The organism is Pseudomonas sp. HD6515, from assembly GCF_024971855.1.
Taxonomy (GTDB): Bacteria; Pseudomonadota; Gammaproteobacteria; order Pseudomonadales; family Pseudomonadaceae; genus Aquipseudomonas; species Aquipseudomonas alloputida.
Window position 1 is genome coordinate 5,997,075 of record NZ_CP079827.1, and the last position, 57,434, is coordinate 6,054,508.

51 protein-coding genes (2 of these 51 cut by a window edge) are annotated in these 57,434 nt (G+C 62.2%); 12 read left to right on the plus strand and 39 right to left on the minus strand.

Annotation, left to right across the window (positions count from 1 at the left end; genetic code table 11):
- From KW568_RS27520 to KW568_RS27530, 3 genes are all read right to left on the minus strand, one after another.
- Window positions 1-830, minus strand: partial view of an SdiA-regulated domain-containing protein gene (locus KW568_RS27520; RefSeq protein ID WP_004575852.1) — the 5' portion only. The gene continues 91 nt to the left of window position 1, outside the view; 830 of the gene's 921 nt are visible here — the first part of the coding sequence; it begins with the start codon at window positions 828-830; the stop codon falls past the left edge of the window.
- A gap of 202 nt (window positions 831-1,032) precedes the next feature.
- Window positions 1,033-1,698, minus strand: a complete 666-nt coding sequence (locus tag KW568_RS27525) for a fumarylacetoacetate hydrolase family protein (protein WP_003248999.1) — start codon at window positions 1,696-1,698, stop codon at window positions 1,033-1,035.
- Between the two features lie 26 nt (window positions 1,699-1,724).
- Complete coding sequence (locus KW568_RS27530) at window positions 1,725-3,122, minus strand: FAD-binding oxidoreductase (protein WP_004575851.1); 1,398 nt, start codon at window positions 3,120-3,122, stop codon at window positions 1,725-1,727.
- Between the two features lie 171 nt (window positions 3,123-3,293).
- On the opposite strand from KW568_RS27530, the gene serA reads away from it, so the two are divergent.
- Window positions 3,294-4,523, plus strand: coding sequence for a phosphoglycerate dehydrogenase (gene serA, locus KW568_RS27535; protein WP_003248995.1), 1,230 nt, complete (start codon window positions 3,294-3,296; stop codon window positions 4,521-4,523).
- Between the two features lie 48 nt (window positions 4,524-4,571).
- On the opposite strand, the gene KW568_RS27540 is transcribed toward serA, so the two are convergent.
- The gene (locus KW568_RS27540) at window positions 4,572-5,048 is read right to left on the minus strand and encodes a DUF4399 domain-containing protein (protein WP_004575850.1); all 477 of its coding nucleotides are present in this window, start codon (window positions 5,046-5,048) and stop codon (window positions 4,572-4,574) included.
- 223 nt (window positions 5,049-5,271) lie between these two features.
- Between KW568_RS27540 and KW568_RS27545 the strand changes: the two genes are divergently transcribed.
- A complete protein-coding gene (locus KW568_RS27545; RefSeq protein ID WP_003248991.1) occupies window positions 5,272-5,760 on the plus strand; it encodes an ABC transporter substrate-binding protein in 489 nt (162 codons plus the stop codon).
- A 190-nt stretch (window positions 5,761-5,950) separates the two neighbouring features.
- Here KW568_RS27545 and KW568_RS27550 read toward each other — a convergent pair whose 3' ends face one another.
- Both KW568_RS27550 and KW568_RS27555 read right to left on the minus strand, forming a co-directional pair.
- The gene (locus KW568_RS27550; RefSeq protein ID WP_003248988.1) at window positions 5,951-6,454 is read right to left on the minus strand and encodes a DUF523 domain-containing protein; all 504 of its coding nucleotides are present in this window, start codon (window positions 6,452-6,454) and stop codon (window positions 5,951-5,953) included.
- Window positions 6,441-7,073 (minus strand): 2OG-Fe(II) oxygenase, encoded by a 633-nt coding sequence (locus KW568_RS27555; RefSeq protein ID WP_014861370.1) that lies wholly within the window; start codon window positions 7,071-7,073, stop codon window positions 6,441-6,443. The genes KW568_RS27550 and KW568_RS27555 overlap by 14 nt, the downstream gene beginning before the upstream one ends.
- Window positions 7,074-7,186: 113 nt before the next feature.
- Here KW568_RS27555 and KW568_RS27560 point away from each other — a divergent pair, with 113 nt between their 5' ends.
- A complete protein-coding gene (locus KW568_RS27560; RefSeq protein WP_003248984.1) occupies window positions 7,187-7,939 on the plus strand; it encodes a DUF2059 domain-containing protein in 753 nt (250 codons plus the stop codon).
- On the opposite strand, the gene KW568_RS27565 is transcribed toward KW568_RS27560, so the two are convergent.
- Window positions 7,940-8,866: an alpha/beta hydrolase gene (locus tag KW568_RS27565; RefSeq protein WP_004575848.1), complete on the minus strand. Its 927-nt coding sequence runs from the start codon at window positions 8,864-8,866 to the stop codon at window positions 7,940-7,942. It lies immediately after the preceding gene.
- Between the two features lie 280 nt (window positions 8,867-9,146).
- Here KW568_RS27565 and KW568_RS27570 point away from each other — a divergent pair, with 280 nt between their 5' ends.
- Complete coding sequence (locus KW568_RS27570; RefSeq protein WP_004575847.1) at window positions 9,147-9,716, plus strand: DUF6436 domain-containing protein; 570 nt, start codon at window positions 9,147-9,149, stop codon at window positions 9,714-9,716.
- On the opposite strand, the gene KW568_RS27575 is transcribed toward KW568_RS27570, so the two are convergent.
- Window positions 9,695-10,261, minus strand: a complete 567-nt coding sequence (locus tag KW568_RS27575; RefSeq protein ID WP_004575846.1) for a sugar O-acetyltransferase — start codon at window positions 10,259-10,261, stop codon at window positions 9,695-9,697. The two genes, KW568_RS27570 and KW568_RS27575, sit on opposite strands and share 22 nt — an antisense overlap.
- A gap of 86 nt (window positions 10,262-10,347) precedes the next feature.
- On the opposite strand from KW568_RS27575, the gene KW568_RS27580 reads away from it, so the two are divergent.
- Complete coding sequence (locus KW568_RS27580; RefSeq protein ID WP_004575845.1) at window positions 10,348-12,714, plus strand: penicillin acylase family protein; 2,367 nt, start codon at window positions 10,348-10,350, stop codon at window positions 12,712-12,714.
- Window positions 12,715-12,847: 133 nt separating this feature from the next.
- On the opposite strand, the gene KW568_RS27585 is transcribed toward KW568_RS27580, so the two are convergent.
- The 11 genes from KW568_RS27585 to KW568_RS27635 all read right to left on the minus strand — a co-directional run bounded on the left by KW568_RS27585 (window position 12,848) and on the right by KW568_RS27635 (window position 25,053).
- The gene (locus KW568_RS27585; RefSeq protein ID WP_003248974.1) at window positions 12,848-13,633 is read right to left on the minus strand and encodes a MetQ/NlpA family ABC transporter substrate-binding protein; all 786 of its coding nucleotides are present in this window, start codon (window positions 13,631-13,633) and stop codon (window positions 12,848-12,850) included.
- A 175-nt stretch (window positions 13,634-13,808) separates the two neighbouring features.
- Complete coding sequence (locus KW568_RS27590; protein ID WP_004575844.1) at window positions 13,809-14,639, minus strand: sigma 54-interacting transcriptional regulator; 831 nt, start codon at window positions 14,637-14,639, stop codon at window positions 13,809-13,811.
- A 64-nt stretch (window positions 14,640-14,703) separates the two neighbouring features.
- Complete coding sequence (locus KW568_RS27595; protein ID WP_003248970.1) at window positions 14,704-15,285, minus strand: alpha/beta hydrolase; 582 nt, start codon at window positions 15,283-15,285, stop codon at window positions 14,704-14,706.
- Window positions 15,286-15,495: 210 nt separating this feature from the next.
- The gene (locus tag KW568_RS27600) at window positions 15,496-16,485 is read right to left on the minus strand and encodes a sulfate/molybdate ABC transporter ATP-binding protein (RefSeq protein ID WP_003248965.1); all 990 of its coding nucleotides are present in this window, start codon (window positions 16,483-16,485) and stop codon (window positions 15,496-15,498) included.
- 3 nt (window positions 16,486-16,488) lie between these two features.
- Window positions 16,489-17,361, minus strand: a complete 873-nt coding sequence (gene cysW, locus KW568_RS27605; protein ID WP_259537269.1) for a sulfate ABC transporter permease subunit CysW — start codon at window positions 17,359-17,361, stop codon at window positions 16,489-16,491.
- A gap of 11 nt (window positions 17,362-17,372) precedes the next feature.
- On the minus strand, window positions 17,373-18,191 hold the full coding sequence (gene cysT, locus KW568_RS27610) for a sulfate ABC transporter permease subunit CysT (protein ID WP_003248961.1): 819 nt from the start codon (window positions 18,189-18,191) through the stop codon (window positions 17,373-17,375).
- A 185-nt stretch (window positions 18,192-18,376) separates the two neighbouring features.
- The gene (locus KW568_RS27615) at window positions 18,377-19,384 is read right to left on the minus strand and encodes a sulfate ABC transporter substrate-binding protein (RefSeq protein WP_003248959.1); all 1,008 of its coding nucleotides are present in this window, start codon (window positions 19,382-19,384) and stop codon (window positions 18,377-18,379) included.
- A gap of 50 nt (window positions 19,385-19,434) precedes the next feature.
- The gene (oscA, locus tag KW568_RS27620) at window positions 19,435-19,617 is read right to left on the minus strand and encodes a sulfur starvation response protein OscA (protein ID WP_003248957.1); all 183 of its coding nucleotides are present in this window, start codon (window positions 19,615-19,617) and stop codon (window positions 19,435-19,437) included.
- Between the two features lie 233 nt (window positions 19,618-19,850).
- Window positions 19,851-22,904, minus strand: coding sequence for an efflux RND transporter permease subunit (locus KW568_RS27625; RefSeq protein ID WP_004575842.1), 3,054 nt, complete (start codon window positions 22,902-22,904; stop codon window positions 19,851-19,853).
- Window positions 22,901-23,968 (minus strand): efflux RND transporter periplasmic adaptor subunit, encoded by a 1,068-nt coding sequence (locus KW568_RS27630; RefSeq protein WP_003248943.1) that lies wholly within the window; start codon window positions 23,966-23,968, stop codon window positions 22,901-22,903. The genes KW568_RS27625 and KW568_RS27630 overlap by 4 nt, the downstream gene beginning before the upstream one ends.
- Window positions 23,965-25,053 (minus strand): efflux RND transporter periplasmic adaptor subunit, encoded by a 1,089-nt coding sequence (locus tag KW568_RS27635; protein ID WP_004575841.1) that lies wholly within the window; start codon window positions 25,051-25,053, stop codon window positions 23,965-23,967. Before KW568_RS27635 ends, KW568_RS27630 begins: the two co-directional genes overlap by 4 nt.
- Before the next feature lie 518 nt (window positions 25,054-25,571).
- Here KW568_RS27635 and KW568_RS27640 point away from each other — a divergent pair.
- Together KW568_RS27640 and KW568_RS27645 are read left to right on the plus strand one after the other, a co-directional pair.
- Window positions 25,572-26,363, plus strand: a complete 792-nt coding sequence (locus tag KW568_RS27640; protein WP_080634942.1) for an RHS repeat-associated core domain-containing protein — start codon at window positions 25,572-25,574, stop codon at window positions 26,361-26,363.
- 240 nt (window positions 26,364-26,603) lie between these two features.
- Complete coding sequence (locus KW568_RS27645) at window positions 26,604-27,506, plus strand: RHS repeat-associated core domain-containing protein (RefSeq protein WP_004575839.1); 903 nt, start codon at window positions 26,604-26,606, stop codon at window positions 27,504-27,506.
- Between the two features lie 108 nt (window positions 27,507-27,614).
- Here KW568_RS27645 and KW568_RS27650 read toward each other — a convergent pair whose 3' ends face one another.
- The 7 genes from KW568_RS27650 to KW568_RS27680 form a co-directional block, all read right to left on the minus strand.
- Window positions 27,615-28,508 (minus strand): ABC transporter permease subunit, encoded by an 894-nt coding sequence (locus KW568_RS27650; protein WP_003253739.1) that lies wholly within the window; start codon window positions 28,506-28,508, stop codon window positions 27,615-27,617.
- Window positions 28,505-29,425: an ABC transporter permease subunit gene (locus tag KW568_RS27655; protein ID WP_003253736.1), complete on the minus strand. Its 921-nt coding sequence runs from the start codon at window positions 29,423-29,425 to the stop codon at window positions 28,505-28,507. The genes KW568_RS27650 and KW568_RS27655 overlap by 4 nt, the downstream gene beginning before the upstream one ends.
- Window positions 29,422-30,564, minus strand: a complete 1,143-nt coding sequence (gene potA, locus KW568_RS27660; protein ID WP_003253733.1) for a polyamine ABC transporter ATP-binding protein — start codon at window positions 30,562-30,564, stop codon at window positions 29,422-29,424. Before potA ends, KW568_RS27655 begins: the two co-directional genes overlap by 4 nt.
- 70 nt (window positions 30,565-30,634) lie before the next feature.
- Complete coding sequence (locus KW568_RS27665; protein WP_003253732.1) at window positions 30,635-31,729, minus strand: polyamine ABC transporter substrate-binding protein; 1,095 nt, start codon at window positions 31,727-31,729, stop codon at window positions 30,635-30,637.
- Window positions 31,730-31,885: 156 nt separating this feature from the next.
- Complete coding sequence (locus KW568_RS27670) at window positions 31,886-32,983, minus strand: polyamine ABC transporter substrate-binding protein (protein WP_004575838.1); 1,098 nt, start codon at window positions 32,981-32,983, stop codon at window positions 31,886-31,888.
- Window positions 32,984-33,151: 168 nt separating this feature from the next.
- Window positions 33,152-34,513: an aspartate aminotransferase family protein gene (locus tag KW568_RS27675; RefSeq protein ID WP_004575837.1), complete on the minus strand. Its 1,362-nt coding sequence runs from the start codon at window positions 34,511-34,513 to the stop codon at window positions 33,152-33,154.
- Between the two features lie 48 nt (window positions 34,514-34,561).
- A complete protein-coding gene (locus tag KW568_RS27680; RefSeq protein ID WP_003253727.1) occupies window positions 34,562-35,920 on the minus strand; it encodes a glutamine synthetase family protein in 1,359 nt (452 codons plus the stop codon).
- A gap of 574 nt (window positions 35,921-36,494) precedes the next feature.
- Between KW568_RS27680 and KW568_RS27685 the strand changes: the two genes are divergently transcribed.
- Window positions 36,495-37,871: a glutamine synthetase family protein gene (locus KW568_RS27685; protein WP_003253725.1), complete on the plus strand. Its 1,377-nt coding sequence runs from the start codon at window positions 36,495-36,497 to the stop codon at window positions 37,869-37,871.
- Window positions 37,872-38,018: 147 nt separating this feature from the next.
- On the opposite strand, the gene argA is transcribed toward KW568_RS27685, so the two are convergent.
- Window positions 38,019-39,317: an amino-acid N-acetyltransferase gene (gene argA / locus KW568_RS27690; protein ID WP_003253723.1), complete on the minus strand. Its 1,299-nt coding sequence runs from the start codon at window positions 39,315-39,317 to the stop codon at window positions 38,019-38,021.
- Between the two features lie 124 nt (window positions 39,318-39,441).
- Complete coding sequence (gene argE, locus KW568_RS27695) at window positions 39,442-40,584, minus strand: acetylornithine deacetylase (protein ID WP_004575836.1); 1,143 nt, start codon at window positions 40,582-40,584, stop codon at window positions 39,442-39,444.
- 116 nt (window positions 40,585-40,700) lie between these two features.
- On the opposite strand from argE, the gene KW568_RS27700 reads away from it, so the two are divergent.
- Window positions 40,701-42,068: an inorganic triphosphatase gene (locus tag KW568_RS27700; RefSeq protein WP_003253720.1), complete on the plus strand. Its 1,368-nt coding sequence runs from the start codon at window positions 40,701-40,703 to the stop codon at window positions 42,066-42,068.
- A gap of 131 nt (window positions 42,069-42,199) precedes the next feature.
- Here KW568_RS27700 and KW568_RS27705 read toward each other — a convergent pair whose 3' ends face one another.
- Entirely contained in the window at window positions 42,200-42,670 is a 471-nt protein-coding gene (locus KW568_RS27705; RefSeq protein ID WP_003253717.1) for an Lrp/AsnC family transcriptional regulator, read from the minus strand.
- 126 nt (window positions 42,671-42,796) lie between these two features.
- Here KW568_RS27705 and KW568_RS27710 point away from each other — a divergent pair, with 126 nt between their 5' ends.
- The 3 genes from KW568_RS27710 to KW568_RS27720 all read left to right on the plus strand — a co-directional run bounded on the left by KW568_RS27710 (window position 42,797) and on the right by KW568_RS27720 (window position 45,355).
- Window positions 42,797-43,102, plus strand: coding sequence for a hypothetical protein (locus KW568_RS27710; protein WP_003253715.1), 306 nt, complete (start codon window positions 42,797-42,799; stop codon window positions 43,100-43,102).
- A gap of 176 nt (window positions 43,103-43,278) precedes the next feature.
- Complete coding sequence (locus KW568_RS27715; protein WP_004575835.1) at window positions 43,279-44,952, plus strand: GspE/PulE family protein; 1,674 nt, start codon at window positions 43,279-43,281, stop codon at window positions 44,950-44,952.
- A gap of 88 nt (window positions 44,953-45,040) precedes the next feature.
- On the plus strand, window positions 45,041-45,355 hold the full coding sequence (locus KW568_RS27720; RefSeq protein WP_004575834.1) for a DUF2388 domain-containing protein: 315 nt from the start codon (window positions 45,041-45,043) through the stop codon (window positions 45,353-45,355).
- A gap of 65 nt (window positions 45,356-45,420) precedes the next feature.
- On the opposite strand, the gene gcvP is transcribed toward KW568_RS27720, so the two are convergent.
- From gcvP to KW568_RS27770, 10 genes are all read right to left on the minus strand, one after another.
- Window positions 45,421-48,294, minus strand: a complete 2,874-nt coding sequence (gene gcvP, locus KW568_RS27725; protein ID WP_004575833.1) for an aminomethyl-transferring glycine dehydrogenase — start codon at window positions 48,292-48,294, stop codon at window positions 45,421-45,423.
- A gap of 196 nt (window positions 48,295-48,490) precedes the next feature.
- On the minus strand, window positions 48,491-48,874 hold the full coding sequence (gene gcvH, locus KW568_RS27730) for a glycine cleavage system protein GcvH (protein WP_003253706.1): 384 nt from the start codon (window positions 48,872-48,874) through the stop codon (window positions 48,491-48,493).
- Between the two features lie 51 nt (window positions 48,875-48,925).
- Complete coding sequence (gene gcvT, locus KW568_RS27735) at window positions 48,926-50,008, minus strand: glycine cleavage system aminomethyltransferase GcvT (RefSeq protein ID WP_003253703.1); 1,083 nt, start codon at window positions 50,006-50,008, stop codon at window positions 48,926-48,928.
- Between the two features lie 127 nt (window positions 50,009-50,135).
- Window positions 50,136-51,758, minus strand: coding sequence for an iron ABC transporter permease (locus tag KW568_RS27740; RefSeq protein WP_003253701.1), 1,623 nt, complete (start codon window positions 51,756-51,758; stop codon window positions 50,136-50,138).
- Between the two features lie 152 nt (window positions 51,759-51,910).
- A complete protein-coding gene (locus tag KW568_RS27745; protein ID WP_004575832.1) occupies window positions 51,911-52,912 on the minus strand; it encodes an extracellular solute-binding protein in 1,002 nt (333 codons plus the stop codon).
- A gap of 168 nt (window positions 52,913-53,080) precedes the next feature.
- Window positions 53,081-54,298: a 2-octaprenyl-3-methyl-6-methoxy-1,4-benzoquinol hydroxylase gene (locus KW568_RS27750; RefSeq protein WP_167398626.1), complete on the minus strand. Its 1,218-nt coding sequence runs from the start codon at window positions 54,296-54,298 to the stop codon at window positions 53,081-53,083.
- Between the two features lie 9 nt (window positions 54,299-54,307).
- Window positions 54,308-54,790 (minus strand): DUF4442 domain-containing protein, encoded by a 483-nt coding sequence (locus tag KW568_RS27755; RefSeq protein ID WP_003253696.1) that lies wholly within the window; start codon window positions 54,788-54,790, stop codon window positions 54,308-54,310.
- A complete protein-coding gene (ubiH, locus tag KW568_RS27760; RefSeq protein ID WP_003253694.1) occupies window positions 54,787-55,986 on the minus strand; it encodes a 2-octaprenyl-6-methoxyphenyl hydroxylase in 1,200 nt (399 codons plus the stop codon). The genes KW568_RS27755 and ubiH overlap by 4 nt, the downstream gene beginning before the upstream one ends.
- Window positions 55,983-57,317, minus strand: coding sequence for a Xaa-Pro aminopeptidase (pepP, locus tag KW568_RS27765; protein WP_003253692.1), 1,335 nt, complete (start codon window positions 57,315-57,317; stop codon window positions 55,983-55,985). Before pepP ends, ubiH begins: the two co-directional genes overlap by 4 nt.
- A gap of 21 nt (window positions 57,318-57,338) precedes the next feature.
- Window positions 57,339-57,434: the final stretch of a YecA family protein gene (locus KW568_RS27770; RefSeq protein WP_003253690.1), read on the minus strand. 459 nt of this gene lie beyond the right edge of the window; the window shows 96 of its 555 coding nt (coding positions 460-555); its start codon lies beyond the right edge, outside the window; the stop codon is at window positions 57,339-57,341.

Here is a 57,434-nt window from a genome sequence, read left to right on the forward strand (position 1 = left end):
ATGGTGCCTTCAAGCCCGTTGAAGCCGCCCAGCAGCGTCATGAAGCTGACTTGCTGGCCCTGCTCGTCCAGCTCCAGCAGCATGTTGGAGTCGGCCGAAAGCACCAGCAGGTGGCCAGTACGCGGGTCGACACCCAGCGCAGACAGGTTGCGCAAGTCGAGCTCATCGCTAGGCAACGGCTGCTTCTCACCCTTGAGCGGGCTGCGGCCATCGGTGTTCCAGGTGTACAGCTTGGGCGGGCGCTCCTCACCAATGATCAGGCGCTGGCGCAGCGGGTCCCAGGCGATGGCCTCGAAACCCTTGTTGCTCTTGGCCGAAGGGCCCAGGTCATGGCTCGGGAAGTCATCGTGGTTCAGCGCGGTGGTCTGCGCGTTCACCTTGACCACGGTCAGGTCATGCAGGCGCTCGTCGGTGATGGCCAGGTTGCCGTCTTCCAGCACCGCGATGCCTTCGGGGTTGTTCCAGCCGTTGAGCGGGATCTTGCGCAGTACATCGCCCTCCAGGCTCAGTTCGACCAGGATCGGGTTCTTGCCCATGACCGCGAACAGGGTGCGGGTTTGCGGGTTGAAGGCCACATCCGAGGCTTCGTCATCCTCCATGCCTGGCAACGGCTTGGCGTCGATGTCCACCTGGTAATCCGGCAGCCACACGCTTTCGCTGCGCTCGGCGGTGCTTTCGAAGCTTTCTTTTACCCACAGTGCACCGCGGTCATCCCAGTGCATGGCCACGGCCACGCCATAGCCGATCACCGCCGCCACGGCCAGGCCGAAGGGCCAGCGCAGGTAGAAACGACGCTTGGGGGTTACCGGGGCGCTGGAGGAAGACGGCATGCGGTGATCCTGGGGAAATGGGCGTAGGTACGCGCATTATCCGGATTGGGTGTGAAAAATCGGTAAACAGTGCCGGCCCATTCGCGGGCATGCCCGCTCCCAAGGTGCTGCAATCCCTGTAGGAGCGGGTTTACCCGCGAAGAAGGCGACGCGTTCCCTGTAGGAGCGGGTTTACCCGCGAAGAAGGCGACGCGGTTTCGAGTTAAAGCACCCGGCTTTCGAAGCGGCTCACACCCGGCAGTTCCAGCACCAGCTCGTCACCGACATTGAACGGCCCAACACCCGCCGGGGTACCAGTGAGGATTACATCCCCCGCCTGTAGCGAGAAATGCGCTGCCATGTACTGGATCATCGGCACGATCGGGTTCAGCATCATCGCGCTGCTACCCTCCTGGCGCACTTCGCCGTTCACGGTCAGGCGCACCGGGATGTCTGTCACGTCCTCAAAGCTGGCGGCCGAGACGAACGGTGGCAGCACGCAAGCGCCGTCAAAGCACTTGGCCAGCTCCCAAGGCAGGCCCTTTTCCTTCAGTTTGGCCTGCACGTCGCGCAGGGTCAGGTCCAGCGCCGGTGCGTAACCGGAAATGGCGTCCAGCACCTCTTCCTCGCTCGGGTGGGTCGACAGCGGCTTGCCCAGCAGCACGGCAATTTCAACTTCATAGTGCACCGACCCACGCTCGGCCGGGATCTTGAAGCCACCTTCGGCCGGCACCACGCAGCTGCCTGGCTTGATGAACAGCAGCGGCTCGGTGGGGATCGGGTTGTCCAGTTCCTTGGCGTGCTCGGCATAGTTACGGCCGATGCACACCACCTTGCCCAGCGGGAAGTGAATGCGCGTGCCGTCTACGTACTGGTGCTGGTAACTCATGGCCGACTCCTTCTGGATACTGCTTTTTATTCAGGTGCGAAGATCTTACCCGGATTCATGATGCCGTTAGGGTCGAACACGGCCTTTATTGCCTTCATGCAGGCGATTTCTTCGGGGGAGCGGCTGTAGCCCAGGTAGTCACGCTTGGTCATGCCCACGCCATGCTCGGCAGAAATCGACCCGTTGTAACGCTCGACGATCTCGAACACCCACTTGTTGACCTTGGCACACGAAGCGAAGAAGTCGTCCTTGCTCATATGCTCAGGCTTGAGGATGTTCAAGTGCAGGTTGCCATCACCAATATGGCCGTACCACACCACTTCATAGTCCGGGTAATGCGCTGAGACGATGGCGTCGATATCGCGCAGGAACGCAGGCACTTTCGAGACGGTGACGGAAATGTCGTTCTTGTACGGTGTCCAGTGCGAGATGGTTTCCGACAGGTACTCGCGCAGCTTCCACAGGTTTCTCAGCTGGCTTTCGCTCTGGCTCATCACCCCATCCAGCACCCAACCCTGCTCGACGCAGTGCTCGAAGGTAGCCAATGCTTCATTGGCAACCTCTTCAGTGCTGGCCTCGAACTCCAGCAGCGCATAGAACGGGCAATCCGTCGCGAATGGCGCAGGCACATCGCCGCGGGCGAGGATCTTGGCCAACCCCTTGTCGGAGAAAAACTCGAAAGCGGTCAGGTCCAGCTTGCCCTGGAAGGCGTGCAGCACCGGCATGATAGCGTCGAAGTCCGGTGTGCCCAGCACCATGGCGGTGAGGTTGCGCGGTGCGCGGTCCAGGCGCATGGTGGCCTCGACCACGAAGCCCAGCGTACCCTCGGCACCAATGAACAGCTGGCGCAGGTCGTAGCCGGTGGCGTTCTTGATCAGGTCTTTGTTCAGCTCCAGCAACTCGCCCTTGCCGGTGACCACTTTCAGCCCGGCCACCCAGTTCCGAGTCATACCGTAACGAATCACCTTGATCCCGCCGGCATTGGTGCCGATATTGCCGCCAATTTGGCTGGAACCGCTGGAAGCGAAGTCCACCGGGTAATAGAGACTTTGCTCTTCGGCGTAGGTTTGCAACTGGCGGGTGACGACCCCTGGCTGGCAAACCACAGTACGGTCGAAAGCATTGAAGCCAAGGATCTGGTTCATGTAGTCGAAGGCGACGACAACCTCGCCATTGGCCGCCACGGCGCCGGCAGAAAGCCCGGTGCGCCCGCCAGAGGGCACCAGCGCCACCTTGTGCGCATTGGCCCAGTGCACAATGGCTTGCACCTGTTCTATCGTTTTGGGAAAGACGATGGCGCTGGGCGCTGGCGGGTAATGCTTGGTCCAGTCCTTGCCATACGCTTCGAGGGAAACCGGGTCAGTCAGGACCTTGCCAGGGTCGACAAGGGTCATCAGTTCTTCAATAACAGCGGGGTGGGTCATCGCTGGAACTCTCGACTTATTCATGGTCACCCTGAGCACTCTTCACCTGTCGGGATAAGCTCAGATTGTGTCGCGTATGCTAGCATAGCCCTCCCGCTGTTCATGCTAAGGCTGCCCTCGCGCCTGGCATCACCCCTCGCCAATTTATCTCCGGGATACAGGTTTACGCAGATGAGCAAGACTTCTCTCGACAAGAGCAAGATCCGGTTCCTTCTTCTTGAAGGTGTGCACCAGAACGCGGTCGATACTCTCAAGGCCGCCGGCTACACCAACATCGAATACCTCACTGGTTCGTTGCCGGAAGCCGAGCTGAAGGAAAAGATCGCTGATGCCCACTTCATCGGCATCCGTTCGCGTACCCAGCTCACTGAAGAGATCTTCGACTGCGCCAAGAAACTGGTCGCTGTTGGCTGCTTCTGCATCGGTACCAACCAGGTTGACCTGGAAGCTGCCCGCGCGCGCGGTATCGCCGTGTTCAACGCACCGTACTCCAACACCCGTTCGGTGGCCGAGCTGGTGCTGGCCGAAGCCATCCTGCTGCTGCGCGGCATCCCTGAGAAGAACGCCTCCTGCCACCGTGGTGGCTGGATCAAGAGCGCGGCCAACTCGTTCGAAATCCGCGGCAAGAAACTGGGCATCGTCGGCTACGGCTCGATTGGTACCCAGCTTTCGGTACTGGCTGAGAACATGGGCATGCAGGTGTACTTCTTCGACCCGCTGACCAAGCTGCCACTGGGCAACGCCGTGCAGGTCACCAGCCTGAACGAGCTGCTGGGCCTGGCTGACATCGTCTCGCTGCACGTGCCTGAGCTGCCCTCCACCCAGTGGATGATCGGCGAGAAGGAAATCCGCTCGATGAAGAAGGGCGCGATCCTGATCAACGCCGCCCGTGGCACCGTGGTCGAGCTGGACCACCTGGCCGCTGCCATCAAGGACAAGCACCTGATCGGCGCCGCCATCGACGTGTTCCCGGTCGAGCCACGCTCCAACGACGAAGAGTTCGAGAGCCCGCTGCGCGGCCTCGACAACGTGATCCTGACCCCGCACATCGGTGGTTCCACCGCCGAAGCCCAGGCCAACATCGGCCTGGAAGTGGCCGAGAAACTGGTCAAGTACAGCGACAACGGTACTTCGGTGTCCTCGGTCAACTTCCCAGAAGTGGCCCTGCCGGCTCACCCAGGCAAGCACCGTCTGCTGCACATCCACGAAAACATCCCGGGCGTGCTCAGCGAGATCAACAAGGTCTTCGCCGAGAACGGTATCAACATCTCCGGTCAGTTCCTGCAGACCAACGAGAAAGTCGGTTACGTGGTAATCGACGTTGACGCCGAGTACTCGGACCTTGCGCAAGAGAAACTGCAACAGGTCAAGGGCACCATCCGTTCCCGCGTCCTGTTCTAAATCTCGGTGCAGTATGAAAAAGGGAGGCCCTGAAGGCCTCCCTTTTTTTTATTTCACTTCAACCGTGATCTTCGTCGACTCGACGCTAGGCTTGAATGGCACATGATACTGGTCACCCAGAATCAGTTGCAGGGTGTGCTTGCCCGGGGTCAGGGTAATGCTGGTTTCGGTCTGTGCCTTGCCAAAGTGCAGCACTTGCGGGCCCTTCGGCAGTGCGACGCCGGCCTCTGGCATCAGGCTGGTTGGCAGCGGCATGTCAGCCACCGGCTCTTTGTCGACATCCACCAGCAGATGGTGGTGCCCGGTGTGCGGGGTTTGGTCACCCGCAGGCTTGAGGCCCATACCCTCGATACCGAACTTGACGGTGAAGGTCTTGTCGACCGTTGCACCATCGGCGGGGGAAACGATGAAGACCTTCGCCTCCTTGGGCGGCTCCTGGCTCTTCAGGGCGTCAGTGGCACTGGCGAACACCGACGCTCCCATCAGCAGACCGGCAACGGCAGCACGCGAAAATAGGCTGTTCATTCACTTCTCCTGTGATTCACTTATTGACCGCAGCCTGTAATCCAAAGGCGGCGGTAGTTCACCTTAGTTGAAATATCCGCCAAGGTGTTCACATTGCCTGGCAGAAATATTTCAGTCAGGGTTAAACAATGCCGAGGCTTGAAGGTCATAGGCTGCGCTCGATCACGGCGAGGAAGAAAGCCGTGACGATCGATTTCAAACTGCTAAATGAAAAGGGGCATACATGCGTTCGACCATAGGGGTACTGCTGGCAGTACTGATCAGTCCATTGGCTCAGGCAGAGCTGATCGACGAAATCGCCGACCGGGGCGAACTGCGCATTGCCGTACAGGCCGAGAACTCGCCATACGCCTTCAAACAAGACGACCACCTGACAGGTTTCGACATCGAATTTGGCCAGGCCCTGGCCAAGGAACTGGACTTGCGCGCCGAGTTCGTCGAAGCCCCGTCTGCCGAAGTGCTGGCGGGTGTCGAGAGTGGCAAGTACGACATCGCATTCGCCCCGTCGAGTGAATCGCTCACAGACGACGGCCCGCTCGATGTAAGCCTGCCGATTGGTGAGAAGAAGCTGGTAATCCCGTTCCAGAAGGACAACCCGGCGTTTGAAAGTGCCGTAAACAATGCGTTGCAGCGTTTGAAAGAGAGTGGCCGGACTGCCGAGCTTGAGCAGAAGTGGTTCAAGGGTGTGCAGGAGACTGCAGCCGGGCAGTGAGGTCTTCTTTGCAACCTGTAGCCGCGAATACGTTCGCGGCGGCAATGGTGAACGGCGGGTGGAGATTGGCCAGCAGGGCCGGCCTCTTCGCGGGTGAACCCGCTCCTACACGACGGCCTGTGTCCAACCCCCGATGGGTGCCCACCACCGTGGTAGGACCGGGTTCACCCGCGAAAGGGCCGGCACAGGTTCAAACAGATCTATCAGCCAAAGCCCGCCGCGCCTGGTCCAGCTCCAGCTCGCTGAACACCTGCACGCCCGCCCGCCGCAGCAGCGCCGTGGTTACCCCTTCCCCCGCCACTTTCACACCCCTGAAGGTGCCATCATAGGTCAACCGGTTGCCACACGAAGGGCTGCCAGACTTCAGCACCGCTACACGAATGCCATGCCGCCGTACCAGCTCCAGCGCCAACCGCGCACCCGCCAGAAACGCGGCACTGACATCTTCACCCGTCACCGTCAGCACCTGCGTGTCGCCATCGAGCACTGCGCTGCCCTGCCCTCCCGGGATCTCCGCTGGCGGCCGCGGTGTCGGCAAGCCGCCGGCTACCTCCGGGCACAACGGCACCACGCGCCCTTCGGCCTGCCACTGCTGCAACAAATCAGGATGACCGCTTGCCCGGCCGTCATAGCGTACTGGCTGCCCCAACAGGCAGGCGCTCACCAGCACCTTGGGCCTCTCAGAACGGGTCATTGCCACGCCGCCTGAACCAGCCGGTCAACGACAACCGCTCACGCCCGGCCGGCAGGACTTCGTGAGGCACTTCGCCCGACAGGAATACCACCAGGCAACCGGCCACTGGCTCGACATCGTGCTCGACACCGTCGGCCAGGAACATACGCAACTGGCCACCGTCATGCGATTGCCAACCTTCATTGAGGTAAAGCACCGCCGAGACCATGCGACGGTCATCGTCGCGGAAGCGGTCCAGGTGCCGGCGATAGAACGCCCCCGGTGGGTACAGGGCAAAGTGGCACTCAAAGTCTTCCAGGCCCAGGAAAAGGCCTTGGTTGATTGCCAGGCGCAGCTGATCCATCGCCGCCAGGTACTGGTCGCAGGCCTCGGCCTGCCCCGGGTCGATCCACTGGATCTGGTCACCGCGAATGGCTTCGCGCACCTCCTGGGTAGCACCCCGCCCAACCCCTGCGGGGTTCAGTTCACCTTCGGCATCACGCCGCCGGCACTCGGCTGCCAGCGCGCGCACCAGGTCGGCAGGCAGAAAGTGCGCCTGCTGGGACCAGCCATGGGTGGCCAGATCGTCGACGACGGCCGCAAGCATCGGGTGTTCAGGGGATATGTGCATGGCGCGCATCATATCCATTCGCCCTGTCGCCGCACAGCGCCACTTGGCCGAGAAACACGCGGGTATCTCGACAAACCGGCGCCGGGCCAAGGACAATAGCCACCTGCCGACAGGAGTCCTGAATGCGCCGTCTGTTTTCCCTGATTCTGCTGATGATCTGCACCATGCCTGTCTGGGCAGACAACCTGGATCAACTGTACAAGGCCGCCGGCTGGCCCGACCAGCGCGCCCACTTCAACGATGCCCTGACCGCTGCCCAGGAGCGCTACCGCAACAGTTTGCCACCCGCCGTCTACCAGGCGCTGGTCAACAACAGCAACCAGCGCTTCCAGGCCCAGGCGGTGGACCGTCGCGCCCAGGCAAAGCTGCGCGCCACCCTGGCCAACCCGGCACCGGCCCTGGCCTTCTTCCAGTCACCGCTAGGGCGCAAAGTGGTGGCGGCCGAGCTCAAGGCCACCCGCAAGGACGAACTGGCCAAGAACGCCAAAGGCCTGCCCAAGATCCAGGCCAGCGACGATCGCCTGCTGGTCATCGGCCACCTGGCCCAAGCCCTGCCTGCGCGTGAAGCCGGCGCCGAAGTGAGCCTTGCCATCGCCGGTGTAGCCGCCGACAGCCTCAGCTCGATGATCCCCGGCCTGTTCGGCGGCGGCCAGGCCCAGAACCTGCTGGATGGCCAGCGCCAGCGGTTGATGGGGCAGATTGGCGAAGACCTGAACAACACCCTGCTGTACGTCTACCGCGACCTGTCCGATGCCGAGCTGGAAGCGTTCGCCACCTTTGCCGAGTCGCCCGAGGGCAAGGCTTACTACCAGGCGGCCCTGGCCGCTGTACGCGCCGGCCTGGCGGTTGGCCAAAGCACCAACGACCTGAAGTGATCAGCCCAGGCGCTGGTCGATGAAGTCGAAGTAGCGCTGGCGGATACCCGGCAACTCGTTGGCCAGGTGGTGACGGGCCTCGGGCAGCATCAGGATCTGCGGCTCGGCAAACTTGGCCTTGAGCACTTCGAGGTTGTAGGGCCAGTCCACCGTGCCATCCGCCTCCCCCTGCACGATCAATGGCCGACGCGCACTGCGCGGCGCGGCCTCGATGCGTTTGACCCAGGCGATCAGTGCGCCCACCCAAGCCGTTGGCAGGCGACGCGGTTGCAGCGGGTCGGCCTCCAGGAACGGCAGGAAGGCCGGGTCGTTGGTGTTCTCACTGAAGCGCCGTTCGATGCCATTGACGAAGTGGCGCAGCACGCAATAACTGAACTTCGACCAGCGCCAGGAACTTGGCCGCACCAGCGGGGCCAGCAGGATGACCTGGCCATCGACGGGGCTGCGTGCGCCGTGGTACAGCAGATGATCCACGGCAATCGCCCCCCCCGTGCTCTGCCCACAAAGGTGCCACGGGTGCGGCAGTTGCAGCGTGTGCGCCTGTTCGAACAAGGCCTCCAGCACCTGCTGGTACACCGCAAAATCATTGATGCTGGCCCGCTCACCGCTGGACAGGCCGTGGCCGGGCAGGTCACAGCTGATCACGGCGAAACCCTGCTTGAGTGCCCACTCGATCACATGTCGGTAGAGGCCCATGTGGTCGTAATAGCCGTGCAGCAGGAACAGCGTCGCGCTTGGCTGCTCGGGCAGCCATGCCTGCCCGACCAGGTCGAACCCCGCTGCCTGAAAGCTGCCCAGCCAGCTGTGTGCCGGCAGGTTCAGGCCATAGAAGCGCTGGTAGTCCTGCGCTTGTGCCGACAGTGGCTGGCGAGTGGTGAACGGCGCCAGGCTGGTGCGCAGGCGGTCGGGGTGAAAGGCAGGGGGCATCGGGTACATCCACATTGATGCAAGTATTGATCTGGAATCTTCAGCTCTGGCCGGCGCCATGGCAAGCTTGCTCACCTCGAACAACCAGCACCGAACTAATTGTGGGAGCGGCCTTGTGTCGCGAGCGGGCCGCAAAGCGGCCCCAGCGATCTGTGCATGATGCCGAGATCCTGGGGCCGCTGCGCGGCCCTTTCGCGACGCAAGGCCGCTCCCACAGGGATCGCGCCAGCTTTTAGAAATTGAGCAAGACAGTTGCTCCCACAAGGGCCACCGACTCTTCATGAATAGCCGAATCATCAAACCGCTGTGCACGGTCATCGCCTTGTTGGTCGGCGCCGTAATTCTCTGGCAGGCCTACAGCGCCTTTCAGGCTCGCTACCTGCGTCCGTTCGACAACCAGGCCACGCTGTTCGACGGCAGCCAATTACAGTTACCTGCCGAGCTGGCCGGTGCTGGCCCGATCCGCGTCGTGCATTTCTGGGACCCGGCCTGCCCATGCAACGTTGGCAACCAACAGCACCTGGGCGACCTTATCAGCCAGTTCGCTGGCCACGACGTTACCTTCCATGTGCTGCAAAAGCCCGGCAGCCACGGCCAGCTACCGGCCAATATCGGTAGCTTGCAACCCATCACCCACCTGCCCGGCAGCGAGCACCTGCCTGCGTCCCCGGCCGTGGCCATCTGGGACCGGCAAGGCCGACTGGCTTATTTTGGCCCCTACAGCGAAGGCGCCGTGTGCAACGCCAACAACAGCTTCATCGAACCAATCCTCAAGGCTTTGCTCGACGGCCGCCAGGTCAACGCCTCCAATACCCTGGCGGTAGGCTGCTACTGCCCTTGGTCGGGCTGACGGACCCTCGCCGGGTTACCCACCACCGTCGCGCCCGCGGGCACATCCCGGGTCACCACACTGCCGGCGCCGACGATGGCGTTATCACCGATGGTCACCCCCGGCAGGATGATCGCCGCACCGCCGATCCACACGTTGTCGCCGATGGTCACCGGCCGCCCACTCTCCAGCCCGCTGCGCCGCACTTCAGGATCGAGCGGATGGTCGGCGGTATAGATCTGCACGTTGGGGCCGATCTGGCAGTCCTCGCCGATACGCACCGGTACCACGTCGAGGATCACGCAGTTGAAGTTCATGAACGTATTACGGCCAACGCTGATGTTGTAGCCGTAGTCGCAATAGAACGGCGGGCGAATCACCGCGCCTTCGCCAACCTGGCCAAAGTGCTCCACAAGCAGCCCGTGGCGTGCGTCGTTGAGCAGTTCGACACTGTTGTTGTAGCGGTGCATCCAGTGCTTGTTGGCGATCTGCTCGGCCTGCAGTTCAGGGCAGCCAGCATGGTAGAGCTGGCCGGTGAGCATTTTGTGTTTTTCGCTGAGGGACATGGAAACTCCTTCCTGGGGCTATGCTCTGTTCGCGAATCCGCCGATGATCGGACCACATTTTTCGTTTGAATGCACAAGGAGTCTGAATGAAGCGCAGCCTGACCCTGCTGGCGGTGGTAGTCACCGTTTCCGCTGGCGCCGCCGGTTACTGGTACGTGCAGGGGAAGCTGCCGCAGCGTGAGGGCGAGGTCGCCATTACCGGCCTGCAAGCGCCGGTCAGCGTGCGCTACGACGCCCGCGGCGTGCCACACCTGCAGGCACAGAGCGAGCCGGACCTTTACCGTGCACTGGGCTACGTGCATGCCCAGGACCGGCTGTTCCAGATGGAGATTTTGCGCCGCCTGGCCCGTGGCGAACTGGCTGAGGTGCTCGGCGACAAGCTGCTGCCCACCGACACCCTGTTCCGCAGCCTGCGCATACGCGAGCAGGCCGCGCTGATGGCCAAGCGGCAGGATCCGCAGGCGCCGGCATGGCAGGCCCTGCAAGCCTACCTCGAGGGGGTCAACAGTTGGCAGGCCAGCCACCCCAAGCCCACGGAATTCGACCTGCTCGGCATCACCCCGCGCCCGTTCACCGCCGAGGACACGCTGAGCATCGCCGGCTACCTGGCCTACAGTTTTGCCGCCGCGTTCCGCACCGAGCCAGCGCTGACCTACATCCGCGACCAGCTGGGGCCTGACTACCTGAAAATATTCGACCTTGGCTGGCAACCCGAGGGCGCACTGGGCACGCCACTGGCCGCTGCCGACTGGCAAAGCCTGGAAGCACTTGCGCGCTTAAGCAATGAGGCACTGGGCGACGCCGGCATCCCGCAGTTCGAAGGCAGCAACGCCTGGGCGGTCGCGGGTAGCCGCACCCGCAGTGGCAAGCCGTTGCTGGCTGGCGACCCGCACATCAGCTTCGCCGTACCTGCGGTGTGGTACGAGGCCGAACTGTCAGCGCCCGGTTTCAATCTCTACGGCTATTTCCAGGCACTCAACCCGTTCGCTCTGCTCGGCCACAACCGTGATTTTGGCTGGAGCCTGACCATGTTCCAGAACGATGACGTCGACCTGATCGCCGAAAAGACCAACCCTGCCAACGCCGATCAGGTGATGGTCGATGGCCAGTGGCTCACACTGGAAAAGACCGAGCAGACGATTGCCGTCAAAGGCGAGCAGCCGGTCACCATCAGCCTGCGCCGCTCGCCCCATGGCCCGATCGTCAACGACGTACTGGGCAGCACCACTGGCCCCACGCCAATCGCCATGTGGTGGGCATTCCTGGAAACCGAAAACCCGATCCTCGACGGCTTCTACCAGCTCAACCGCGCCGACACCCTGGGCAAGATGCGCGAGGCCGCCGCCAAGGTTCACGCGCCGGGGCTCAACCTTGTCTGGGCCAATGCCCGTGGCGACATCGGCTGGTGGGCGGCGGCAAAGCTGCCAATCCGCCCCGACGGGGTCGACCCGGCGTTCATCCTCGACGGCACCAGCGCCCAGGCCGACAAGCTCGGTTTCTACCCCTTCAGCGTCAACCCACAGCAGGAAAACCCGGCCCGCGGCTATATCGTCTCGGCCAACTACCAGCCACCGGCGGTGGTGCCGATACCGGGTTACTACAACCTGCCCGACCGTGGCCGCCAGCTCGATCGCCACCTGGCCAACCCAGAGGTGAAATGGGACACCCAAAACAGCCAGGCACTGCAGTTGGACACCGCCAGTGACTATGGCCCGCGCACGCTTGCCCCGCTTCTGGCAACCCTACGGGCGGTGGCAGAAGGTGATGAAGAGCAAGAGCTGGTCGAGCAACTGGCGGCTTGGGCTGGGGACTACCCGCTCGACTCGACCAGCGCCACGCTGTTCAACCAATTCCTTTATGAACTGGCATTCGCGGCCCTGCATGACGAGCTGGGCGATACCTGGTTCCCGGTGCTGATCAGCACCCGCGCCATCGACGCCGCCCTGCCACGCCTGGCAGCGCAAGCCGATTCACCCTGGTGGAACACCCGTGGTGGCAGCCAGCGAACGGACCGTACCACCGTCGTGCGCACAGCGTGGCAAAGCAGCTTGAAGCACCTGCGCGACACCCTGGGCAGTGATCCGGCCAGCTGGCAATGGGGCAAGGCCCATACCCTGACCCACAACCATCCGCTCGGGGTGAAAAAGCCGCTGAACCTGCTGTTCAACGTTGGGCCGTTCGCCGCACCTGGTACCCACGAAGTACCGAACAACCTTTCGGCGAAGATCAGCGCTGCGCCATGGCCGGTAACCTATGGGCCGTCGACGCGGCGGCTGATCGACTTTGCCGATGCCGGGCAGGCCCTGACCATCAACCCGGTCGGGCAGAGTGGCGTGCCGTTTGACCGGCATTACGCGGACCAGGCTGAGGGGTATGTGCAGGGGCAGTATCAGAAGGCACAGATGGGGGTAATACCGGCGCAGACTACCTTACGGCTGGTACCCCCAAGGTAAGGGGCTGCTTTGCAGCCCGTTCGCAGCACAAGGCTGTCTCTACAGATGCTGCGTGTGCCTGCCCGTGCAGGGCAAAAAAAACGCCGACACTATAAGGTGTCGGCGTTGGCGCATACCGGGGTTGCAAGCGAAATCAGAACGCCGGCAGTACGGCACCTTGGTACTTCTTGGCAATGAATGCCTTCACTTCAGGGCTGGTCAGGGCCTTGGCCAGTTTCTGGATGGCTTCGCTGTCCTTGTTGTCCGGGCGGGCAACCAGGAAGTTCACGTACGGCGAGTCGGCACCTTCGATCACCAGCGCGTCCTTGGCCGGGTTCAGGCCGGCTTCCAGGGCGTAGTTGGTGTTAATCATGTCCAGGTCGACCTGGTCCAGCACACGCGGCAGCATGGCCGATTCAAGCTCGCGGAACTTCAGCTTCTTCGGGTTCTCGGCAATGTCCTTTGGCGTGGCCAGGGCGTTTTTCGGGTCTTTCAGGGTGATCAGGCCAGCCTTCTGCAGCAGGATCAGGGCGCGGCCGCTGTTGCTGCCTTCGTTAGGGATGGCAACGGTGGCGCCCTCCTTCAGCTCGGACAGGTTCTTGATCTTCTTCGAGTAACCACCGAACGGCTCGACGTGCACACCGATCACGGTTTCCAGGTGGGTGCCCTTGCCTTCGTTGAAGCTCTTCAAGTACGGCAGGGTCTGGAAGTAGTTGGCGTCCAGACGCTTCTGGTCCACCTGCACGTTCGGCTGTACGTAATCGGTGAAGACCTTGATCTGAAGGTCCACGCCTTCTTTTGCCAGGGTCGGCTTGATCAGTTCGAGAATTTCGGCGTGCGGTACCGGGGTAGCGGCAACCACCAGTTTCTCGGCAGCAGCGGCCAGGCCGGAGAACGACAGGGCAGCAGCCAGGGCAGTGGTCAGCAGGGTCTTCTTCATGGTGGTCCTTGTTCTGAATCTGGGCCATCGACGATGGCAAATCGGGTGCCCAACCGGTTCACCAGTGGGCTTGAGGCGGACGATACCCAAATTTTTTATTCCGCAACAATATCTTTTACTTAGCTGCTTATTCCAAAAACACAATACCATCAGCCTCTTTACCCATGAGCGATGTCTAACGCGCGGGGTCAGGCAGTTCGAGGTCTTCTGGCAGGATCTCTTCGCCGTCATTGACCAGCAAGGCAAAGTGGATGACGTTCTCCAGTTCGCGGGTATTGCCCGGCCAGAAATGCGCCTCCAGCACCCGCTGCGCCGCCTCGCTCACCAAGGGCACAGGCCGTTGCAGGCGCACGCTGTAGATGCCCACGAAGTACTCGGCCAGCGGCAGGATATCGCCCGGCCGCTCGCGCAGCGGCGGCAGTTCCAGCGCGCCCTCGCGCAGATACTGGTACAGGCGCTCGTTGAAGCGCCCTGCACGTACTACGCGGGCCAGGTCGATGCTGGTGGCGGCTACCAGACGCACATCCACCGGCTGTGGCTGCTGCGCGCCCACCCGAGTGACCTCGCGGTTTTCCAGGGCCGCCAGCAGCTTGCCCTGGATGGCCAACGGCAAGTCGGCAATCTCGTCCAGGTACAAGGTGCCGCCGCTGGCCGAACCGAACCAGCCGGCGCGGCTGCTGGCCGTACCGCCATGGGTGCCCGCGCTATAGCCAAACAGCTCGGCATCGGCGTAGGTGGGGCTGATGGCCGCGCAGTTGACCGACACGAACAACCCTCCACGGTCGCTGGTACGGTGGATCTGCCGAGCCAGCAGCTCCTTGCCGGTGCCGGTCTCGCCTCGGATCAGCACCGGCAAAGGTTGTGGCGCCAGGCGCTCAAGGTCCTCGCGCAGCTGCTGCGAGCGCGGGTCGATGAACACCAGCGCCTTGGCACGAATGCTCAGCGGGCTCTTGTCCAGCTCGGGGAAGGTCAGCAGCGGCTGGCCGAACGGGTTTTGAAACGTCATGACGAACTCCCGCCCCAGGCCCGTAATGGCCAGGCGTCAGGCAAAGGGTGAACAGTAAGGGCGATCAGGCGCGGCGCAGTGCGCGCTGCTCGATCCGGCTCTGCAAGCGATACAGGTAGGCGAAGCCTTGTTCCCAGCGCTCATGACCGGACTTGACGTTGATGTGCCCGGCATTGCTCAGCAAACCCGCTTCGGCGCCCCATGCCTGGGCCAGGTACAGCGCCCGTGGCACGTTCACGGCCGGGTCGTTGTCCGAGCTGACGACCTGGCTAGGGAACGGCAGCACCTCGGTAGGGATCGGCGCAAAGTTGCGCAGCACGGGTGCACAAGTGGGCCGTTCGACATCTGCCGGCGCCACCAGCAGTGCACCACGCACCTGCCGCAGCAAGGCTGGGCTTGCCTGCGCTGCCCAATGGGCGACAGTGATGCAACCAAGGCTGTGGGCAATCAGGATCACCGGCGAGCGCTCGGCGGCAATCGACTGCTCCAGCGCGTGCACCCAGTCCTGCCGCTGCGGGGTGAGCCAGTCTTGCTGTTCAACCCGTGCACTGTTGGGCAGGGTGCGCTGCCAGTGACTCTGCCAATGGTTGTCTGGCGATCCTTGCCAACCCGGCACAATCAGGTAGCGAATCGACTCATTGCGCATGGGGACGCCTCCAGTAAGTTTGCGTGCTTGGAGACAAGTATAGGGAGGGCGAAATATTCGTAAAGGAATAAGAAGATATTTATTAATACCCATAGGGTATAACAAGTGCGCTACCGCCACTCGCTTGTAAAAGGCTGTAAAGCTGCCCTGTCAAACGTTCAGGCAAGAAAAACCCGGGACCATGCCCGGGCTCTCTTTTCCTTGTGCGACTCAGATATCCGCCACCTTCTGCCATACCTTCGGCCGGAAGAACAACGTCTCTCCCCGCGCCAGCCCGGTCAGGCTGTCATGGTCTTTCACCACCTCGGCCTCGATCAGCTCGCTCTGCCCTTCCACCTTCAAGGTCACCCGCGTGGTCGCGCCCAACGGGCGAATGTCGCGCACCTCGGCCGCATGGTGCCCTTCGGTCTCATGCCGCGACAGCGACACCTCGTGCGGGCGAAACAGCACGTGATGCCCTTCGCTCAAGGCCAGGCGGTTGGAGTCACCGAGGAAGTGGTAGACGAAATCGTTGGCCGGCTGATCGTACACCTCACCCGGCGAGCCGATCTGCTCGATCACACCCTTGTTCATGACCACGATGCGGTCGGCTACTTCCATGGCTTCTTCCTGGTCGTGGGTAACGAACACCGACGTCAGGTTGATATCCTCGTGCAGCCGCGCCAGCCAGCGCCGCAGCTCTTTTCGCACCTTGGCATCCAGCGCACCGAATGGCTCGTCCAGCAGCAGCACCTTCGGCTCCACCGCCAGGGCACGGGCCAGGGCGATACGCTGACGCTGGCCACCGGAAAGCTGCTCGGGGTAGCGGTCGGACAGCCAGTCCAGTTGCACCATGTTCAGCAGCTCATGCACCTTCTCGGCAATCTTGCTCTCGCTTGGGCGCTCGCCCTTGGGCTTCATGCGCAGGCCGAAAGCAACGTTGTCGAACACGCTCATGTGGCGGAACAGCGCGTAGTGCTGGAACACGAACCCGACGTTACGGTCACGCACGTCATGGCCGGAAACGTCCTCGCCATGGAACACGATATTGCCCTGGTCCGGGGTTTCCAGGCCGGCAATGATGCGCAGCAGGGTGGTCTTGCCACAGCCGGACGGGCCGAGCAGAGCCACCAGCTCGCCGCTGTTGATGTCCAGGTTGATTGCGTTCAGGGCCTGGAAGCTGTTGAAGCGCTTGCTGACGTTACGAACTTCGATCGACATGAATCATTCCTCCGCGGCGCTATGGCGCAGGCGGTTAATACGGTTCTCGCTCCACTGCTTGAGCAGCAGGATGAAGAGCGCCAGGATCAGCAACAGGCTGGCCACGCTGAAGGCTGCGACGTGGTTGTACTCGTTGTAGAGAATCTCCACATGCAGCGGCAAGGTGTTGGTCACGCCACGGATGTGGCCCGACACCACCGACACCGCACCGAACTCGCCCATGGCCCGCGCGGTACACAGCACCACGCCGTAGATCAGCCCCCATTTGATGTTCGGCAGGGTCACGTGCCAGAACATCTGCCAGCCGTTGGCACCGAGCAGCCGTGCAGCCTCCTCCTCCTGCGTGCCTTGCTCCTGCATCAGCGGGATCAGCTCACGGGCCACGAACGGTACGGTAACGAAAATGGTCGCCAGGACAATGCCCGGCAGGGCGAACACGATCTGGATATCGTGGTCCTGCAGCCACGGACCGAACAGGCCTTGCGCGCCGAACATCAGCACGTAGACCAGGCCGGCGATCACGGGTGACACCGAGAACGGCAGGTCGATCAGGGTGACCAGGATGCTCTTGCCACGGAAGGTGTACTTGCTCACGCACCAGGCAGCGCTTACGCCAAATACCAGGTTCAGCGGCACCGAGATAACCACGGCGAGCAGGGTCAGCTTCAGCGCCGACAACGCATCGGGTTCGAAGATCGCCTCGAAGAAGGTGCCAAAACCGTTCTTCAGCGCCTGCGATACCACGATCACCAGCGGCAGCAGCAGGAACAGGGCGAACACCAGCCAGCCAAGGCCGATCAGGATACGCCGTGACGTGGCGCTGCCACGGCAGGCGGCGTTGGCTGCGGCACTTGCACTCAGGGATGAACTGGACATGCCGGCCTCCTTCAAGGGGTTTCGATGCGGCGCTGCAGCAGGTTGATCAGCAGCAGCAGGATGAAGGAAACCACCAGCATCAACACGCCGATGGCGGTCGCGCCGGTGTAGTCGTACTGGTCGAGCTTGACCATGATCAGCAGCGGCAGGATTTCGGTCTTCATCGGCATGTTGCCAGCAATGAAGATCACCGAACCATACTCGCCCACGCCACGGGCGAAGGCCAGGGCAAAGCCGGTGAGCCATGCCGGCAGCAGGGCCGGCGCCAGGATGTGGCGGAACACCTGCAATGGCTTGGCCCCCAGGCAGGCTGCGGCCTCTTCCACTTCACGCGGGATGTCGGCCAGTACCGGCTGCACCGTGCGCACCACGAACGGCAGGGTCACGAAGGTCAGTGCCAGGGTGATGCCCAGCGGGGTATAGGCGATCTTGAAGCCCAGGTCGGTGGCGAACTGGCCGACCCAGCCCTGCGGCGCGTACAGGGCAGTCAGGGCGATACCGGCAACCGCGGTCGGCAAGGCGAACGGCAGGTCGATCATCGCATCGATGATCTTGCGCCCAGGGAAGGTGTAACGCACCAGCACCCAAGCCAGCAGGGTACCGATCACACCGTTGATGATGGCGGCGAACAGGGCGGTGCCGAAGCTCAGCTTGAGCGCAGCGATCACCCGCGGCGCACTGATGATGGTCCAGAACTGCTCGAAGGTCAGCTGCGAGGCATGGATGAACATGGCCGCCAGCGGTATCAGCACGATCAGGCTGAGGTACACCAAGGTGTAGCCCAGCGTCAGCCCGAAGCCGGGTATGACGGGGGAGATGCGACGCGACATAAATATCCCTGGTTGAACGCACTAAGCCCGGAAACAATCCCGGGCCGGTGCAAGCTTTTGTATCCTGGGGCAGCTTGGCAGCCCATTCGCGACACAAGGCCGCTCCCACAGGGGACTATGGTTCCTTGTGGGAGCGGCCTTGTGCCGCGAATGGGCCGCAACGCGGCCCCGCGTTCCTTTGGCCCTTACTGTGCCTGATAGATCTGGTCGAACACACCGCCATCATTGAAGAATTTCGGTTGTGCAGTCTTCCACCCACCAAAGTCCTTGTCGATGGTCACCAGGTCCAGTTTCGGGAACTGCTTGCCGAACTCCGCAGCGACTTTCTCGTCACGCGGGCGGTAGAAGTTCTCGGCGGCAATCTTCTGCCCGGCCGGGCTGTACAGGTGCTTGAGGTATTCGGTGGCAATCTCGGTATTGCCCTTCTTCTCGGCGTTCTTGTCGACCACGGCCACTGGCGGCTCGGCCAGGATCGACAGCGACGGCACGACGATGTCGAACTTGTCGGCACCCCCGTCTTCCTTCAGGGCCAGGAAGGCCTCGTTTTCCCAGGCCAGCAACACGTCGCCCTGGCCATTGTTGACGAAGGTGATGGTCGAACCACGGGCGCCGGTATCCAGCACCGGTACATGCTTGAACAGCTCCTGCACATAGGCCTTGGCCTTCTCTTCGCTACCGCCGGCCTTCAGGCCGTACGCCCATGCTGCGAGGAAGTTCCAGCGCGCACCGCCGGAGGTTTTCGGGTTCGGGGTGATGACCGACACGTCCTTCTTGATCAGGTCGCCCCAGTCCTTGATGCCTTTCGGGTTGCCCTTGCGCACCAGGAACACGATGGTCGAGGTGTACGGGGTGCTGGCGTCAGGCAGGCGGGTCTGCCAGTTCTCGGGCAGTGTCTTGCCAAGCTTGGCCACTTCGTCGATGTCACCGGCCAGGGCCAGGGTCACCACGTCAGCGCGCAGGCCGTCGATCACCGCACGGGCCTGCTTGCCCGACCCCCCATGGGATTGCTGGATTTTCACCTTGTCACCCGGATGGGCCTGTTGCCAGTGTTTGATGAACTCAGCGTTGTACTGCTGGTACAGCTCACGGGTCGGGTCGTAGGACACGTTGAGCAGTTCGTAGTCCTTGGCGATGGCGGAACCGGCAAAAACAGCACTGGCCAGAGCGGCGAGCGCATAACGGCGGATGGACATGGTGAAGCTCCCGATTGGCATTTTTCTAGTTTTGGATGTTGTGGCGCCGATCAGCCGGGCTTGTTGCCGGGCTGTTGCAGGCGGAACTTCTCCTTGCGCTCGATCTGTACGACCTGAGCGTTGTGCACGGTGATCTCCACCGCACCGAAACGCAGGTCGCGCAAGGCGCTCTGGATTTCACGCAAGATGGTGGCTTCGTCCTGACCGTCGATGCTACGCAGAGATGCACTCATGCTCGTTCTCCTTGGAGTGAGGGCGCCGGGCAGAGGTTTGAAGGGGATTTGCGCCTGGCTTGAGGGCAATAGTAGTGAGGCGGGATTATTCTTAAAAATACTGTTTAAGAATTTTTATATAACCATTTAAAAGCACACACCCCTTGTAGGAGCGGGTTTACCCGCGAATACGGTGGTCGATGCACCATCGCATTCGCGGGTAAACCCGCTCCTACAAGGGGCCATATGGGCCTTCAGGCGTGTTTCTGCGGCTCGCGGATCTTGTACCAGGCCACGTACAGCGCCGGCAGGAACAGCAGCGTCAGCAAGGTCGCCACGATGATCCCGCCAATCATGGCGTAGGCCATGGGGCCCCAGAACACCTCGCGTGCAATCGGGATCATGCCCAGGCTCGCCGCCGCCGCGGTCAGCAGGATCGGCCGGCGCCGATGGTTGGTGGCCTCCACCACCGCATCCCACGGCGACAGGCCCTGGGCTTCGAACTCGTCGATCTGGGTCACCAGGATCACCGAGTTACGAATGATGATGCCCGCCAGCGCAAGGATGCCGAGGATCGCCACAAAGCCCATCGGCGTACCCGTAGGCACCAGCGCCAACACCACGCCAATCAGCCCCAGCGGCGCCACGCTGACCACCAGGAACAGCTTCTGCACGCTGTGCAACTGGATCATCAGGAAGGTCGCCATGAGGAACAGCATCAGTGGGATGACCTTGGCGATTGGCCCCTGGGCCTTGCTGCTTTCTTCAACCGTACCCCCCGTGGCCACTTCGTAACCGACCGGCAGCTTGCTGGCGAACTCGTCAATTTTTGGCTTCAGCTGGGCCACCAGGTCAGTGGGCTGGATCTCGCCATTGACTGAGGCCTTGATGGTGATGGTCGGCTTGCGGTCGCGGCGCCACACCAGCGGCTGTTCCAGTTCGTAGCGCACGGTGGCGAACGACAGCAGCGGGATCGACGTGCCGTTAGGGGTGAGAATTTGCAGGTTCTGCAGGGTATCAGGCGAGCCACGTTCGCTGTCTTCGGCGCGCGCGACCACATCGACCAGGTAGATGTTGTCGTTGACCTGGGTGATCTGCAAGCCACTGACGATGCTGTTCATCACATTGGCAACATCTTCGGACGACAGCCCCAGCTGGCGTGCCTTGTCCTGGGCAATTTCCACGCGCAGCACCTTACCCGGCTCGTTCCAGTCGTAGATCATCTCGCCGATGTGCTCGTTCTGGTCGAGCAAGGTGGCCAGCTCGATGGCGTGTTTGCGCACCTGGTCGATGTCGGCACCGCTGACCCGGTACTGGATCGGCCGGCCTACCGGCGGGCCCATCTCCAGCGATTGCACGTTGGTGCCGACGCCGACGAACTCTTCGTGCAGGATCTTCCGCAGGCGGTCCATCATGGCCTCACGCTCTTCGAAGCCCTTGCTGACAATCACCAGCTGCGCGTAGTAAGGGTTCTGCAACTGCTGATCGAGGGGCAGGTAGAAGCGGATCGCGCCCTGGCCGATGTAGGTACTCCAGTGCACCAGGTCCGGGTCGTCCTTGATCCGTGCCTCGAAGCGGTCGACCACCTTGCGCGTCTCCTCGATCGAGGCGTTCTGCGGCAGGTTGAGGTCGACGAGAATTTCCGGGCGGTCCGAGGACGGGAAAAACTGGTTCTGCACAAAACGCATGCAGAAGATCGCCAGGGCAAACAGCACCACGGTGCCGATGATGGTCAACCAGCGGTTGCGCATGCACCACAGCAACCCGCCTTCAAATGCCCGCCCGACCCGGCCAGGCTCAGCCTCGTGAGCCTTGAGCTTGTCGCCTTTGAGAATATGCACGCCAAGCACCGGCGCGAAGAACACAGCCACCACCCACGACACGATCAGGGCCACGGCAATCACCGCGAACAGGGTGAAGGTGTATTCACCCGCAGAGCTGGCGTTGAGGCCGATAGGCACGAACCCGGCCACGGTCACCAAGGTGCCGGTAAGCATGGGGAAGGCTGTGGAGGTGTAGGCGAACGTCGCCGCCTGCTCCTTGCTTTCACCCATTTCCAGCCGCGTGACCATCACCTCCACGGTAATCATCGCATCGTCCACCAGCAGGCCAAGCGCAATGATCAGCGCCCCCAGCGAAATACGCTGCATGGTGATGCCGCTGTACTCCATGAACACGAACACCATGGCCAGCACCAGCGGGATCGAGCAGGCCACCACCAGCCCGGCGCGCACGCCAAGACTGACAAAGCTCACGGCCAGCACGATCACCACCGCCTCGAACAGCGCGCTGGTGAAACCGCCGACCGCCTGCTTGACCACCACGGCCTGGTCAGAAACGGTGTGTACACCGACACCCACCGGCAGGTCCTGGACCACCTGGTCCATGCGCTTTTTCAACGCCGCACCGAACACCTGGATGTTGCCGCCGGCCTTCATGCCGATGGCCAGGCCAAGGGCTGTCTGGCCGTTGTAACGGAACATTGGCGAGGGTGGGTCGACATAGCCGCGCTCGATGTCGGCGATATCAGCCAGGCGGAAGAAGCGGTCGTTGATCCTCAAGTTGACGGATTGCAGGTCTTTTTCCGAGGCAAACTGCCCGGACGTGCGCACCGAGATGCGCTCCGGGCCGGCCTCGATCATGCCGGCCGGCGTCACCGCATTCTGCGCTTGAAGTGCCTGCATTACCTGGCGCTGGTCAATGCCCAGGGCAGCCAGCTTGCGGGTGGAGAAGTTCAGGTACAGCACTTCGTCCTGGGTGCCGACCAGCTCGATCTTGCCGATGTTGGGTACATCGCGGACCTCGGCCCTTGCCTGTTCCACGTAGTCCCGCAGTTGGCGCAGGGTCAGGCCGTCAGCGGTAAAGGCATAGATCGAACCGAATACATCACCGAATTCGTCGTTGAAGCCCGGCCCCTGGATACCGGCGGGAAATTCGCCACGAATGTCCTGGATCTTCTTGCGCACCTGGTACCAGATTTCCGGGATGTCCTTGGCCTTGGTGGTGTCGCGAAGGTACACGTAGACCGTGGACTCGCCGGGGCGGGTGTAGCTTTTGGTGTAGTCGAGTGAATCGAGTTCCTCGAGCTTCTTCTCGATACGGTCGGTGACCTGGTAGAGGGTTTCGTCCTGGGTCGCACCGGGCCAGCGGGTCTGGATGACCATGGTTTTGATGGTGAACGACGGGTCTTCCTCACGGCCCAGGTTGAAGTAGGAGAAAATCCCCATCAAAAGGCCAACGAACATCAGGTACCAGACGAACGATTGATGCTTGAGCGCCCAGTCGGACAGGTTGAAGCTTCCTTTCATTGCGCATCCTCGTCGAAGGTGACCTTCTGGCCAGGCTTGAGGCTGTTGACGCCGGCAGTGACCACGCGCTCACCGGGCTGCACGCCGGCGCTCAGTACGATGCTGTCATCGGTGCGGTCGATCAGCGCCACGTCACGGGTGGCCACGGTCTTGTGCTGCGTATCGATCACCCACACCTGGGTCTTGCCGTCGCGCTCGAGCAAGGCACTCAAGGGCAGTTCGCTGCGCGGGGACACTTCCGAGCTAAGGGTCACACTGATGGCGGTGCCAAGGTGAAAGGCCGCCGGTGTGCTGGCCAGGGTCAGGCGAGCACGGCGGGTCCGGGTGGTGGCATCGGCCTGGGGCTCCAGTTCGCGCAGGCTGGCCGTGGTGTTGATGGTCGGGTCCAGTTGCGAAGCAACGGTGAAGGTCAGGCCTTTGCTCAACTGCTCGGCCAGATCGATCGGCAGGTCGATTACCGCTTCCTTCACGTCCGGCCGGGCCAGGGTCACCACGGCTTGCCCGGCGGTAACGGTTTGCCCGGCTTCGGCCTGCCACGCGGTAATCACGGCAGCGTGGTCGGTACGCAGGGTGCTGTAGTCGAGCTGGTCGCGGGCCTGGCTGACGGCGGAGCGCGCCTGCTCCAACGCCGCGCTGGTGGTTTTCAGGTTGGTCTGGGCAATATCCAGCTGTGCCTGGGCGCCTACCCCACGGTCATACAACTGCTGCTGGCGACGGGCATCGGCCTGGGCGTTGATCCACTGTGCCTGCACCTTGGCCAGATCGCCTTCGGCGGCGCGCAGCTGGTTCTGCTGGTCGGTGGGGTCCAGGGTGGCCAAGGTGTCACCCGGTTTCACCTGGGCGCCCACGTCCAGCCAGCGCCGGGCAATGCGCCCGGAAACCCGGAAGCCCAAGGTGCTTTCGAAGCGCGCCTGAATACTGCCGGCGAAGCGGCCCAGCTGCGACTGCACCTGGGGTTCGACCTTGACCGACAGCACTGGCCGGATCGCCTCTGGTGCCTCTTCTTCGCTACTGCAACCGACCAGCAGCACCCCGGCCGACAGCATCAGCAGCAGACGCTTCATAGCTCACCCCCAGGGCCCTTGGCGTCGACCTTCTGTACCTGCATGCCGGGGTGCAGCAACTGGCCGCCGTTGACCACTACGGTCTCGCCGCCTTTCAGGCCGCTGGCGACCACGATCTTGCCGGTGAGGTAACGGCGGATTTTGACTTTGCGCAGTTCCACCTTGTCGCCCTCGCCCACCACCCACACGGCAGGCTCATGCAAGGCCTTGGTCAGCGCCGACCACGGCAGCTCGATGCTGGGCCGGCCCTGGGCATTGGTGGTGGCAGTAACCGGTGCCCCCAATTGCATCCCGGGCGGCACGTCCTTGAGCCCCACCTTGACCTGCACGGTGCCGCTTTGCGCCGACACGGTGGGGGTTATTTCGCGCACGAAGCCACGGGCCTGGACCTTGGGATCGTCCAGCAGGCTCACGACTACCCCGGCATCGCTGGGCGGCGCCACCAGCAGCGACTCGTAGACGTTGAACACCGCATCGCGGTCGCCATCGACGGCCAGGCTGAAGATCGGCATGGTCGCCTGCACCACTTGGCCAACCTCGGCCTGGCGCTCGGTGATGACCCCGGCGGCCTCGGAGACCAGTGCGGTGTAGCTGAGCTGCTCGTTGGCATTGGCCAGTTGCGCCTGGGCGGCCTTGAGTGCGCTCTGATTGCTGCGCAGCGCGGCCTCGGCAGCATCGTACTCGCTCTGGCTGGTGTAGCCCTTGGGCAGCAGTTTTTGCTGGCGCACGAAGGCCGCACTGGTCTGGGTGACCCGCGCCTGCGCGGCGAATACTTCGGCCTTGGCCGAGTCGACATTGTTCTGCAGGTCTTTCGGGTCAAGCCGGGCCAGCACCTGGTTGGCCTTGACGTGATCGCCCACGTCGACGCTACGCGAAATGATCTTGCCGCCGACGCGGAATGACAAATCGGTCTGCACCCGCGCCTGCACGTCACCGGTCAAAGTGACCCTGGCAGCGAAATCGGTGGGTTGTACCTGCTGCACCCCCACCCGAGGCAGCGTCTTGGGGACCTCTTCCTTGCTACAGCCGGTGAGCATGTACAACAACCCCAGACAGATGACCGACAGCGGACGCATCAACGCCATGCTGGCTCCTTGCTTGCGCACAAATGATTTGTGGGATGCGACTGTGAGCGTAGTTCAGGGTTCGATAAACATCACTGGCGGGGGCCATGCTGGCATTTTTGTTGCCGGCCCCGGCGGTTTCATGGCGAAAGGGCCGAGCCTAGCCGAAGCAGCCGACTCGGAAAGGAAAAATCCGAGGCCTGCATGAGGGCTCGGATTCAGCAAAATGGCTTACTGATGACCTGACATTTCTACCAGTAGCCGGGCACTCCCCGCCACTGCACACTGTGTTCAAACTGATGTTTTCACCTGTGCGAGCAATAACCAGACAGCGCTCTGCTCAATGTCGAATCCCAGGAGGCCCCGTGGCCGCTGCAAAAAAAACACTGCGCTTTTATCAGAACAGTCGTATTGCTACCGAAGTCAAAGACGCTCTGACACATTCGGTCTTCCGGCATGCGGGTGGTCTTTTAGCGCAACGCGCATCATCTGCTGACGAAGGTTACGTGCTCATGGGCGTCAGCAATACAGACACCCTCATGACCCAGTTAGAGGCTGCTGCAAAAAAAGAGTATTCGTACAGCCCTTATGGCCACCGCCCCGCCCGCAACGAGTCGAATATTCCTTTGGCATTCAACGGCGAGCCGCTGGATTTGGCAACTGGCTGTTATGCCCTCGGCAATGGGTATCGTCTGTACAGTCCCACACTCAAAAGGTTTTGCAGCCCTGATAATCTTAGTCCGTTCGGGAAAGGTGGGTTGAGCGCTTATATGTATTGTGCGGGTGACCCGGTAAATCGCGTTGATCCCACAGGACACTTAAGTTCCGGTGTCATTTGGTCGGGGCTTGTATTAACCGGCCTCGCCGCTTCGACTATCGGAGCCGGGTTGTCGGTCGCTGGGGGAGTGAAAAGAGACGTAACACTCACATTGGTTGGAGGAGCACTTATGGGACTAGGCCTAACGATGATGGGTACTGGGCGATATATGTACCCAAGAATGCGCACCCTTTACTATACCAGGCCAACGCAGCCCCCTCGCCGCAACCTTAATTCTAGGCCTATCGCGACAAACAATCAGCGAGTTCCGGCTTTCGCCCCCCCACCAGCTTTCGCTGACAGTATGCCCGCACGTCAACCGGCTAATGCGCCAGCGTCTCGTCAACCTACTACAATTTTACCTCTACCGACTTACGAACAGGTAAGGCAGGCACATCCATCAACTTACCCAGTAATTGAGGAACCTCCACCGACGTACCAAGAAGTGGTGCAAGCCACTCATTCAACCTCATCTATGCGCGACACCGTAAGGACCTCCGGCCAAGTTGAATAATCAAAGAACCCACTGAGGGTACCCGCGAAAGCGGGCGGCGCAGGTCGAAGCAGCCGCCTGGCGGATAAAACAATGCCAAGGCATGCGATACGCGGCAGGCTCAGCTCGCTTGATGACCTGACATTTCTGCCAGTAGCCGGGCACTTCCCGCCACTGCACACTGTGTTCAAGCTGATGTTTTCACCTGTACGAGCAATAACCAGATAGCGCTCTGCTCAATGTCGAATCCCAGGAGGCCCCGTGGCCGCTGCAAAAAAAACACTGCGCTTTTATCAGAACGGCCGTATTGCTACCGAAGTCAAAGACGCTCTGACACATTCGGTCTTCCGGCATGCGGGTGGTCTTTTAGCGCAACGCGCCTCAGTTGCTGACGAAGGTCACTTACTCATGGGCGTTAGCAATACTGACACCGTCATGACCGAGTTAGGGCATGCCGCGCTGAAGGCGTATCCCTACAGCCCTTATGGCCACTGCAACGCCCGTAGCGAATCGAATACCCTCTTGGCATTCAACGGCGAGCCGCTGGACTCAGCAACAGGCTGCTATGCGCTCGGTAATGGGTATCGTATGTATAACCCCACGCTCGAGAGGTTCTGCAGCCCAGATAATATTAGCCCATTCGGGAAAGGTGGATTGAACGCTTATATGTATTGTGCGGGTGACCCGGTAAATCGCGTTGATCCCACAGGGCACTTAAGCTTCGGTATCATTGGGGCGGGGCTTCATTATACTGCACTCGCCACCGGGCTTGTGGGAAGCGGGCTGGCGATCGCTGGAATGATTACAAAGTCCAAAAAACTAGAAATGGCTGGAGGATTTCTTTCCTTAGTAACCCTACTGATTATAGGTGCCGGGCAACTTGCCATGCTAAAAATGCGCACCATTAACGCTGCTCGGTCGGCCCCTCTCCCTGAAGATTTACCACCTTCTTACAGTCAAGCTATAAATCGCGCAAGGCCTAGTGTCCCTACAGAGCCCCCACCACCTTCTTACAGTGAAGCTACAGCAGCCTTGGAAGCGGCTCATGCAGCGGCTGCTCGAGCCCTTAACCCTAATGCAGGTACGTCCAGCGGGCCTGTTAACAACAACGGCAGGACAAGCGCATTTGCCACCCAGATCAGCATGGGCAATCTACGCCAATAATCATGATATGCCGACTGAGCTAAGAAAATCTGGTGAATATCAGCCAGGCAATTTCGGAGCTTGTACGAGCCTGTTCGCGGCACTGGCTCGCCGCGAACAGGCTCTATATCAGGCTGAAGCCGTGAGCTGGCTCGGGCGCTTGACCTGCGGCTGCGAAGCGTTGGCTGCAGCACCCTCTTCGATCGCCTGCTGAATCGCCTTGCGACGACGCTCTTCGGCCTGGCGGCTGAAGTACCAGACGAAGAAGGTCACCAGCGATACCGACAGCAAGATCAGGCTGGCCACGGCGTTGATCTCCGGTTTCACACCCAGACGCACCGCCGAGAACACTTCCATCGGCAAGGTGGTCGAGCCAGGCCCGGAGACGAAGCTGGCCAGTACCAGGTCGTCCAGCGACAGGGCGAACGACATCATGCCGCCCGCCGCCAGCGATGGCGCGATCATCGGGATGGTGATCAGGAAGAACACCTTCCACGGCTTGGCACCCAGGTCCATCGCCGCTTCCTCGATCGACAGGTCCAGCTCACGCAGGCGAGCCGACACCACCACCGCCACATACGCCGCACAGAACGTTGTGTGGGCGATCCAGATGGTGACGATACCCCGCTCCTGCGGCCAGCCGATCATCTGCGCCATGGCCACGAACAGCAGCAACAGCGACAGACCGGTGATCACTTCGGGCATTACCAGCGGCGCAGTAACCAGGCCACCGAACAGCGTGCGGCCCTTGAAGCGGGTGACGCGGGTCAGCACGAAGGCCGCCAGGGTACCCAGCGCCACTGCCGCCACCGCCGTGTAGCAGGCGATTTCCAGCGAGCGCATCACCGAACCCATCAGCTGGGTGTTGTCGAGCAGGCCGACGTACCATTTGATCGACCAGCCGCCCCACACCGTCACCAGCTTGGAGGCGTTGAACGAGTAGATCACCAGGATCAACATCGGCAGGTAGATGAACAGCAAGCCGAGCACCAGCATCAGCTTGGAGAAACTGAAGCGTTTCATGCGCGGCCCTCCATCTCTTTGGCCTGGCTACGGTTGAACAGCAGGATCGGCACGATCAGGATCGCCAGCATCACCACTGCCAGGGCGGATGCCACCGGCCAGTCACGGTTGTTGAAGAACTCCTGCCACAGCACTTTACCGATCATCAGGGTTTCCGGGCCGCCGAGCAGTTCCGGGATCACGAACTCGCCCACCACCGGGATGAACACCAGCATGCAGCCGGCGATGATGCCGTTTTTCGACAGCGGTACCGTAATCTTCCAGAAGCTGTTGAAGGTGCTCGAACCCAGGTCGGAGGCAGCTTCGAGCAGGCTCGGATCATGCTTCACCAGGTTGGCGAACAGCGGCAGGATCATGAACGGCAGGTACGAATAGACCACGCCGATGTAGACCGCCAGGTTGGTGTTGAGGATCTGCAACGGCTGGTCGATCAACCCGGTCCACAGGAGGAAACCGTTGAGCAGGCCGTTGTTGCTGAGGATACCCATCCAGGCATAGACGCGGATCAGGATCGCGGTCCAGGTTGGCATCATGATCAGCAACAGCAGGACCGTCTGGGTCTCCTTCTTGGCGTTGGCAATGGCGTAGGCCATTGGGAAGCCGATCAGCAGGCACAGCAGGGTGCTGAAGAACGCCATCTTCAACGAACCCAGGTAGGCCGAGAGGTACAGCTCATCCTCGGTCAACAGCCCGTAGTTGGCCAGGTTGAGGACCAGCTGGATCTTGTCTTCGACGTAGGTGTAGATCTCGGTATACGGCGGGATTGCCACATCAGCTTCGGCAAAACTGATCTTCAGGACGATGAAGAACGGCAGCATGAAGAACAGGAACAGCCAGATGAACGGCACGCCGATCACCAAGTGCCGCCCCTCCGGGACCAGACGCTGGAAGGCTCGCTTGAGCTTGCGCAGTTTCATGACCGCAGTACCACGCCGCTGTCGTCTTCCCACCATACGTACACTTCATCGCCCCAGGTAGGACGGGTACCTTGGCGCTCGGCGTTGGCAACGAACGACTGCACGATCTTGCCGCTCGGCAGCTCCACATAGAACACCGAGTGGCCGCCCAGGTAGGCAATGTCGTGGATCTTGCCGCGCGACCAGTTGTGCTCGCAGGTTGGCTGCTGGGTGGTGACCAGCATCTTTTCCGGGCGCAGGGCGTAGGTGATGTGCTTGTCTTCCACCGAGGTGGTGATGCCGTGGCCCACGTAGATCTTGCGCTCCAGCTCCGGGCTGGCAATGATCGCGTAGCCTTCGGCGTCGTCGACCACGTCACCTTCGAACAGGTTGACGTTACCGATGAACTCGCACACCAGGCGGCTGGTAGGTGTCTCGTAGATGTCCACTGGCGAGCCGATCTGGGCGATCCAGCCCAGGTGCATGATCGCGATGCGCTGGGCCATGGTCATGGCCTCTTCCTGGTCGTGGGTCACCATCACGCAGGTTACACCCACGCGCTCGATGATCTCGACCAGCTCCAGCTGCATCTGCGAACGCAGTTTCTTGTCCAGTGCACCCATCGGCTCGTCGAGCAGCAGCAGTTTGGGGCGCTTGGCCAGCGAGCGGGCCAACGCCACACGCTGACGCTGGCCGCCCGACAACTGGTGCGGCTTGCGCTTGGCGTACTGGGTCATGTGCACCAGCTTGAGCATCTCGGCCACGCGGGCATCGATCTCGGCCTTGGGCATCTTGTCCTGCTGCAGGCCGAAGGCGATGTTCTGCGCCACGGTCATGTGCGGGAACAGTGCGTAGGACTGGAACATCATGTTGATCGGCCGCTCGTACGGCGGCATGTCGGTGATGTCGACGCCATCGAGGAAGATCCGCCCTTCGGACGGGCGCTCGAAGCCGGCCAGCATGCGCAGCAAGGTGGACTTGCCGGAACCGGAGCCGCCCAGCAGGGCGAAGATCTCGCCCTTGCGGATTTCCAGGGACACATCGTCCACGGCTACCGTTTCGTCGAACTTTTTCGTGACCCGGTCGATCTTGACCAGCACCTGCTTGGGTTGCTGGCCACCCTCGAGGGCTTTTTTATAGGCACCGGAGGCAACTGCCATGAGTGAAACTCCCAACAAGATTTTTGTGCCCGCGTGGCCTGTTCTACGGTGCCGTCGCGGGTCTGGATTTTTACTTGCCCGACTTGACCTTGGTCCAGCTGCGGGTCATCAGCCGTTGCACCTTGGGGGGCAACTCTGAGTTCACGAACATCTTGTCCAGCACTTCCTGCGGTGGGTAAACCGCGGCGTCAGTCCTTACGGCCTGGTCCATCAGGGCGCCAGCCTTGGGGTTCGGGTTGGCGTAACCGACGTAATCACTGACCTGGGCGATAACCTCAGGTTTCAGCAAATAGTTGATGAAGGCATGCGCCTCTTTGACGTTCTTGGCGTCCTTGGGGATCGCCAGCACGTCGAACCAGAGGTTGCCGCCTTCCTTGGGAATGGCGTAGGCCAGGTTCACGCCCTTCTTCGCTTCTTCAGCACGGGCCTTGGCCTGGAACACATCACCCGAAAAACCTGCCGCGACGCAGATGTCGCCGTTGGCCAGGTCGGTGATGTACTTGGACGAGTGGAAGTAGGTCACGTACGGGCGCACCGCCAGCAGCTTCTGCTCGGCCTTGGCGTAATCCTTGGGGTCGGTGCTGTTGGGGTTGAGGCCCATGTAGTTGAGCACCGCTGGCAGCATTTCGTCTGCCGAGTCGAGGAAGGCCACACCGCACTTGGAGAGCTTCTTCATGTTTTCGGGCTCGAACAGCACGGCCCAGGAATCGATGGTATCCACGCCCAGCGCAGCCTTGACCTTGTCGACGTTGTAACCGATGCCGTTGGTACCCCACAGGTAAGGTACCGCGTACTGGTTGCCCGGGTCGTTCTTTTCCAGGCGCTTCATCAACGCCGGGTCGAGATTGGAATAGTTGGGCAGCAGGTTCTTGTCGAGCTTCTGGAAGGCGCCCGCCTTGATCTGCTTGCCCAGGAAATGGTTGGACGGCACCACCACGTCATAGCCGGTGTTACCGGCCAGCAGCTTGCCTTCCAGGGTTTCGTTGGAGTCGAACACGTCTTGCACAGGCTTGATGCCCGTCGCTTTCTCGAAGTCCGCGAGTGTAGTCGGGCCGATGTAGTCGGACCAGTTATAGAAGTGCACCGTCGGCGCCGCTTGGACGCTGCATGCCAGCGTCAGGCCCGCGCTGGCCATCAAGGCCTTGCGGAATACAGAAATAGACAAGTGGGGGTCCTCACAATCAGTGCCTGGGTAGCGACAATGCTGCCGCACACGCAAAACCGGCGCGCAACTTAACTTCGCAGCTTCGATGCCGCAATCATCAATTACCTTTCAATGGCTCTGGGCCGGCAAACCCGGCCCAGAGGTGTCGCATCAGGCTTACTTGCCCGACTTGATCTTCGTCCAGCTGCGGGTGATCACTCGCTGCACGGAAGCGTCAGGCGCAGCGATCGCGTACAGATGCTTCTTCACTTCAGCAGGCGGATAGATGCTTGGGTCGCTGCTGATGTCTTTGTCCACGAACGGGGTGGCAGCAGCGTTACCGTTCGGGAAGCGCACAGCGTTGGTGATTTCAGCCATGATTTCCGGCTGCATCAGGAAGTTCATGAACTCGTAGGCCGCGTCTTTATGCTCGGCATCTTTCGGGATGGCGACCATGTCGTAGAAAGTACCAGCACCTTCCTTCGGAATGACGTAGTCCACTTTGACCTTGTCGCCCGCTTCATGGGCACGGGCCTTGGATTGCTCCAGGTCACCCGAGTAACCGACGGCTACACAGATGTTGCCGTTGGCCATGTCGCCGATGTACTTGGACGAGTGGAAATAGGTGATCGAAGGACGGATCTTGAGGAACAGGTCCTCGGCGGCCTTCAGGTCTTCTTTCTTGGTGCTGTCGGTCGGCTTGCCGAGGTAGTGCAGCGCAGCCGGGAGCATTTCGGTCGGGGCGTCGAGGAAGCTCACGCCGCAGCTCTTGAGCTTGGCGATGTTCTCAGGCTTGAACACCACATCCCACGAATCGATCTTGTCCACGCCCAGCGCAGCCTTGACCTTTTCCGGGTTGTAGCCGATGCCGATCGAGCCCCACATGTAAGGGAAGGCATGCTTGTTGTCCTTGTCGCTGGCATCGCCAACGGCCTTGAGCAGGTCGGGGTCGAGGTTCTTCCAGTTCGGCAGCTTGGACCGGTCCAGCTCCTCGTACACGCCCGCCTTGATCTGCTTGGCCAGGAAATTGTTCGAAGGCACGACGATGTCATAGCCCGACTTGCCTGCCAGCAGCTTGGCTTCCAGGGTTTCGTTGCTGTCGAAGACGTCGTACTTGACCTTGATCCCCGTCTGCTTCTCGAACTTGGCGATGGTGTCCGGAGCGATGTAGTCCGACCAGTTATAGACGTTCAACACTTTGTCTTCAGCCTGAACAGCGGAGGCCATGGCACCCATCAGGGCGGCGGCCAGCAACGTCTTGCCCATTTTATTCATGCGTAATGCTCCAGAATTTTTATTTAGCAACTGTCCAGCAGCCAGAACCCACGGTGCAGAGCGCGCGGCGACTGAAACAGTCGCTAGTCTGGCAAGTTACAAGGCCCTGTATCAAGGAAAGCAGGGCCATGTAACGACTTAATGTCACAACGCTAGCCTAGCAAACGCTTATCGAATCGCCTCAAGGGTCAGGTCCAGGCACTTGCGCGCCTTTTCCACCAGTTCGTCGATCTCCGCATGGCTGATTACCAGCGGCGGCGCGATGATCATGGTGTCACCCACCGCACGCATGATCAGGCCGTTCTCGAAGCAGAAGGTGCGGCAGATCATGCCCACGCCCTTGCCCTCGTAACGGCTGCGGGTGGCCTTGTCCTTGACCAGCTCGATCGCACCCAGCATGCCCAGGCCGCGCACTTCACCCACCAGTGGATGGTCCTGCAGCTCACGCAAACGCTTTTGCAAATACGGTGCCGCTTCCGTGCGCGCCTTCTCGACAATTTTCTCGTCACGCAGGATGCGCAGGTTTTCCAGGCCCACCGCGGCCGCCACCGGGTGACCGGAGTAGGTGAAACCGTGGTTGAAGTCGCCGCCTTCGCTGATCACCTTGGCCACGGTGTCACGCACAATCACACCGCCCATGGGGATGTAACCGGAGGTCAGGCCTTTCGCGATGGTCATCAGGTCGGGCTTGAGGTCGTAGTAATCAGAGCCAAACCACTCGCCGGTACGGCCGAAGCCGCAGATCACCTCGTCGGCGACGAACAGAATGTCGTACCTGGCGAGGATCTCCTTCACCTTCGGCCAGTAGGTTTGCGGCGGGATGATCACGCCACCTGCGCCCTGGATCGGCTCGGCGATGAAGGCAGCGACGTTGTCTTCGCCGACTTCGAGGATCTTCTTCTCCAACTGCTCGGCGGCCCAGATACCGAATTCGTCAGGGGTCATGTCGCCACCCTCGCCGAACCAGTACGGCTGAGGGATGTGTACGATGCCCGGAATCGGCAGGCCACCCTGCTCGTGCATGCCGCTCATGCCGCCCAGGCAAGCACCGGCGAAGGTGGAGCCGTGGTAACCGTTGATGCGGCCGATGATGGTCTGCTTGTGCGGTTTGCCCTTCAGCGCCCAGTAGTGGCGCACCATGCGCAGCACTGTGTCGTTGCCTTCGGAGCCGGAGCCGGTGAAGAACACATGGGTCATACCCTTCGGCGCCACGTCGGTGATCGCCTTGGCCAGCTCGAGCGCAGGCGGGTGAGCGGTCTGGAAGAACAGGTTGTAGTACGGCAGCTCGCGCATCTGTTTTTCCGCCGCCTGCACCAGCTCTTCACGGCCGTAGCCGACCGCCACACACCACAGACCGGCCATGCCGTCGAGAATCTTGTGCCCCTCGCTATCCCACAAATGCACACCCTGGGCCTTGGTGATAATGCGCGGCCCCTTCTCCTTCAGTTGCTTGTAGTCACTGAAAGGTGCGAGGTGATGCTCCCCGCTCAGGGTTTGCCATTCACGGGTTTGCGGGTTGTTGACGCTCATGTGCTTCTCCGTTATTGGACCGCCGCGCTCCTGCGGCACCAGGGTTGATCAGACAGCGAACAGCAGGAACTCACGCTCCCACGAACTGATGACACGTTTGAAGTTTTCGTGCTCGGCGCGCTTGGTCGCGACATACCCGGTAATGAATTTCTTGCCCAGGTACTGCACCAGCGCACGGCTGTTTTCCATGCGTTCCAAGGCATCTTCGATGGTCAGGGGCAGGCGCAGGTTGCGGCGTTCGTAACCACGGCCCTGCACTGGCGCGCTGGCCTCGATGCCTTCGACCATGCCGATGTAGCCACACAGCAGGCTGGCGGCGATGGCCAGGTATGGGTTGGCGTCGGCGCCCGGCAGGCGGTTTTCGACGCGCCGGCTTTGCGGGCCGGCATCCGGTACACGCAGGCCGACGGTGCGGTTTTCTTCGCCCCACTCCACGTTTACCGGCGCCGAAGTGTCGGGCAGGAAGCGGCGGAACGAGTTGACGTTGGGCGCGAACAGCGGCAGCGCCTCGGGGATGAACTTCTGCAGGCCACCAATGTGGTTGAGGAACAGCTCGCTCATGCTGCCGTCTTCATTGCTGAAGATGTTCTTGCCGGTGGCCACGTCGACCACACTCTGGTGCAGGTGCATGGCACTGCCCGGCTCGCCGGTCATCGGTTTGGCCATGAAAGTGGCAGCCACGTTGTGCTTGAGCGCCGCCTCGCGCATGGTGCGCTTGAACACCAGGATCTGGTCGGCCAGGTGCAGAGCGTCGCCGTGACGGAAGTTGATTTCCATCTGCGCCGTGCCGTCTTCGTGGATCAGCGTGTCGAGGTCCAGTTGCTGCAGCTCGCACCAGTCGTAGACGTCTTCGAACAGCGGGTCGAATTCGTTGGCAGCTTCGATCGAGAACGACTGACGGCCGGTTTCCGGGCGACCGGAACGGCCTACCGGGGGCTGCAGCGGGAAGTCCGGGTCTTCGCTGCGCTTGGTCAGGTAGAACTCCATCTCCGGTGCGACGATCGGCTGCCAGCCCTTGTCAGCGTATAGCTTGAGCACTTTCTTCAGCACGTTGCGCGGCGACAGTTCGACCGGGTTGCCCTTCTTGTCGTAGGTGTCGTGGATGACCTGTGCGGTTGGCTCGATGGCCCACGGCACGAGGAACACGGCGTTCTCGTCAGGGCGGCAGATCATGTCGATGTCTGCAGGGTCGAGCAGTTCGTAATAGATGTCGTCGTCGACGTAGTCGCCGGTCACGGTCTGCAGCAGCACGCTCTCGGGCAGCCGCATGCCTTTTTCAGCGATGAATTTGTTGGTTGGCGAAATCTTGCCGCGCGTGATGCCGGTCAGGTCGCTGATCATGCATTCGACTTCGGTGATCTTGTGCTCTTTCAACCAATCGGTGAGCTGGTCGAGGTTGTTACTCATAAATACCTCAGGAGGTAAGGTGGTCCGCGACTTGATTCTGGATGGAGTCGATTGCTAAAGCAAAAACCCACGCGCAGAGCCACAGTGGATACACTGAAATCAGCTGTGTCCGTAATGAGTTCAAAAGGCAGGAAGACGAAGCGAAGGGCGGCAAGCCGCTACGAGGACGGGTCCGGGAACGCCAAACGTCAATTATTGCGGCCAGGGCGACCACGCCATTGACGAAGCTTGCAAAAACGACGGAAGTACCCGATTGCACTGCGCAGGCAGTACTTTCAGGTCGCGGCAAGCGGACCATGTGACCCTCGTATTATTGTGTTCTGGGTTGTGACCGAGCTTAGCCTTGTTCATTTTTTTACACAACACTTCCGTAAAAAATAAAACACGGCACGTTTGAGATCACCCTTTCAGGCAGAAATAGCGGATAATGGCCTGCCCCGATATGCAGCAAATCTGCCGTAGATGTGCCATTTCAGGGCGTCATGGGGTTGGCTTGACATCAGTATGGCTTTTCGGTTGACTGGTCCTGCAAGCCCCCCTTGATTGATATTTTTAACAACAAAGGTGTTGCATCATGTCGGTACCCCCGCGTGCCGTTCAGCTTAACGAAGCGAACGCGTTCCTTAAGGAACATCCTGAGGTTCTCTACGTTGACCTTCTGATTGCAGATATGAATGGTGTGGTGCGTGGCAAGCGCATAGAGCGCACCAGCCTCCACAAGGTTTACGAGAAAGGCATCAATCTGCCGGCCTCCCTCTTTGCCCTGGACATCAACGGTTCCACCGTCGAAAGCACCGGGCTGGGCCTGGACATCGGCGATGCTGACCGCATCTGCTATCCAATCCCCGACACGCTCTGTAATGAGCCGTGGCAAAAACGCCCTACCGCCCAGCTGCTGATGACCATGCACGAGCTGGAAGGCGAGCCGTTCTTCGCCGACCCGCGTGAAGTGCTGCGCCAGGTGGTGAGCAAGTTCACCGATATGGGCCTGACCATCTGCGCCGCATTCGAGCTGGAGTTCTACCTGATCGACCAGGAGAACGTGAATGGCCGCCCGCAGCCGCCGCGCTCGCCAATCTCGGGCAAGCGCCCGCAGTCGACCCAGGTGTACCTGATCGACGACCTCGACGAGTATGCCGACTGCCTGCAGGACATCCTCGAAGGCGCGAAGGAGCAAGGCATCCCGGCCGACGCCATCGTCAAGGAAAGCGCCCCGGCGCAGTTCGAAGTCAACCTGCACCACGTGCCCGACCCGCTCAAGGCCTGCGATTACGCGGTACTGCTCAAGCGGTTGATCAAGAACATCGCCTACGACCATGAAATGGACACCACTTTCATGGCCAAGCCCTACCCGGGCCAGGCTGGTAACGGCCTGCATGTACACATTTCCGTGCTGGACAAAGATGGCAACAACATCTTCACCAGCGAGGATCCCGAGCAGAACGCCGCGCTACGTCACGCTGTCGGCGGTGTGCTCGAGACCCTGCCCGCGTCCATGGCGTTCCTCTGCCCGAACGTCAACTCGTACCGCCGCTTCGGCGCGCAGTTCTACGTACCGAACGCGCCAAGCTGGGGCCTGGACAACCGCACCGTGGCCCTGCGCGTACCGACCGGCTCACCGGACGCCGTGCGCATCGAGCACCGCGTGGCCGGTGCCGACGCCAACCCGTACCTGATGATGGCTGCGGTGCTGGCGGGCGTGCACCACGGCCTGACCAACAAGATCGAGCCGGGCGAGCCGATCGAAGGCAACTCGTACGAGCAGCTGGAGCAGAGCCTGCCGAACAACCTGCGCGATGCCCTGCGCGAGCTGGACGACAGCGAAATCCTGAACAAGTACATCGATCCGAAGTACATCGACATCTTTGTCGCGTGCAAGGAAAGCGAGCTGGAAGAGTTCGAGCACTCGATCTCCGACCTCGAGTACAACTGGTACCTGCATACCGTGTAAACGAAAACGCCGCCCCCCATTGTGGGAGCGGCGTCGCGGTAGGGGCGAAAGTGCCCCCAATATTTGCGCATCAAGCTGATAATGTCGGGGCCGCTTTGCGGCCCTTTCGCGACGCAAGGCCGCTCCCACATGAGCTGCGGTACAGGCTTACAGGGGCTTCTCGAAAATCTTCGAATTGCGCTGGTAGTTGTACAGCGAAGCCCGCGCCGCCGGCAGCCGCTCCACGCCACTAGGCGCAAAGCCGCGCTCGCGAAACCAGTGCGCAGTGCGCGTAGTCAGCACGAACAAAGTACTCAAACCCATCTGCCGTGCCCGGCTCTCGATGCGTTCCAGCAGCTCATCGCCACGTCCGCCATGGCGGTACTCAGGGTTCACCGCCAGGCAAGCCAGCTCCCCGGCCTCGGAATCGGCAATCGGGTACAGCGCCGCACAGGCGATGATCATGCCCTCGCGCTCGACCACGCTGAACTGCTCGATCTCTCGCTCCAGCACTTCGCGCGAACGGCGCACCAGGATGCCCTGCTCTTCCAGCGGGCTGATCAACTCCAGCAGGCCACCGACGTCCTCGATGGTCGCCTCGCGCACCACTTCGAACTGCTCCTGCGACACCAGCGTACCGCCACCGCCACGGGTGAACAGCTCGGTGAGCAGCGCGCCGTCCTCGGCATAGCTGACGATGTGGCTGCGCGCCACACCGCCTTTGCAAGCCTCGGCCGCAGCATCCAGCAGTTCGCCCTGGTAGTCGCTGCCTAGACGCTGCAGATGCGGAGCAACCTGCTGCGGGCGCAGTTCACGCACCAGCCTTCCGTCAGCGTCCAACAGGCCCGGCTCGGCGCCGAACAGCAACAATTTGTCGGCACCCAGTTCGATGGCCGCGCGTGTAGCCACGTCTTCGCAGGCCAGGTTGAAGATTTCACCGGTAGGCGAGTAGCCCAAGGGCGACAACAGCACGATAGAGCGCTCGTCGAGCAGGCGGCTGATGCCCTTGCGGTCGACGCGGCGCACTTCGCCAGTGTGGTGGTAGTCCACGCCTTCGAGCACGCCGATCGGCCGCGCAGTGACCAGGTTGCCGGAGGCCACGCGCAGGCGCGAGCCCTGCATGGGCGAAGCGGCGATGTCCATCGACAGCCGCGCTTCAATGGCCAGGCGCAGGGCGCCGACGGCATCGATCACGCAGTCCAGGGTGGCCGCATCAGTAATACGCATGCCCCGGTGATAGTGCGGCGTCAGGCCGCGATCGGCCAGCCGGCTTTCGATCTGCGGGCGCGAGCCATGCACCAGCACCAGGCGCACGCCCAGGCTGTGCAGCAGCACCAGGTCGTGGACGATATTGCCGAAATTAGGGTGTTCCACCCCATCGCCAGGGAGCATGACCACAAAGGTGCAGTCGCGATGGGCATTGATATAGGGGGATGCATGACGCAGCCAGTTGACGTAATCGGGCATGACAGGGCCTGTGGATAAGTGGACGGAGAACGGCGATGCAGGGGGCGTTCAGGATCATCGTCGGAACAGGCTTGCGGTCACGCGCGGTCTCCTCTAGGCAGGAACGAATCAGTTCGATTGACGTTTAGTGCAGGCAATAGTGCCGGATCAGGTCACGCAATAGACGCACGGTAGGCTCGATTCGTGACATTTCAAGGTATTCGCCGGGCTGGTGGGCGCAGGCAATGTCGCCAGGGCCCAGCACGATGGTCTGGCAGCCCAGTTGCTGAAGATAAGGTGCTTCGGTGCCGAACGCCACCGCTTCAGCGCGATGGCCAGTCAGGCGCTCCGCGACCTGAACCAGTTCGACATCGGCAGCCTGCTCGAACGGCGGCACCTCCGGGAACAGCGGCGCATAGTCGATGCGCACCTCATGGCGCTCGGCCACGGGTACCAGCTTTTCGCGAATCACCGCGCGCAGTTGCTCCACATCCATGCCCGGCAGCGGCCGCAGGTCGAATTCCAGGGCACACTGGCCGCAGATGCGGTTGGGGTTGTCACCGCCGTGGATGCAGCCGAAGTTCATGGTCGGGGTCGGCACGGTGAATTGCGGGTTGCTATAGGTGTTTTGCCAGTGCTGGCGCAGGCCCATCAGCTCGCCCATGACTGCGTGCATGGCCTCCATGGCGCTGCGGCCCAGGCTTGGATCCGACGAATGGCCACTGCGGCCGAGGATGTCGATGCGGTCCATGAGGATGCCCTTGTGCATGCGAATTGGCCGCAGCCCGGTAGGCTCACCGATGACCGCTGCACGCCCCAGTGGCTGGCCGGCCTCGGCCAGGGCACGGGCGCCGGACATGGAGCTTTCTTCGTCGCAGGTGGCAAGGATCAGCAGTGGCTCCTTGAAGTCGTGCTCCAGCAGCGGGATGACCGCTTCGATGACCAGGGCGAAGAAGCCCTTCATGTCGCAGCTGCCCAGGCCGACCCAACGGCCATCGGCTTCGGTCAGCTTCAGCGGGTCGCTGGCCCACAGCTGTTCGTCATAGGGCACGGTATCGCTGTGCCCGGCCAGCACCAGCCCTCCTGGGCCGGTGCCACGGCTGGCCAGCAGGTTGAACTTGCCGGGGCTGACCTGCTGGATATCGCACTTGAAACCCAGGTCGCCGAGCCAACCGGCCAACAGGTCGATAACCTGGCGGTTGGACTGGTCCAGCGCAGGTTGGGTACAGCTAACCGAAGGCGCGGCGATCAAGGCGGCAAACTGGTCTTTCAGCGTCGGCAACGGCATGCGCGTACTCCTCGGAAACGTTGCCCATCATAGGACTATCCGCTGTCTGGAATAAACCGTTGAGGGCTGACTGCTGTAGACTCTCTGCCAACCACGCCCCCTCTTTCGAGTCTGTGATGCACAAAGAAACCGAACTGAAGCTCCGCGCCAGCCGCGAGACCCTTGCCGCACTTCGCGAGCACCCTCTGCTGAAAAAGCGCAACAAGTCCGGCTGGCAGACCCGTGAACTGCTCAACCAGTACTTCGACACCCCCGAGCGTGAGCTGTCCGCCGCCCGTGTCGCCCTGCGCCTGCGCCGCGATGGCGACGCTGTCATCCAAACCCTCAAGTGCCGCGGCCAGAGCGTGGCTGGCCTGTCAGAGCGCAACGAGTACGAATGGAACCTGGACAAGGTCAAGCTCGACCTGAAGAAGCTGGACGCCACCTGCTGGCCCGAGCAACTGGCCAATCTGGACAAGAAAACCATCAAGCCGCTGTTCACCACCGACTTCAGCCGTGAATACGCCGAAATCGCCTGGGGCCGTGGCAAGAGCAAGGTGGTGATCGAGGCCGCGCTGGACCAAGGCTTCGTGATCGCCGGCAAGCGCAAGGAAGAGATCTGCGAGCTGGAGCTGGAGCTGCGTGAAGGTGAACCGCAAGCACTGCTGGAACTGGCTGCAGAACTGGCCGCCAGCCTGCCACTGATGCCGTGCGACATCAGCAAGGCTGAGCGCGGTTACCGCCTGCTGGAACCGGACAGCTACGAGCTGGACCTGCCGCACACCGCGCTGGAAGCCGAAATGGCCTTGGACGACGCCTATGCCGCCCTCGCCTGGCAACTGCTGGGCAGCAGCCAGCGCCTGGCCGAGCAGTACCGCCACAACGGCCACTGGCGCCTGCTCCAGGACTGGGTCGAGTGCCTGAGCGAGCTGCGCGCACTCACCGCCAGCCTGGGCCAGGCAGCACCGCGCGCCACCACCCGCGACCTGCGCGCCAGCCTTGATGCCTTGCTTGAAGACTGGCGCCCGCTGGTTCAGGCCGGCAACGATGACGAAGACATCCGTCGCGCCGCGCCCGAGCAGTTCGCCGAAGAGCTGGAAGACGTACGCTGGGGCCAGTTCTCGCTGGAAACCTCACGCTGGCTGATGGCCCGGACCTGGACCGCTGAGCGCAAGGGCCGCGGCGAACGCCAGGGCAAGGCGCAGTTGGCCAGCTGGCTGGGTCACCTGCTGGGTGAGGAAGGCCGCGCGCTGAAGCTGCCGCTGTACACCCAGCGCCCGGAAGACCTGGCTGAGCAGCTGCCACGTATCGAGCAACTTCTGGCTTGGCTGCACCACGCCCGCCAGGTGCTGGAAGCGCCGCAAATGGACCGCTTGTACGGCGATCTGAAAAAGCTGCACGAGCTGGCCGAGCAGCCTATCAGCGATGAAGTGCTGGAAGCGCGTATCGAACAGGCTCGGGCGGTGGACCAGAGCCGCGGCTGGAAGCACCTGCTCAAGGCGTGATACCGCGCCGCCTGCTTCGTGGGTAAACCCGCTCCTACGTAGGATCCGCGCCAGGCGTGGGGCCAGTGTAGGAGCGGGTTTACCCGCGAATGGCCTCAACGGTGTAGGAGCGGGTTTACCCGCGAATGGCCTCAACGCGATAGCGGCAGGCTAGTGGTGGACTTGATCTCGGAAAGCGCCACAATCGAATTCACCTCCTGAATCCCCGGCACGTTCGACAGTTTTTCGAAGAAGAACCGCTCGTAGGCCTCGATGTCCGACGTGACGATGCGCAGCAGAAAGTCCACAGCCCCCATCAGTACATAACACTCCAGCACCTCAGGGAACCCGCGGATCGCCTCGGTGAACTCGGTGAAGTTGGAGCGCCCGTGGGCGTTCAATTTCACTTCGGCGAAAATCTGCGTGTTCAGGCCGACCTTCTTGCGGTCCAGCAAGGTCACCTGCCCACGAATCACCCCCTCTTCCTTCAAGCGCTGAATGCGCCGCCAGCACGGCGATTGCGACAGCCCGACGCGCTCGGCGATCTGTGCACTGGACAGCGAAGCGTCCTCCTGCAGCAGTTCGAGGATGCGACGGTCGTAGGCGTCCAGCTCGCTGTGCATTATCTATTCTCCACATCAGATTTTTTTGAATAAAAGAATTCACCAATAAGGCGAAATCACCCAATCATAGCGAAAAAATACCGCCAGCAACGTGCAAGAATTTCTCCCTCATTTGCGGAGACCAGCATGAACGCACAGCCCCGTACCGACGCCTGGGCCGCCACCAACGCCCACAGCACCGTGCACTATCGCCTGCAGGCCGAGGCCGAGCCCGATAGCCTGTGCCGGGTGCTCAACCTGTTCGCCTTGCAGTTCCTGACCCCGCATAGCGTGCAGGTCAGCCAGCAGGATGACTGGCTGGATATCGAAATCGGCATTGGCGGGTTGAGCTGGCACCGGGCCGAGGTCATTGCACAGAAGCTGCGTAACCTGGTGTGTGTGGGTGAGGTGAGCCTGACCAACTTGCAGCGAGTGGCGTTGGCAGTGGTCTGAACCACCCTCTCTGCTGGACCTGTACCTCAAGGCACGTACGATCCCTGTAGGAGCGGGTTCACCCGCGAAGCGTCCGGAACAGGCGCAGCAAAATCCCGAAACCTTTCACCTCCAATAGCCACCCGCCGCCCGGCTAGCCTTGATCAGCACTACCCGATCAGGCACGGACGCCACCCATGCATACCCCCGACAATCCGGCACTCGACCTCAAGCGTGTGCTCCAGGCCCTGCTCGCTGACCAGCACCTGCACGCCAGCGATACCCTGCAAGTACTCGAACACGCCGCTGCCCACCCCACTAGCCACCCGCTGGAACACATCGCCGCCTGCAGCCTGGAAAACCGCCAGCACCCTGGTCAGCCTCTGGACCTGGAGTACCTTTGCCAATGGCTGGCCGACAAGGTCGGCCAGCCCTACCTGCGCATCGACCCCATGCAACTCGACCTGCCCCAGGTCACCGGCCTGATCTCCCCAGCCTTCGCCCAGCGCCACGGCATCCTCATCGTCGCGGCCGATGCCTCCAGCGTCACCGTCGCCAGCGCCCAGCCTTTCCAGGATGACTGGCAGGCCGACCTGGCCCGTAGCCTCGGCCGATCGATCCGTCGCGTACTGGCCAGCCCGCAGCAGATCCGTGAGTCAGCGCAGTCGTTCCACCGCCTGGCCCAGTCGGTAAAAGGCGCGCAATACCAGCAGTCGGCCAGCCTGGGGGAACTTGAGCAATTGCTGGAGCTGGGCAAACGCCAGGCCGAGGCCAGCGCAGACGACGCACACATTGTGCATATCGTCGACTGGCTGCTGCAGTACGCCATTGAGCAACGCGCCAGCGATATCCACTTGGAACCGCGCCGCGAACAGGGCCAGTTGCGCTACCGCATCGATGGCCTGCTGCACACCGTCTATGCCTTCCCCGCCGGGGTCACCCTGGCCCTCGTCAGCCGCCTGAAACACCTGGGCCGCATGGACGTTGCCGAGAAACGCCGGCCGCAGGACGGCCGGCTGCAAAGCCGCCTGCCCGGTGGTGGCGAAGTGGAGCTGCGGCTTTCAACCCTGCCCACCCCGTTTGGCGAGAAACTGGTGCTGCGCCTGTTCGACCCGCACCAGTTGCAAGAGGGCTTCGACCGCCTTGGCCTGCACGGCCAGCAACTGGCCCAATGGCAGCGCCTGCTACGTCAGCGCCAAGGCATCATCCTGGTCACCGGCCCCACCGGCTCCGGCAAAACCAGCACGCTGTACACCAGCCTCAAACTGTTGGCCACCCCACAGGTCAACCTGTGCACCATCGAAGACCCGATCGAGCGCCTGGAGCCAGCCTTCAACCAGCTGCAGGTGCAGCCCGCGCTGGACCTGGGGTTTGCCAACGCGGTCAGGGCCATGCTGCGCCAAGATCCCGATATCATCATGATCGGCGAAATTCGCGACCGCGAAACCGCCCTGGTGGCAGTTCAGGCAGCGCTGACCGGGCACCTGGTACTGTCCACCCTGCATACCAACGACGCTTGTGCAGCGATTACCCGCTTGCAAGAGCTGGGTGTGGCCGACTACCTCATCAAGGCGACGCTTATCGGGGTGATGGCCCAGCGCCTGGTGCGAACCGTCTGCACCGACTGCCAGGCAGGCTCATCAGCCACCTGCCGAGCCTGCCGCGGCACCGGTTTTCAGGGGCGAACAGGATTATTCGAACTGCTCGAGCCCAGCGACACCTTGCGCGCATTGATCGGCCCTGATGCCGACCTGACCCGATTGCGGCGCCAGGCGCTGGCCGATGGCCTGATTGACCTGCGCCATTGCGGCGAGGCCAAAGTGGCCGCTGGGCAGACCCGTGCCGAGGAAGTGCTGCGCGTCTGCAACTGACGAAAAGTCCTTTGTATTCAAGGAACTTGCCTCGCCCGAAAAGATCCAAGCGCGCATCTTCAACCATCACCCTTCGAGGTGTTTCAACATGCGTCTCAAAACCGCCATTGCCGCCGCTACCTTGCTTTCGCTGCCTATTGGCTCGGCCATGGCCGATACCTTCTGGCGTAACGTGATGACTTCCGGTGCTACCACGGCATCGAGCTACCTGACCTCGCGGGATCACAAGCTGGTAGTGGCCGCGCAGGATGACGCCAGCAGCTTCGTCGCCAGCGAAGGCGCGATCCGCGGGCCGTTCCTGGAAGCGGCCATGCGCGAGGCACGGGCAGAGAACCCAGGGATGCAGGCTTCCGACATGGAGTTGGCCAATGCCATCCTGGCCAAAAATGCAGTAGCCGAGTAACTGCGTCGCCTGCTTCGCGGGTAAACCCGCTCCTACAGGCACCCGCGAAGCATCCAACACCTACCTCAGCGATAAGCCTCCACCGGCACACACGCACAGAACAGATTCCTGTCCCCATACACGTTGTCTACTCGGTTCACCGCCGGCCAGTATTTGTGCTGGCGCACGTGAGCACTGGGGGCCACCGCCTGCTCCAGGCTATACGGCCTGTCCCACCCCCCCAGCACATCAGCCAAGGTATGCGGTGCATGCTTCAGCGGGTTGTTCTCCGCTGGCCAGTTGCCCTGCTGTACTTCGTCAATTTCCGCCCGAATCGCCAGCATCGCCTCGACGAACCGGTCCAGCTCGGCCTTCGATTCACTCTCGGTCGGCTCCACCATCAACGTGCCCGGCACCGGGAACGACATGGTCGGTGCGTGGAAGCCATAGTCCATCAGGCGCTTGGCCACGTCCTCTTCGCTGATGCCTGTCAGCGCTTTCAACGGCCGCAGGTCGAGGATGCATTCATGCGCCACGCGCTGGTTGCGGCCGCGGTAGAGCACCGGGAACGCCGCGCCCAACTGGCTGGCCAGGTAGTTGGCCGAAAGGATGGCCACCTCGCTGGCGTCGGCCAGCTGCGGGCCCATCATGGCGATATACATCCAGCTGATCGGCAAGATGCTTGCGCTGCCCCAGGGCGCGGCGCTGACCGCGCTGTTGTTCGGGTCCAGCCCAGGCACCGGCACCACCGGGTGGCTGGCGACGAACGGCTTGAGGTGCGCGCGGATACCGATCGGCCCCATACCCGGGCCGCCACCGCCGTGGGGAATGCAGAACGTCTTGTGCAGGTTCATGTGTGAAACATCGGCCCCAATGTCTGCGGGGCGCGCCAGGCCCACCTGGGCATTGAGGTTGGCACCGTCCATGTAAACCTGGCCGCCGTGCTGGTGCACCACATCGCAGATTTCGCGTATCCCTTCCTCGTACACACCGTGGGTCGAAGGGTAGGTGATCATCAGGCACGACAGACGCTCCCCGGCCGCGTGCGCCTTGGCTTTGAGGTCAGCCAGGTCGACGTTGCCATCGTTGTCGCAATCGACGATCACCACGTCCATGCCGGCCATCTGTGCCGACGCCGGGTTGGTGCCGTGGGCCGACGAAGGGATCAGGCACAACGTGCGCATCGGCTGATGGCGGCTGCGGTGATAGCGCGTAATGGCCATCAGGCCGGCGTATTCACCCTGAGCACCGGAGTTGGGCTGCATGCAGATCGCATCGAAGCCGGTGATCGCGCACAGCCAGCTTTCCAGTTCGTCGATCATCGCCTTGTAGCCTGCCGCCTGGGCCGCCGGGGCGAACGGGTGCAGCTGGGCAAAACCGGGCCAGGTGATGGGGATCATCTCACTGGTGGCGTTGAGCTTCATGGTGCACGAGCCCAGCGGAATCATCGACTGGTTCAGCGCCAGGTCCTTGTTCTCTAGCTGCTTGAGGTAGCGCAGCATCTCTGTTTCGCTGTGATGCAGGTTGAACACCGGGTGGGCGAGGAATGGCGTGCGTCGCACCAGGCTGGCGGGGATGCCTTCAGGCAGGGCCAGCTGGTCGAGGGCGGTGATTTCCAGGCCATGATCCACCCCCAGGAAGATGTCGAGCAGGCGCAGCACCGTCTGTTCGTTGCAGGTTTCGTCCAGGCTCACGCCCAGGTGCCCGCGACCGAGAATGCGCAAATTGATGTGCGCGGCCTCGGCGCTTTCAATGATGGCAGCCTGGGCACCACCAACATTCAGGGTAAGGGTGTCGAAGAAGTGCTGATTGAGGCGTTTGATGCCTTTGGCCTCAAGGCCGGCAGCCAGGATGAAGGTCAGCCGGTGCACACGCTGCGCGATGCGTTGCAGGCCTTCCGGGCCGTGGTACACCGCGTAGAAGCCGGCCATGTTGGCCAACAGCACCTGGGCCGTGCAGATGTTGGAGTTGGCCTTTTCGCGGCGAATATGCTGCTCGCGGGTTTGCAGGGCCATCCGTAATGCAGTGTTGCCACGGGCATCGCGCGATACGCCGATGATGCGACCCGGCATGGCCCGCTTGTAGTCGTCGCGACAGGCGAAATAGGCCGCGTGAGGCCCGCCGTAGCCCATCGGCACACCAAAGCGCTGGGTCGAGCCCAGCACCACATCGGCGCCCAGCTCTCCGGGCGGTGCCAGCACCACCAGGCTCAGCAGGTCAGCGGCTACGCAGGCCAAGGCCTGTTGGCCGTGCAAATGGTCGATCAGCGGGCGCAAATCGCGCACTTCGCCGTGGGTGTCGGGGTACTGCAGCAAAGCGCCGAACACCGAGTGTTTGGCAAGGTTATCCACAGAATCGACGATCAGCTCGAAGCCGAACCCCTCGGCGCGGGTCTTGAGTACCGAAAGGGTCTGCGGGTGGCAGTGCTCGTCGGCGAAGAAGGCGTTGCTTTTGTTGCGTGCCACCCGCTTGGCCAGGGCCATGGCTTCGGCGGCAGCGGTGGCTTCATCAAGCAGCGAGGCATTGGCCAGAGGCAGGCCGGTGAGGTCGATGACCATTTGCTGGAAGTTCAGCAGCGCCTCCAGCCGGCCTTGGGCAATTTCGGGTTGGTAGGGCGTGTAGGCGGTGTACCAACCGGGGTTTTCCAGCACGTTGCGCAGGATGACCGTGGGGGTGATGGTACCGTGGTAGCCCATGCCGATGAGGCTGGTCCAGACCTGGTTCTGTTCGGCATAACCGGCCAGCTTGGCCAGGGCGGCTTGCTCGTCCATTGCCGCAGGGAGGTCGAGGGGGCGATTGAGGCGGATGTCTGGGGGAACGGTCTGCTCGATCAGCTCGTTGCGGCTGGCGATACCCAGCGCGTTGAGCATGGCCTGCTGCTCTGTGGCATCGGGGCCCAGGTGGCGGCGCAGAAATGGGTTGAGCTCTTGCAGTTGATGCAGGGATGGCGACTGGGACATGACGACGCTCTCTTCCTAGACCAGGCCTCATGGAGACTTACAAGTCTAGGAAGGGATTGCCGATTGTGCGGGGAAACTTGTCTGCAGGCCCGGCCTCTTCGCGGCTAAAGCCGCTGCTACAGGGGCTGCACCCGTCTCGAATGCAGCGCTGTACCTGTGTAGGAGCGGCTTTAGCCGCGAAGCAAGCGACGCGGTCTTACTCGCCAATCAGCGCCTGGTAGCCAGCCGCATCCAGCAACTTGTCCAGCTCGGCCGGGTTGCTTGGCTTCAATTTGAAGATCCACGAACCGTAAGGCTCTTCGTTGAGCAGTTCCGGGCTATCGGCCAGCTCTTCGTTGACCGCAATCACTTCGCCACCGACCGGGGCATAGATGTCCGAAGCGGCCTTGACCGACTCCACCACACCCGCAGCGTCGCCAGCGCCAAACACTTTGCCGACTTCAGCCAGCTCGACGAACACCACATCACCCAAGGCTTGCTGGGCGTGATCGCTGATACCCACGGTCACACTGCCGTCGGCTTCCAGGCGAGCCCACTCATGGCTTTCGGCAAAACGCAGGTCGGCGGGGATATTGCTCATGTCTTGAATTCCTCGATTGGCTCAGCGGTACGCCCGCCGGTTATAAATTGTTCAGATCAGGATCTTGCCGTGGCGCACGAAGGTCGGTTTGACCACCCGCACCGGGTACCACTTGCCGCGAATTTCCACCTCGGCCCGATCACCGGTAGCCATAGGCACGCGCGCCAACGCAATGGACTTGCTCAGCGTAGGCGAGAAACTACCACTGGTGATCTCCCCTTCGCCAATGCCGGCTACACGCACGACCTGATGGGCGCGCAGTACACCGCGCTCTTCCAGCACCAGACCCACCAGCTTTTCCTGCACGCCGTGCTCGATTTCCGCAAGCAGGCCGACACGGCCGATGAAGTCGCGCTCGGCCGGTTCCCAGGCGATGCTCCAGCCCAGGTTGGAGGTGAGCGGGGTGTGGTTTTCGTCGATGTCCTGGCCGTACAGGTTCATGCCGGCTTCCAGGCGCAGGGTATCGCGGGCGCCCAGGCCGCTTGGGGCGATACCGGCGCCGACCAGATCGTTGAAGAAGGCCACCGCCTGATCGCCCGGGAAGATGATCTCCAAGCCGTCCTCACCGGTATAGCCGGTGCGGGCAATGAACCAGTCGCCGTCAGCAACGCCCTCGAACGGGCGCAGTTCGCGGATGAGTGCAGCGCGCGCGGGGCTGAGCAGGGCCGCGACCTTTTCGCGGGCCCGCGGCCCCTGGATGGCAAGGATGGCCAGATCAGGGCGGACCTGGAAGTCCACGGAAAACCCGGCACGCTGCGATTGCAGCCAATCGAGCACCTTGGCACGGGTGGCGGCGTTGTTGACCAGGCGATAGCCGGTTTCCGTGCGGTAGACGATCAGATCATCGATTACACCGCCCTGTTCGTTCAGCAGTGGGCTATACAGCGCCTTGCCGGTGTCGTCGAGGCGGGCCACATCGTTGGCCAGCAAGCGCTGCAGCCAAACAGTGGCATCAGTGCCGTCGACATCGATCACGGTCATATGGGAGACATCGAAGACGCCGCAATCGCTGCGCACCTGGTGGTGCTCCTCGACCTGCGAGCCATAGTGCAGGGGCATGTCCCAGCCACCGAAATCGACCGTCTTGGCGCCTAGCGCCAGGTGCAGGTCATACAAAAGCGTGCGCTGTCCCATGGGTTTCTCCTTCCGGGCGTGGCGAAGCGGCGGCGGTCGATGACGTTGGGTCGTCAGCTTTTCTTGTTACTCACACCCGCCGCGCGAATGCCGCGCATTGTAGCCGCAAGGTCGCAAACTGACATCCTCAGTGACTGTGACCGGGTCGACGTGCCGAACGGCGAATCAGGCCGATGACCGGCAGCAGCCCCACCAATACCAAGGTCAGTGCCGGCAGCGAGGCGCGCGCCCACTCGCCTTCGCTGGTCATCTCGAACACCCGCACGGCGAGGGTGTCCCAGCCGAACGGCCGCATCAGCAAGGTGGCGGGCATTTCCTTGAGCACATCGACGAACACCAGCAGCGCGGCGCTAAGTGCCCCCGGCACCAGCAGCGGCAGATACACCTTGAAAAACAATCTTGCGCCGCCAACACCCAGGCTGCGCGAGGCTTCAGGGAGTGACGGGCGGATGCGCTCCAGGCTGCTCTCCAGCGGCCCGTAGGCCACCGCGATGAAGCGCACCAGGTAGGCCAGCAGCAACGCCGAGAGGCTGCCTAGCAGCAGCGGCTTGCCGGCGCCGCCCATCCAGCTGGACAGCGGGATGACCAGGTGGTTGTCGAGGTAACTGAAGGCCAGCATGATCGATACCGCCAACACCGAACCGGGCAGGGCATACCCCAGATTGGCCAGGCCAACCCCGGCGCGGATTCCGCCCGTCGGTGCCTGGCGCCGGGCGAAGGCCAGCAGCAGCGCCACGCATACCGTGACCAGCGCCGCCATGCTGCCCAGGTACAGGGTGTGCAGCACCAGGCCGACGTAACGCTCATCCAGGTCATGCCGACCGCGTTGCCAGAACCACACCAGCAACTGCAGCAGCGGGATGACGAAAGCGCAGGCAAACACCAGCAGGCACCAGCCACTGGCCAGCAGCGCCTTGAGGCCGCACAGGTGATACAGCGCCTGCGCGCGCGGCCGTTCGTTGCCGCTTCGGCTGGCACCGCGGGCGCGGCGCTCACCGTACAGCACCAGCATCACCGCCAGCAGCAGCAGGCTGGCCAGCTGGGCCGCACTGGACAAGCTGAAGAAGCCGTACCAGGTCTTGTAGATGGCCGTGGTGAAAGTGTCGAAGTTGAACACGGCCACTGCACCGAAGTCGGCCAGGGTTTCCATCAGCGCCAGGGCGATACCGGCACCGATCGCCGGCCGAGCCATGGGTAAGGCCACCCGCCAGAAAGCCTGCAGGGGCGATAACCCAAGTACCCGCGCCGCCTCCATCAGGCCCTTGCCCTGAGCCAGAAAAGCCGTGCGCGCCAACAAGTAGACATAGGGATAGAAGACCAGCACCAGGACGGTGATTACCCCACCAGTGGAACGCACACGAGGCAGGCGCATTGGCCCGAACACCTCGCGCAGGGCGCTTTGCACCGGGCCGGCAAAGTCCAGCAGGCCGACGAAGACGAATGCCAGCACGTAGGCCGGGATGGCGAACGGTAGCATCAGCGCCCAGTCCAGCCAGCGTCGACCGGGGAAGTCGCAGAGGCTGGTGAGCCAGGCCAGGCTGACGCCCAGCACGGTGACACCCACACCCACACCCACCACCAGGGTCAGGGTATTGCCGAGCAGGCGCCCCATCTGGGTGTCGAGCAGGTGGGACCAGATCTGCAGGTCGATGGATTGCCAGGACAACAGCAGCACGCTCAGGGGCAGCAGCACCAAGGCGGCGATCAGGGAGACCGGGAGGTACCAGCGGCGTTGAGGGGTGTGGGGCAAGGCTGAAATCTCGAGTGCGATTGCGACCGCTGCGCGGTCGTTCGCGGGTAAACCCGCTCCTACGGGGACCGCGCAAGGCAGTGCAGATCCCGTAGGAGCGGGTTTACCCGCGAAAGGGCCCTAACGGGCCCAAAGAGGATAAGGCCTGGCGCTTAGTTGTAGCCAGCCCGATCCATCAAGCGAATGGCTTCAGCCTGGCGCTTGCCGGCAATTTCCACCGGAATGCTGTCGGCCTTGAAGCTGCCCCACGCCGCCACTTCCTCCGATGGCTTCACCTTCGGGTTGGCCGGGAACTCCTGGTTGATATCAGCAAACAGCTTTTGCGCTTCTTCGCCGGTCATCCATTCCACCAGTTTCTTCGCGGCCTCCGGGTGTGGCGCATGCTTGGTCAGGCCAATGCCCGACAGGTTCACGTGCACACCACGGTCACCCTGGTTGGGCCAGAAGATCTTCACCGGCAGGTTCGGGTTCTGCTTGTGCAGACGGCCGTAGTAGTAGGTGTTGACCACGCCCACATCACACTGCCCGGCCTCGATGGCCTGGATCACCGCGTTGTCGTCGGAGAACACATCGGTGGACAGGTTGTTGACCCACCCTTTGACGATTTGCTCGGTCTTGGCCTCACCGTGGGTTTCGATCAGGGTGGCGGTCAGCGACTGGTTGTACACCTTCTTGGCCGTGCGCAGGCACAGACGGCCTTCCCACTGTTTGTCAGCCAGGGCTTCGTAGGTGCTCAACTCCTCGGGTTTGACCCGCTCGGTGGAGTAGATGATGGTGCGGGCGCGCAGGCTCAGGCCGGTCCAGTCATGGGACGAGGCGCGGTACTGCGCCGGGATGTTCTGGTCGATGACGTCGGACTCGATCGGCTGCAGAATGCCCATCTGCTCGGCCTGCCACAGGTTGCCTGCATCGACGGTCAGCAGCAGGTCGGCCACGCCGTTATCGCCCTCGGCCTTGATGCGCTGCATCAGCGGGGCTTCCTTGTCGGTGATGAACTTGATCTTGACCCCGGTCTTGGCGGTATAGGCATCGAACACCGGCTTGATCAGCTCGTCGATGCGCGAGGAGTACACCACCACTTCGTCCGCTGCCTGGGCAGTGCCGCCGAACAGGGTCAGGGCCAAGGCGGCCAGTAGGGGCTTGCGTGGCAACATGAAATGCACTCCTCGATCGTATGAGAGGTGCGAATGGTAGTGAATCCCATTTTCTGGCTCACCTACCTAGCCGTTACCGGATGTTGCAAAGGGCTGCCACAGGTGATTGCGCCACACTGTGGGAGCGGCCTAGTGTCGCGAAAGGGCCGCAGAGCGGCCCCGGCACTCTCAAGCCTTGGCCAGATCTGGCAGGTCACCACTCAAACCCAACGCCTGGCGCACAAACAGCGCCTTGGCCTCCGGCATCTGCTCCACCAGTTTCAACCCGCTGTTGCGCAACCAGCGCAACGGCAGCGGATCGGCCTGGAACAACCTCTCGAAGCCCTCCATCGCCGCCATCAACGCCAGGTTGTGTGGCATGCGCCGGCGCTCGTAACGGCTCAGCACCTTCACATCGGCCAGTCTCTCGCCGCGCTCGCAAGCATTGACCAGCACCTCGGCCAGCACCGCCGCGTCGAGGAAGCCGAGGTTCACACCCTGCCCGGCCAGCGGGTGGATGGTGTGCGCGGCATCGCCAATCAATGCAAGGCCTTCACCCACATAGCGCTTGGCGTGGCGCTGACGCAGCGGCACGCATACCCTTGGGTCGGCCTGCAACACGTCGCCCAGGCGGCCCTCGAAGGCACGCCCGAGGGCTTGCAGGAAGGCCGCTTCATCCATCGCCATCAGCTGCTCGGCATGCTCCGGAGTGGTCGACCATACGATTGAGCACCAGTCTTGCTGGCCATCGCGGCTCAAGGGCAAAAAGGCCAATGGCCCTTCGTCAGTGAAGCGCTGCCAGGCCGTGGCCTGGTGCCCGGCGCTGCAACGCACGCTGGTGACAATGGCATGGTGCAGGTAGTCCCATTCGCGGGTTTCGCAGCCGGCCAGACGCCGCACCGCCGAATTGGCACCGTCGGCGGCGATCACCAACGGTGCACGCAGTTGCCGGCCATCGGCCAACGTCAGCAGCCACTCATCGCCAGAGCGGCGTAATTGCTCCAGCCGCGCATTGGCCAGCAGGCCGATGTCGCTGTCGTGCAGGCGCTCCAGCAGGGCGTCCTGCACCACCCGGTTCTCGACGATATGGCCGAGCACCTGGGCATGCACACTGGCCGCCGAGAAGTGAATCTGACCGGTGCCGCTGCCATCCCACACATGCATGTCGGAATACGGCGTGGCGCGTCGCTGGGCAATGCCGTCCCAAGCGCCAAGGCGCTCGAGGATGCGCTGGCTGGCCGCCGATAGCGCGCTGACACGCGGCTCGAACGGGGCCTGGGCATCGAAAGGTACGACCGTCAGCGGGCCACCGTCGAGCAACAAAATTTGCAGGCCACTGTGGCGCAACGCCAAGGCCAGGGCGCTGCCGACCATACCGGCACCCACAATCAACAGATCTGCGCGCATGTCCATGCCTTACGCCAGCCTCGCTTGCGGCTTGAGCCGCACGTATAGGGTTTTATCGACCCGCGCCACCAACTCGCCGGCGCCATCGCGGATATCGACCTGCAAACGCGGCAGGCATTTCTTGCCGGTGGCGGCCTGCTGGCGGATTTCCTGCAGCAGCGCATCATCGACGTGGAATTCGGCATACACAGGGCCTTTGCCCGGCGAGATGAAATCGATGCTGGCGGCCTTGTCCCAGACGATGTAGTCACGCCCCAGCTGCTCGATCAACAGCAGCATGTAGAACGGATCGACCATGGCATACAGGCTGCCACCGAACTGGGTACCGACGTAATTGCGGTTCCAGCGAGTCAGTTTCATCGCCACCTTGACGCTACGCAGGTCCGGGCTGATGTGCTGCACACGGATACCGGCACCCAGGTATGGTGGGTAGAGGTTCAGCATCCAGCGCAGCATGCGCGCCCGACGCGCCAGTTTACGCGGGTTGCTCATGCCTGGCCCCGCGGATCAGGGCGGGTGCCCAGGCCCATGGCCTGGCGGGCGAACCAGCTTTTTGCCGGTGGCAGCAGGTCGAGCCCAAGCAGGCCAAGGTTGCGCCCGGCAGCCAGCAACGGCTGATTGCTGCCAAACAGGCGGGTGACCTGGTCAGAGAAGCCGATGGTCATCGCCTGGTCCAGGCGCTGGCGCTGGTGATAGGCCTGCAGCGTGGTCAGGTCGCCAGGCTGTTGTGGCCCCGCCAGCAGCGCCTCGGCCAGGGATTGCACGTCACGCAACGACAGATTGAAACCCTGGCCCGCGATGGGGTGCAGGCTGTGTGCTGCGTTGCCCAGCACCACCAGGTGCGGCCGCACCTGCTCCTGGGCCTCGATCAAGGACAGCGGGTAGAGGTGCCGTGCGCCTACCTGGCGCAGCGCGCCCAAGCGGTAGCCGAACACACCCTGCAGTTCGCGCAGGAAGCTGCGCTCGTCGATGTCGGCCAGGCGCCGCGCATCCATGCCCTGGCGGGTCCACACCAGTGCGCAGCGGTTTTCCGGCAACGGCAGCAAGGCCATGGGGCCCTCTTCGGTGAAGCGCTCGAAAGCCTGGCCGCCGTGGGCCTCACCCGGGGTAATGTTGGCGATCAACGCGCTCTGCTGGTAAGGCGTGTGGCGTACATGGATACCCAACTGCTCGCGCAGGCCAGAGCGGCCACCATCGGCCAGTACCGCCAGGTCACATTCCAGCTGGGTGTCGTCGTTCAGCCGCAGGCGGTAACCGCGTTCGATGGCCTGCATCGAGGTCACTTCGGCCGGGCAGCGCCAGCTCACCACCTCGCTGTCCAGCCCTTGCCACAGGCACTGGCCGAGCCAGGCGTTTTCCACCACGTAACCCAGCGCCGGTACGCCCTCTTCCAGGGCATCCAGGCGGGTGGCGCCAAAGCGACCACGGTCGGACACGTGAATCTGGCGAATAGGCTCGGCGCGGCGGCCGATGACCTGCCACAGGCCCAGTTGCTGATAAATCTGCTGGGTGCCGAAGGACAATGCCGACGAGCGCGCATCGTAGCTGGGCTGGTAGCTGTCGCCGGGGGCGAACGGCTCGATCAGCAGGATCTTCCAGCCGCGCGCCTTGGCGCCGGCCTGCAGGGCCAACGCCAGGCTTGCGCCAACCAGGCCACCGCCGATGATCGCCAGGTTTACCCGGCTCATGCCACGGCCTTGCGGGCAGCCTGCATCAGCGCCTCGATCTCGGCGACGGTACGCGGCACGCCCGAAGTCAGGATTTCACAACCTTGCCTGGTCACTACCACGTCGTCCTCGATCCTTACCCCAATGCCGCGCCACTTTTTGGCCACGGCCTGATTGTCGGCGCCAATGTAGATACCCGGCTCCACGGTCAGCGCCATGCCGGGTTCCAGCACCCGCCACTCGCCGCCCACCTTGTACTCGCCCACGTCATGCACATCCATGCCCAGCCAGTGCCCGGCGCGGTGCATGTAGAAGGCGCGATAGGCTTCGCTGTCGATCAGCGCCTGCACATCACCTTCGAGCAAGCCCAGCTCCACCAGGCCCGCGGTGATGACCCGCACGGTCGCCTCATGGGCGTGGTTCCAGTGCTTGCCGGGGGCTATTTCGGCAAACGCCGCCGCCTGCGCCTTTAGCACCAGCTCGTAGATGGCCTTCTGCTCGGGCGAAAACCGCCCACTGACCGGGAAGGTGCGGGTGATGTCGCTGGCATAGCAGTCGATTTCGCAGCCGGCGTCGATCAGCACCAGGTCGCCATCCTTGAGCGGCGCATCGTTCTGTTGATAGTGCAGGATGCAGCCATTGCGCCCGGCCGCAACGATCGAGCCGTAGGCCGGCATCTTCGCCCCGCCCTTGCGGAATTCGTAGTCCAGCTCGGCTTCCAGGCTGTACTCGTGCAGCCCGGCGCGGCAGGCCTGCATGGCCCGCACATGGGCACGCGCAGAAATGTCTGCAGCAGCACGCATCACCTTCACTTCCGCCGCCGATTTATACAGGCGCATATCATGCAGCAGATGATCCAGCGCAACGAACTCGTTCGGTGGCTGGGCGCCCAGGCGTGCCTTGGAGCGGATCACGTTGATCCAGTCCATCAGCCGGCGGTCGAACTCCGGGTTGCTGCCCATGGCGCTGTAGACCCGCTCGCGGCCTTCGATCAGGCCAGGCAGGATCTCGTCGATATCCGTGATGGGGAAGGCATCGTCAGCGCCGAAATCGCGCACCGCCCCTTCCTGGCCGGCCCGCAGGCCGTCCCACAGCTCGCGCTCGGGGTTGCGTTCACGGCAGAACAGCACGTACTCGCCATGCTCGCGCCCTGGAATCAAAGCAATCACCGCCTCGGGCTCCGGGAAGCCGCTGAGGTACTGGAAGTCGCTGTCCTGGCGGTACACGTGCTCGACGTCGCGGTTGCGGATGGCAACCGCGGCGGCGGGCAGAATGGCGATGCTGTTGGGGACCATCTGCGCCATCAGCGCCTTGCGCCGACGGGCATACTCGGCCTTGGGAATGTGGCTCATGGGCAGACTACCCCTGGTTGATCAGTGCAGCGAGGGCTTGGGTGCGGGTGCGGCCGGCTTGGCCAGCTCGGAGAACAGCAGCAGGGGCGCCACACGCAGGTATTCCATGACTTCCAT

Coding starts and splice junctions, on each gene's coding strand:
- KW568_RS27525 (WP_003248999.1), bottom strand. CDS start 1,698: ATGAGTTACCAGCACCAGTACGTAGACGGCACGCGCATTCACTTCCCG.
- KW568_RS27530 (WP_004575851.1), bottom strand. CDS start 3,122: ATGACCCACCCCGCTGTTATTGAAGAACTGATGACCCTTGTCGACCCT.
- serA (WP_003248995.1), top strand. CDS start 3,294: ATGAGCAAGACTTCTCTCGACAAGAGCAAGATCCGGTTCCTTCTTCTT.
- KW568_RS27540 (WP_004575850.1), bottom strand. CDS start 5,048: ATGAACAGCCTATTTTCGCGTGCTGCCGTTGCCGGTCTGCTGATGGGA.
- KW568_RS27545 (WP_003248991.1), top strand. CDS start 5,272: ATGCGTTCGACCATAGGGGTACTGCTGGCAGTACTGATCAGTCCATTG.
- KW568_RS27550 (WP_003248988.1), bottom strand. CDS start 6,454: ATGACCCGTTCTGAGAGGCCCAAGGTGCTGGTGAGCGCCTGCCTGTTG.
- KW568_RS27555 (WP_014861370.1), bottom strand. CDS start 7,073: ATGCGCGCCATGCACATATCCCCTGAACACCCGATGCTTGCGGCCGTC.
- KW568_RS27560 (WP_003248984.1), top strand. CDS start 7,187: ATGCGCCGTCTGTTTTCCCTGATTCTGCTGATGATCTGCACCATGCCT.
- KW568_RS27565 (WP_004575848.1), bottom strand. CDS start 8,866: ATGCCCCCTGCCTTTCACCCCGACCGCCTGCGCACCAGCCTGGCGCCG.
- KW568_RS27570 (WP_004575847.1), top strand. CDS start 9,147: ATGAATAGCCGAATCATCAAACCGCTGTGCACGGTCATCGCCTTGTTG.
- KW568_RS27575 (WP_004575846.1), bottom strand. CDS start 10,261: ATGTCCCTCAGCGAAAAACACAAAATGCTCACCGGCCAGCTCTACCAT.
- KW568_RS27580 (WP_004575845.1), top strand. CDS start 10,348: ATGAAGCGCAGCCTGACCCTGCTGGCGGTGGTAGTCACCGTTTCCGCT.
- KW568_RS27585 (WP_003248974.1), bottom strand. CDS start 13,633: ATGAAGAAGACCCTGCTGACCACTGCCCTGGCTGCTGCCCTGTCGTTC.
- KW568_RS27590 (WP_004575844.1), bottom strand. CDS start 14,639: ATGACGTTTCAAAACCCGTTCGGCCAGCCGCTGCTGACCTTCCCCGAG.
- KW568_RS27595 (WP_003248970.1), bottom strand. CDS start 15,285: ATGCGCAATGAGTCGATTCGCTACCTGATTGTGCCGGGTTGGCAAGGA.
- KW568_RS27600 (WP_003248965.1), bottom strand. CDS start 16,485: ATGTCGATCGAAGTTCGTAACGTCAGCAAGCGCTTCAACAGCTTCCAG.
- cysW (WP_259537269.1), bottom strand. CDS start 17,361: ATGTCCAGTTCATCCCTGAGTGCAAGTGCCGCAGCCAACGCCGCCTGC.
- cysT (WP_003248961.1), bottom strand. CDS start 18,191: ATGTCGCGTCGCATCTCCCCCGTCATACCCGGCTTCGGGCTGACGCTG.
- KW568_RS27615 (WP_003248959.1), bottom strand. CDS start 19,384: ATGTCCATCCGCCGTTATGCGCTCGCCGCTCTGGCCAGTGCTGTTTTT.
- oscA (WP_003248957.1), bottom strand. CDS start 19,617: ATGAGTGCATCTCTGCGTAGCATCGACGGTCAGGACGAAGCCACCATC.
- KW568_RS27625 (WP_004575842.1), bottom strand. CDS start 22,904: ATGAAAGGAAGCTTCAACCTGTCCGACTGGGCGCTCAAGCATCAATCG.
- KW568_RS27630 (WP_003248943.1), bottom strand. CDS start 23,968: ATGAAGCGTCTGCTGCTGATGCTGTCGGCCGGGGTGCTGCTGGTCGGT.
- KW568_RS27635 (WP_004575841.1), bottom strand. CDS start 25,053: ATGGCGTTGATGCGTCCGCTGTCGGTCATCTGTCTGGGGTTGTTGTAC.
- KW568_RS27640 (WP_080634942.1), top strand. CDS start 25,572: ATGACCCAGTTAGAGGCTGCTGCAAAAAAAGAGTATTCGTACAGCCCT.
- KW568_RS27650 (WP_003253739.1), bottom strand. CDS start 28,508: ATGAAACGCTTCAGTTTCTCCAAGCTGATGCTGGTGCTCGGCTTGCTG.
- KW568_RS27655 (WP_003253736.1), bottom strand. CDS start 29,425: ATGAAACTGCGCAAGCTCAAGCGAGCCTTCCAGCGTCTGGTCCCGGAG.
- potA (WP_003253733.1), bottom strand. CDS start 30,564: ATGGCAGTTGCCTCCGGTGCCTATAAAAAAGCCCTCGAGGGTGGCCAG.
- KW568_RS27670 (WP_004575838.1), bottom strand. CDS start 32,983: ATGAATAAAATGGGCAAGACGTTGCTGGCCGCCGCCCTGATGGGTGCC.
- KW568_RS27675 (WP_004575837.1), bottom strand. CDS start 34,513: ATGAGCGTCAACAACCCGCAAACCCGTGAATGGCAAACCCTGAGCGGG.
- KW568_RS27680 (WP_003253727.1), bottom strand. CDS start 35,920: ATGAGTAACAACCTCGACCAGCTCACCGATTGGTTGAAAGAGCACAAG.
- KW568_RS27685 (WP_003253725.1), top strand. CDS start 36,495: ATGTCGGTACCCCCGCGTGCCGTTCAGCTTAACGAAGCGAACGCGTTC.
- argA (WP_003253723.1), bottom strand. CDS start 39,317: ATGCCCGATTACGTCAACTGGCTGCGTCATGCATCCCCCTATATCAAT.
- argE (WP_004575836.1), bottom strand. CDS start 40,584: ATGCCGTTGCCGACGCTGAAAGACCAGTTTGCCGCCTTGATCGCCGCG.
- KW568_RS27700 (WP_003253720.1), top strand. CDS start 40,701: ATGCACAAAGAAACCGAACTGAAGCTCCGCGCCAGCCGCGAGACCCTT.
- KW568_RS27705 (WP_003253717.1), bottom strand. CDS start 42,670: ATGCACAGCGAGCTGGACGCCTACGACCGTCGCATCCTCGAACTGCTG.
- KW568_RS27710 (WP_003253715.1), top strand. CDS start 42,797: ATGAACGCACAGCCCCGTACCGACGCCTGGGCCGCCACCAACGCCCAC.
- KW568_RS27715 (WP_004575835.1), top strand. CDS start 43,279: ATGCATACCCCCGACAATCCGGCACTCGACCTCAAGCGTGTGCTCCAG.
- KW568_RS27720 (WP_004575834.1), top strand. CDS start 45,041: ATGCGTCTCAAAACCGCCATTGCCGCCGCTACCTTGCTTTCGCTGCCT.
- gcvP (WP_004575833.1), bottom strand. CDS start 48,294: ATGTCCCAGTCGCCATCCCTGCATCAACTGCAAGAGCTCAACCCATTT.
- gcvH (WP_003253706.1), bottom strand. CDS start 48,874: ATGAGCAATATCCCCGCCGACCTGCGTTTTGCCGAAAGCCATGAGTGG.
- gcvT (WP_003253703.1), bottom strand. CDS start 50,008: ATGGGACAGCGCACGCTTTTGTATGACCTGCACCTGGCGCTAGGCGCC.
- KW568_RS27745 (WP_004575832.1), bottom strand. CDS start 52,912: ATGTTGCCACGCAAGCCCCTACTGGCCGCCTTGGCCCTGACCCTGTTC.
- KW568_RS27750 (WP_167398626.1), bottom strand. CDS start 54,298: ATGCGCGCAGATCTGTTGATTGTGGGTGCCGGTATGGTCGGCAGCGCC.
- KW568_RS27755 (WP_003253696.1), bottom strand. CDS start 54,790: ATGAGCAACCCGCGTAAACTGGCGCGTCGGGCGCGCATGCTGCGCTGG.
- ubiH (WP_003253694.1), bottom strand. CDS start 55,986: ATGAGCCGGGTAAACCTGGCGATCATCGGCGGTGGCCTGGTTGGCGCA.
- pepP (WP_003253692.1), bottom strand. CDS start 57,317: ATGAGCCACATTCCCAAGGCCGAGTATGCCCGTCGGCGCAAGGCGCTG.